The 54323-nt window shown below is 36.7% G+C and carries 44 protein-coding genes and 1 pseudogene; 23 read left to right on the plus strand and 22 right to left on the minus strand.

Annotated features, from left to right (window positions below; genetic code table 11):
• The 3 genes from EHQ24_RS18865 to mdoH form a co-directional block, all read left to right on the plus strand.
• A partial coding sequence (locus tag EHQ24_RS18865) for a glucan biosynthesis protein (RefSeq protein WP_208725869.1) occupies positions 1-785 on the plus strand: 785 nt, incomplete at its 5' end.
• A gap of 1 nt (position 786) precedes the next feature.
• Entirely contained in the window at positions 787-1158 is a 372-nt protein-coding gene (locus tag EHQ24_RS18870; protein WP_244310509.1) for a hypothetical protein, read from the plus strand.
• Complete coding sequence (mdoH, locus tag EHQ24_RS18875; RefSeq protein WP_135603146.1) at positions 1155-3224, plus strand: glucans biosynthesis glucosyltransferase MdoH; 2070 nt, start codon at positions 1155-1157, stop codon at positions 3222-3224. Before EHQ24_RS18870 ends, mdoH begins: the two co-directional genes overlap by 4 nt.
• On the opposite strand, the gene EHQ24_RS18880 is transcribed toward mdoH, so the two are convergent.
• Positions 3175-4140 (minus strand): YheT family hydrolase, encoded by a 966-nt coding sequence (locus tag EHQ24_RS18880; RefSeq protein ID WP_135603147.1) that lies wholly within the window; start codon positions 4138-4140, stop codon positions 3175-3177. The genes mdoH and EHQ24_RS18880 overlap by 50 nt on opposite strands.
• A gap of 113 nt (positions 4141-4253) precedes the next feature.
• On the opposite strand from EHQ24_RS18880, the gene EHQ24_RS18885 reads away from it, so the two are divergent.
• Positions 4254-4700: a hypothetical protein gene (locus EHQ24_RS18885; RefSeq protein ID WP_135603148.1), complete on the plus strand. Its 447-nt coding sequence runs from the start codon at positions 4254-4256 to the stop codon at positions 4698-4700.
• Between the two features lie 55 nt (positions 4701-4755).
• Here the strand turns inward: EHQ24_RS18885 and EHQ24_RS18890 are convergent, their stop codons facing one another.
• The gene (locus EHQ24_RS18890; RefSeq protein ID WP_135603149.1) at positions 4756-5340 is read right to left on the minus strand and encodes a helix-turn-helix domain-containing protein; all 585 of its coding nucleotides are present in this window, start codon (positions 5338-5340) and stop codon (positions 4756-4758) included.
• Between the two features lie 757 nt (positions 5341-6097).
• Between EHQ24_RS18890 and EHQ24_RS18895 the strand changes: the two genes are divergently transcribed.
• The 4 genes from EHQ24_RS18895 (at position 6098) to EHQ24_RS18915 (ending at position 9142) form a co-directional block, all read left to right on the plus strand.
• Positions 6098-6829, plus strand: a complete 732-nt coding sequence (locus EHQ24_RS18895) for a ParA family protein (RefSeq protein WP_135603150.1) — start codon at positions 6098-6100, stop codon at positions 6827-6829.
• A gap of 26 nt (positions 6830-6855) precedes the next feature.
• Positions 6856-7734 (plus strand): ParB/RepB/Spo0J family partition protein, encoded by an 879-nt coding sequence (locus EHQ24_RS18900; protein ID WP_135603151.1) that lies wholly within the window; start codon positions 6856-6858, stop codon positions 7732-7734.
• A 539-nt stretch (positions 7735-8273) separates the two neighbouring features.
• Complete coding sequence (locus EHQ24_RS18910) at positions 8274-8891, plus strand: helix-turn-helix domain-containing protein (RefSeq protein ID WP_135603152.1); 618 nt, start codon at positions 8274-8276, stop codon at positions 8889-8891.
• Between the two features lie 62 nt (positions 8892-8953).
• Positions 8954-9142 carry a hypothetical protein gene (locus EHQ24_RS18915; RefSeq protein ID WP_135603153.1) on the plus strand — a complete coding sequence of 63 codons (189 nt, stop codon included), beginning with the start codon at positions 8954-8956 and terminating at the stop codon, positions 9140-9142.
• Between the two features lie 24 nt (positions 9143-9166).
• Here the strand turns inward: EHQ24_RS18915 and EHQ24_RS18920 are convergent, their stop codons facing one another.
• A complete protein-coding gene (locus EHQ24_RS18920; RefSeq protein WP_135603154.1) occupies positions 9167-9754 on the minus strand; it encodes a TetR/AcrR family transcriptional regulator in 588 nt (195 codons plus the stop codon).
• 93 nt (positions 9755-9847) lie between these two features.
• Here EHQ24_RS18920 and EHQ24_RS18925 point away from each other — a divergent pair, with 93 nt between their 5' ends.
• On the plus strand, positions 9848-10321 hold the full coding sequence (locus EHQ24_RS18925; RefSeq protein ID WP_135603155.1) for a PaaI family thioesterase: 474 nt from the start codon (positions 9848-9850) through the stop codon (positions 10319-10321).
• Positions 10322-10325: 4 nt separating this feature from the next.
• Here EHQ24_RS18925 and EHQ24_RS18930 read toward each other — a convergent pair whose 3' ends face one another.
• Positions 10326-10931 carry a TetR/AcrR family transcriptional regulator gene (locus EHQ24_RS18930; RefSeq protein WP_135603156.1) on the minus strand — a complete coding sequence of 202 codons (606 nt, stop codon included), beginning with the start codon at positions 10929-10931 and terminating at the stop codon, positions 10326-10328.
• 116 nt (positions 10932-11047) lie between these two features.
• Here EHQ24_RS18930 and ppnP point away from each other — a divergent pair, with 116 nt between their 5' ends.
• Complete coding sequence (gene ppnP / locus EHQ24_RS18935) at positions 11048-11359, plus strand: pyrimidine/purine nucleoside phosphorylase (protein WP_135603157.1); 312 nt, start codon at positions 11048-11050, stop codon at positions 11357-11359.
• On the opposite strand, the gene EHQ24_RS18940 is transcribed toward ppnP, so the two are convergent.
• Positions 11350-11529, minus strand: coding sequence for a YegP family protein (locus EHQ24_RS18940; RefSeq protein ID WP_135603158.1), 180 nt, complete (start codon positions 11527-11529; stop codon positions 11350-11352). The genes ppnP and EHQ24_RS18940 overlap by 10 nt on opposite strands.
• A gap of 133 nt (positions 11530-11662) precedes the next feature.
• On the opposite strand from EHQ24_RS18940, the gene EHQ24_RS18945 reads away from it, so the two are divergent.
• Both EHQ24_RS18945 and EHQ24_RS18950 read left to right on the plus strand, forming a co-directional pair.
• Positions 11663-13534 (plus strand): 7TM diverse intracellular signaling domain-containing protein, encoded by a 1872-nt coding sequence (locus EHQ24_RS18945; protein WP_135603159.1) that lies wholly within the window; start codon positions 11663-11665, stop codon positions 13532-13534.
• Positions 13535-13690: 156 nt separating this feature from the next.
• On the plus strand, positions 13691-15148 hold the full coding sequence (locus tag EHQ24_RS18950; protein WP_244310510.1) for an MASE3 domain-containing protein: 1458 nt from the start codon (positions 13691-13693) through the stop codon (positions 15146-15148).
• Here the strand turns inward: EHQ24_RS18950 and EHQ24_RS18955 are convergent.
• From EHQ24_RS18955 to EHQ24_RS18970, 4 genes are read right to left on the minus strand one after another with little or no spacing between them, the layout of a single operon-like run.
• Complete coding sequence (locus EHQ24_RS18955; RefSeq protein ID WP_135603161.1) at positions 15128-16180, minus strand: hemin-degrading factor; 1053 nt, start codon at positions 16178-16180, stop codon at positions 15128-15130. The two genes, EHQ24_RS18950 and EHQ24_RS18955, sit on opposite strands and share 21 nt — an antisense overlap.
• Positions 16177-16956 (minus strand): heme ABC transporter ATP-binding protein, encoded by a 780-nt coding sequence (locus EHQ24_RS18960; RefSeq protein WP_135603162.1) that lies wholly within the window; start codon positions 16954-16956, stop codon positions 16177-16179. The genes EHQ24_RS18955 and EHQ24_RS18960 overlap by 4 nt, the downstream gene beginning before the upstream one ends.
• Positions 16953-17939, minus strand: a complete 987-nt coding sequence (locus tag EHQ24_RS18965; RefSeq protein WP_135603163.1) for a FecCD family ABC transporter permease — start codon at positions 17937-17939, stop codon at positions 16953-16955. Before EHQ24_RS18965 ends, EHQ24_RS18960 begins: the two co-directional genes overlap by 4 nt.
• On the minus strand, positions 17936-18733 hold the full coding sequence (locus EHQ24_RS18970) for a heme/hemin ABC transporter substrate-binding protein (protein ID WP_244310511.1): 798 nt from the start codon (positions 18731-18733) through the stop codon (positions 17936-17938). Before EHQ24_RS18970 ends, EHQ24_RS18965 begins: the two co-directional genes overlap by 4 nt.
• 170 nt (positions 18734-18903) lie before the next feature.
• Here EHQ24_RS18970 and EHQ24_RS18975 point away from each other — a divergent pair, with 170 nt between their 5' ends.
• From EHQ24_RS18975 to EHQ24_RS18990, 4 genes are all read left to right on the plus strand, one after another.
• Entirely contained in the window at positions 18904-19623 is a 720-nt protein-coding gene (locus tag EHQ24_RS18975) for a hypothetical protein (RefSeq protein ID WP_135603165.1), read from the plus strand.
• 71 nt (positions 19624-19694) lie between these two features.
• Positions 19695-20390 carry an HmuY family protein gene (locus EHQ24_RS18980; RefSeq protein ID WP_135603166.1) on the plus strand — a complete coding sequence of 232 codons (696 nt, stop codon included), beginning with the start codon at positions 19695-19697 and terminating at the stop codon, positions 20388-20390.
• 32 nt (positions 20391-20422) lie between these two features.
• Positions 20423-22891, plus strand: a complete 2469-nt coding sequence (locus EHQ24_RS18985; protein WP_244310512.1) for a TonB-dependent receptor plug domain-containing protein — start codon at positions 20423-20425, stop codon at positions 22889-22891.
• Positions 22892-22934: 43 nt separating this feature from the next.
• A complete protein-coding gene (locus tag EHQ24_RS18990; RefSeq protein WP_135603167.1) occupies positions 22935-23456 on the plus strand; it encodes a nucleoside 2-deoxyribosyltransferase in 522 nt (173 codons plus the stop codon).
• Here the strand turns inward: EHQ24_RS18990 and recD are convergent.
• The 4 genes from recD to EHQ24_RS19010 all read right to left on the minus strand — a co-directional run bounded on the left by recD (position 23451) and on the right by EHQ24_RS19010 (position 34153).
• Positions 23451-25238: an exodeoxyribonuclease V subunit alpha gene (gene recD / locus EHQ24_RS18995; RefSeq protein ID WP_135603168.1), complete on the minus strand. Its 1788-nt coding sequence runs from the start codon at positions 25236-25238 to the stop codon at positions 23451-23453. The genes EHQ24_RS18990 and recD overlap by 6 nt on opposite strands.
• Positions 25235-28846, minus strand: a complete 3612-nt coding sequence (locus EHQ24_RS19000) for a UvrD-helicase domain-containing protein (RefSeq protein ID WP_135603169.1) — start codon at positions 28844-28846, stop codon at positions 25235-25237. The genes recD and EHQ24_RS19000 overlap by 4 nt, the downstream gene beginning before the upstream one ends.
• Positions 28847-32158, minus strand: a complete 3312-nt coding sequence (locus tag EHQ24_RS19005) for an exodeoxyribonuclease V subunit gamma (protein ID WP_135603170.1) — start codon at positions 32156-32158, stop codon at positions 28847-28849.
• Between the two features lie 276 nt (positions 32159-32434).
• Positions 32435-34153 carry an alpha/beta fold hydrolase gene (locus tag EHQ24_RS19010; protein ID WP_135603171.1) on the minus strand — a complete coding sequence of 573 codons (1719 nt, stop codon included), beginning with the start codon at positions 34151-34153 and terminating at the stop codon, positions 32435-32437.
• Positions 34154-34322: 169 nt separating this feature from the next.
• On the opposite strand from EHQ24_RS19010, the gene EHQ24_RS19015 reads away from it, so the two are divergent.
• Entirely contained in the window at positions 34323-35408 is a 1086-nt protein-coding gene (locus tag EHQ24_RS19015; RefSeq protein WP_135603172.1) for a helix-turn-helix domain-containing protein, read from the plus strand.
• A gap of 55 nt (positions 35409-35463) precedes the next feature.
• On the opposite strand, the gene EHQ24_RS19020 is transcribed toward EHQ24_RS19015, so the two are convergent.
• Both EHQ24_RS19020 and EHQ24_RS19025 read right to left on the minus strand, forming a co-directional pair.
• On the minus strand, positions 35464-38835 hold the full coding sequence (locus EHQ24_RS19020) for a hypothetical protein (protein ID WP_135603173.1): 3372 nt from the start codon (positions 38833-38835) through the stop codon (positions 35464-35466).
• Positions 38832-39800, minus strand: a complete 969-nt coding sequence (locus EHQ24_RS19025) for a hypothetical protein (RefSeq protein ID WP_135603174.1) — start codon at positions 39798-39800, stop codon at positions 38832-38834. Before EHQ24_RS19025 ends, EHQ24_RS19020 begins: the two co-directional genes overlap by 4 nt.
• Before the next feature lie 464 nt (positions 39801-40264).
• Between EHQ24_RS19025 and EHQ24_RS19030 the strand changes: the two genes are divergently transcribed.
• Both EHQ24_RS19030 and EHQ24_RS19490 read left to right on the plus strand, forming a co-directional pair.
• Positions 40265-40480, plus strand: a complete 216-nt coding sequence (locus EHQ24_RS19030) for a hypothetical protein (protein WP_135603175.1) — start codon at positions 40265-40267, stop codon at positions 40478-40480.
• Positions 40481-40588: 108 nt separating this feature from the next.
• Positions 40589-40738, plus strand: a pseudogene (locus tag EHQ24_RS19490) (IS481 family transposase); the annotation flags it as partial.
• A gap of 528 nt (positions 40739-41266) precedes the next feature.
• On the opposite strand, the gene amt reads toward EHQ24_RS19490, so the two are convergent.
• Positions 41267-43354, minus strand: coding sequence for an ammonium transporter (amt, locus tag EHQ24_RS19040; protein ID WP_135603176.1), 2088 nt, complete (start codon positions 43352-43354; stop codon positions 41267-41269).
• A gap of 353 nt (positions 43355-43707) precedes the next feature.
• Between amt and EHQ24_RS19045 the strand changes: the two genes are divergently transcribed.
• Positions 43708-43935 (plus strand): DUF167 domain-containing protein, encoded by a 228-nt coding sequence (locus tag EHQ24_RS19045; protein ID WP_135603177.1) that lies wholly within the window; start codon positions 43708-43710, stop codon positions 43933-43935.
• Positions 43936-44061: 126 nt separating this feature from the next.
• Here EHQ24_RS19045 and EHQ24_RS19050 read toward each other — a convergent pair whose 3' ends face one another.
• Both EHQ24_RS19050 and EHQ24_RS19055 read right to left on the minus strand, forming a co-directional pair.
• Positions 44062-45804 (minus strand): PAS domain-containing sensor histidine kinase, encoded by a 1743-nt coding sequence (locus EHQ24_RS19050; RefSeq protein WP_135603186.1) that lies wholly within the window; start codon positions 45802-45804, stop codon positions 44062-44064.
• Positions 45805-45993: 189 nt separating this feature from the next.
• Complete coding sequence (locus EHQ24_RS19055; protein WP_135603178.1) at positions 45994-46533, minus strand: TetR/AcrR family transcriptional regulator; 540 nt, start codon at positions 46531-46533, stop codon at positions 45994-45996.
• A 60-nt stretch (positions 46534-46593) separates the two neighbouring features.
• Here EHQ24_RS19055 and EHQ24_RS19060 point away from each other — a divergent pair, with 60 nt between their 5' ends.
• Positions 46594-47127, plus strand: coding sequence for a dihydrofolate reductase family protein (locus EHQ24_RS19060; protein ID WP_135603179.1), 534 nt, complete (start codon positions 46594-46596; stop codon positions 47125-47127).
• Positions 47128-47273: 146 nt separating this feature from the next.
• A complete protein-coding gene (locus tag EHQ24_RS19065; RefSeq protein WP_135603180.1) occupies positions 47274-48062 on the plus strand; it encodes a TrmH family RNA methyltransferase in 789 nt (262 codons plus the stop codon).
• A 20-nt stretch (positions 48063-48082) separates the two neighbouring features.
• Here the strand turns inward: EHQ24_RS19065 and EHQ24_RS19070 are convergent, their stop codons facing one another.
• Genes EHQ24_RS19070 through EHQ24_RS19085 form a run of 4 tightly spaced genes read right to left on the minus strand, consistent with a single transcriptional unit; the run spans position 48083 to position 53316 of the window.
• Positions 48083-49129: a serine/threonine protein kinase gene (locus EHQ24_RS19070; RefSeq protein WP_135603181.1), complete on the minus strand. Its 1047-nt coding sequence runs from the start codon at positions 49127-49129 to the stop codon at positions 48083-48085.
• A 9-nt stretch (positions 49130-49138) separates the two neighbouring features.
• The gene (dgcR, locus tag EHQ24_RS19075) at positions 49139-50035 is read right to left on the minus strand and encodes a diguanylate cyclase DgcR (RefSeq protein WP_135603182.1); all 897 of its coding nucleotides are present in this window, start codon (positions 50033-50035) and stop codon (positions 49139-49141) included.
• Positions 50036-50047: 12 nt separating this feature from the next.
• The gene (locus EHQ24_RS19080) at positions 50048-51841 is read right to left on the minus strand and encodes a hypothetical protein (RefSeq protein WP_135603183.1); all 1794 of its coding nucleotides are present in this window, start codon (positions 51839-51841) and stop codon (positions 50048-50050) included.
• The gene (locus tag EHQ24_RS19085; protein WP_135603184.1) at positions 51838-53316 is read right to left on the minus strand and encodes a hypothetical protein; all 1479 of its coding nucleotides are present in this window, start codon (positions 53314-53316) and stop codon (positions 51838-51840) included. Before EHQ24_RS19085 ends, EHQ24_RS19080 begins: the two co-directional genes overlap by 4 nt.
• A 142-nt stretch (positions 53317-53458) precedes the next feature.
• Here EHQ24_RS19085 and EHQ24_RS19090 point away from each other — a divergent pair.
• Positions 53459-54323, plus strand: an 865-nt coding sequence (locus EHQ24_RS19090) for a glucan biosynthesis protein (RefSeq protein ID WP_167483108.1), incomplete at its 3' end; no start/stop codon positions are given.

Genomic DNA, 54323 nt, shown 5'->3' on the forward strand with positions numbered 1-54323 from the left:
AAAAAATCAAACGCCTTGGTTTTGCACCCATCACTTCCATGTATTTATACGGAGAATCAGACAATCCAATTTTGGGAAATATCCATCCAGAAGTACACGACTCCGATGGTTTACTGATTCAAAACAAATCAGGTGACTGGGAATGGAGACCTCTCATCAATCCAAAAAAAACTCAGCTAACAAGAATTCAACTAGACTCGCCGCAAGGTTATGGACTAATCCAAAGAGATCGTAAATTCAAAAGTTACCAAGACGAAAAACTCAAATATCACTTGAGACCCAGTGTATGGGTCGAACCAAAAGGTGACTGGGGGAAGGGAAATTTATACCTTTTAGAATTCACAACCAATTTAGATTCTGATGACAATGTCACTACGTTTTGGGAACCAGCCATCCCTCCCAATTTGAATGAAGGTTATGAGTTTTCATACACTCTCCATTATACAGAAAGATCACCCAAACACCACACTCTGGGAAAAGCATCCGCATTTTATAGGGGTATTGATCCAGTTTTTCCAAAGGAAAAAATGTTTACCATTTATTTCACTGGTGACTACTTAAAATCATTAGATAGAAAAACTGTTTTAAATGCAGTGATTCAAAATGATCAAATCTCCTCTGACGAAATCCGATATAAAATTGAAAAAATATCAGAACTCGACCAGTGGCGATTACAAATCTGGTATCCTAGTTCTGATGAAGAATCAAATTGGACTGTTTTCTTAGAAAATGAAAACCAACGAATAACTGAAACTTGGATTTATCGCGATGGACTATCCAAATAACATGGAATACCTTAAAGAGTTTAGCGAAAGACTTCGCTCCTACTTAATTCTAAGTGGGATTCATAATGAACTAATCATCGCAGAAGTATTAAATGATTTTTTTAAATCAACAGATCTTAGTTTTTCCTTTGAATCCGATTGGGAACTTTGGTTAAACAACATAGAAAACAAACAATTAATCAAAGTCCATTCCTTACTACTCCCCGATCGTTCTTGGCAGTTTGGATCAATGATCCCTCAATCTGCAGAGTGGAGAAGAGACACACAGCAAACAAAACAATCCATCGTTGGATCTTTAAAACCCTTATTCATCATCGCTTCTATCTTTCTCTGGAGTTTCCTCTATTACATTATTATATTTAGGTTGTTATGATCAAAATCCATCGTAGTCTATTTTTCCTTACATTCATCGCTCCTGTCATTTGGGGTTTTAGTTTATTCATTGATATCATCTCCTTTCGGGGAATCGAGATCACCGAATACTACCAATTCATAACTTTAATTTTTCTTTTGCCAATGTTGGCCTATGGAGCGACTACTTCTCTTTTCGGATTTTTACTAACACTCAAAAAAAACGGAGACCCACTCCTCAAAACAAAGCGAATTCCTATTGGAGAACTGGATTTACAATCTATCGCATCGATTCCAGTTGCTGTGGTAATGCCGGTTTACGAAGAAAATGAAATTTCCATATTCTCGCGAATCAAAGTTATCTCCGAATCAGCAGACCAAATCCACAAGTTACCCAAACTCGATTATTTTATCTTAAGTGATACAAGAACTCCGGAAAAATGGATCAAAGAAGAAGCCGCCTACACAGAATTATGCGGTTCAAAAAACAACTACCATAACTTCCACTACCGAAGGAGAAAAAGTAACCTCAACGGGAAAAGTGGGAACATTGCTGACTTCTGCAGAAGGTGGGGTAAAAAATACAAATATATGCTCATCCTGGATGCGGATAGTTTAGTTTCTGGAGAACTCATCCTCCAACTGATTGCCAACATGGAGAATCAACCCAAGGCAGGAATCATCCAATCCAGCACAAAGATCTTTAAATCCACTACCCTATTCCAAAAACTAACAGAATTTTCCTCCTATCTATTCAGCCCATTTTTTTTAAAAGGTGCGACCTTTTGGCAGATCAATTCATCCGGGTATTGGGGACACAATGCCATCCTCAGAGTGAAACCTTTTATGGAACATTGTGCCCTGCCCCACCTTCCGGAATACGGTGGCCTTGGTGGAAAAATTTTAAGTCACGATACGGTAGAAGCTGCTCTGATGCGAAAAGCTGGTTATGAAGTTTTATGTGCTTACGAGTTAGAAGGAAGTTATGAAGAGAATCCACCGAACATCATTGATGTTCTCAAACGAGACCAAAGATGGTGCCAAGGGAACCTCCAACATTTTTGGTTTTTATTTGGAAAAAAAATCCCTTTCATCAACCGAATTCATATCTTAAACGGAATTTTATCTTATCTCAATTCCCCCATTTGGATGTGTTATATACTTTTAAGTTTATGGAATTATTTAGAGGATAACAAATATCTCAACTACTCCATGTTACCCGAAGAATATGAATTCTTTAAATCACAAATTTATGATCCACTTTATATCAAATTACTCTATTTATCCTTAGTATTGTTATTTTTACCCAGGGTTCTTAGTTTTTTAAGCCTTCCCGTCATACAAATCTTAAAAAAATTTCCAGCTTTTCTTTTGGAAACCCTATTCTCAATCCTCATAGCTCCCATTTATATGATTTACCATAGTATTTTTGTCTTCTCTATTCTTTTCAACAAAAGGATCACCTGGGGTCCACAAAATAGAGATGCAGATTCAGGATATAGTCTCTCTTATATTTTTTCTTCCTTTTTCGGTGTGACCATTTTAGGTTTTGCCTCTGCTTATATTAGTTATGCACATTCCACAATGTTATTTGTTTTGACAATGCCCATTTGGATGGGATGGATTTTATCAATTCCACTGGTAGTGTTCACAGGTAAGGAACAAAAATGGTTAAACAAATTCCTAGATCCATCTTTTTGGAAACCAAATACAGCTCTAATCCATAAATTAGAAAAAGAACTCATTTCACATAAGAATAGTTATCTGGAAGGACGCGAATTGTTCTTTGCGCTAATCCATCCGATCTTTCGAAGCACACACAAACAACTCCAAGGGAATAAAAAATACCAATCCCAACTTCCAAAATCTACAGAAGAAAATTTAAAAATTTTATTAGAAGAAGGCCCCAAAGCCTTGGAAAAAAAATCGATTCTAAAGATTCTATCCAATCGGGAACTGCTAGATTCCTTCTATTGGAAATTCTGGACTTCTAGAAAAGAAAATTGGGCGAACGAATGGAAAACCATTTGGGAAGAAATCAACCCATCTTTTTTTCCATCAATCTCCAATAATAAGAAGAACGACTAAGATCCTCAATAAATCCGCAGTGCCCACCTCTAGACTCAATCACTACTTCTAAATAAGAAGAAGTGGGGATTTCTGCGAATTCTTTCCATGGAATTACAGGATCATCCATAGAAGTTAGGATGGTCGTTGGGATACGAATCGATTTAAAAAACAAATCATTCAAAGTATAAGAATCAAAATATTCATCCACAGAAGAAAAATGAGAAAACTCTCGCACCATTTTTTCTGTTAAGTGCATCACTGATTGGTAATTGTCCAAATCATGAAAGGAATAGAGATGAGGGAACAAATTTGCTTTTTTAACTAGAGAGGTTTTCCATGAATTCAAAAAATATTTCCTTAGAAAAGGATGTTCATCCATTTTGATGGTTGCCCTTTTCGGATCAAGTGCGGGACTAAAAGCAAAACAATGTTTTAAACCAGGAATTTGGTCTGCGGCTTTCACAAGAGAGTGCCTTCCTGCTATCCTGAGAACAAAATTCCCACCTAACGAAAACCCGGCTAAATACACTGGTAACTTAGAACCAGAAAGTTTCACAAGTTCTCTCACTGCTTCATAAGTTTCCAAAAGCAAACTACCGTTAAAGATTCCTTCATTTAGATGGTGAGTGTCCCCATGGTCTCGCAAATTTAACCGATAAACAGAATACCCTTTCTGCAAAAAATACCGCGAAGTCCTTACTATATAACTAGAATGAATACTTCCCTCCCACCCATGCACCAAAATTACAAGGCCTCTAGGATTTGGGATATCATGTAAACGTGCAAGTAATGTGGTTCCATCTTTGGCTTTGACCGATCTCCATTCCCCTGCGATGGAACGACCATAACGTTTATCTGATTTTGATTTAAAAGAAGCCATGAAGGATTGAACCATGGCACCAGATAGAATGGGGATTGGCTTAAAAAGACTCATAACAGTTCCTCCCAATTTCCATCCATTGGGAATAGTTTCAATAAATTATCAGAGAAACAGAAAAGGGATCAGGTTTCCGTTGACAAAGTTTTTGTTCCAGTCAAAATTCTTGTATGAAATATTTATATTTCCCGACACTCCTAACCCTCATCACCTGCCAAAGTTATATGCCTTGGAAATCAGAATGGAAAACAGTGAATGGAAACGAGGTATTTTATGCTGCCGTTTCTGCGAAAGCAAGCAACCAAGCCATAGAGTCAGGCAGTTTGGCCATGAGACGAACCACTTGTGTAAATGCCACAAACCTTCTCTCCACCTCTCCAAAACTAACCACAATTTTATTAGAACAAGAATCCATCCAACTCGATGAAGTGGAAATCAAAGATTTAGGAAGACTCATTGCTACTCATAAAATCAAACCCAAACAGGATTCTTGCCAATCGGAAGAGAGTGGCATGTTTTTCAGTAGTCCCGCTTGGGAAACCTGCCAATGCCTTTACGCCATCGAATACCCAGGCGGGAGAAAACAATTCCGCCAGGATATAACGCAGATTAAATGAAGAGCTAAACCCAATCCAACTGATCTCTCTTTGGACAAAATTCTCCACTCCTCCCTTAACCTGGGTTCGCCTTAAACCTCTCCCAATAAGAGAGTTGAGGCCCAGTTAAGGATTCAGGACCACAAAGCTCAGAAAGAAAAACCCTCGTAGACTTGGAGAAACGTTTTTCACCCCAAAGTAAAAATTCTTTCCAATCATCTCTTTCAATAGAAGAAGTTTTTTTATGTATACTAGGATGTATTTGGTATTTAGAAGAAGGCTCCTGATCCACCTCCAACCCAGACTTGGATCCAAACCCAAGAGAGACCTCCTTTTTGTTCCCCAAAAACAAACTTCGTTTTGGATCTCCATCCGACCCAGACTCTTCATTCAAATTTGGCACCAGAGGTTTTAAAAAACGTTTCCTTCCATCAAACCCGGTTTGTTTCAATAGACCCTTTTTCTTTAATTGAGATACAAGCCTAGAGATAGTATCTGGCTTCAAACGTAAGACCCGTCCAAAATATTCGTTCGAAGCAAAACATCCTCCCTTAGCATCCAAAGAAATAATCTCTGCATACAACCTTGTTTGGTTGGCACTGAGCCCCAAATCATCCATCCATTGGGCAACCCAAACGCCAGTTCTTTTTAGTTCTTTCATAAATCCCCTTGGCCCAACACAAACCTCCGGTTTCCAAGAAGTTCTTTCTTGGATTTGTAACAACAAGAAGAGAAACCTTCGGTGCCGTTACTATAAAATTTTGGAAGTTCTTCACGAACGTCCTTTGTTGGAATTCTTTTGAATTCCAGGTGATGTATATAAGCGGAATAAATTGTGGAAGACCGCTTTTGGGTATAGGAACACCTCCCCTACCCAAACTCTATAAACCCGAGATTCTATTTTTTGTCAAGCCCTAATGAGACATAATCCTAATCACAAAAAACCTGCGAAACAACCAAGCCTTTTGTGTGAGATAGGTTTCCCAACTAAAAAGTTTAAATTGTCTGATAGGGGAGTGGTCTGGGTTTAAATGAAGTGGAGGAAAGTCTCTCTGAACTGCTTCCACACAATCCAGAGAGTTTACATCACCCGGTTAAAGGGGTTACAAACAATCTACAACAATCCAGAAAATAGTACAAGAATTTTTTCTATTTTCATATAAATAAAAGCAAGGGGCGCATCGAATCCCTTCAAAATAAAAATCCTACGAAAAAACGACCAGGCTCTTCGCTGCAATCTTTCGTTATGACGAAAGGATTTCCGCTTCGATCCTTTGCGCTGGATTTTTCAACATAACCTAAAGACAAAAAACTCAAATCCGCCTCTAAGAAAAAGTACGCCAGCGTACTTTCAAAAAACATCTAAATTTTTGAATTTTTATTGCACCTACAAGAATCAGAAACAAACTTATTTTGCAATGAAGATCATTACTGTTGCCAATATCAAAGGCGGAACTTCCAAATCCACAACAGCCATCCATTTGGCTTTAGCTCTTTCCAAAAAAGGCTCTACTCTAGCCATAGACATGGATCCTCAAGCAGATCTTTCTGACTTTTTTTTCCCCGAAGAACCAGTAGAATTTTTTGATTCCGGCAACACCCTATCCGTATTAAACGCAGAAACAACTCTCGCCGAATCAGTAAAACCATCCAACAACATCGACGTACTACCATCCATCATCGAACTTTCCGACTTAAGTTACTTAGCATCCAAAGATTTTTCCATGATTCCTCGCCTAAAAAACATCTTACTCAAAGCTAAATACGATTACGTAATTATTGACACACCAGGTTCAGGTTCTTCAGAAAACATTGCGTCTTACCTACCTGCCTCAGTAATCCTTGTTCCTGTCACTCCATCAAAATGGGCAGTTCGAACAGTGGCCCAAGTTTTGAAAAAAGTCGAAGAAGCCGAAAGGTTTGATGAACAATCAAAGAAAAAATCCGTAATGATCCTCCCCTCTCAATGGGGAACTTCCCAAAAACAAATGGATCTTTTGGAAAAACTAAACACGATAAAATCTCTAAAAATTTTAGAACCAATCCCAAAAAACGAAAGTATTCGGGACCGTACAGAGACTGGCAAACCTCTACAAGAAGGAAGTGCTCCTTGGAAAGCTTTCGAAATCTTAGCGGAGAAATTAAAATAAGGTACGCCGGCGTACCTGAATACTTTATGAAAACAAAAACAAACTATAACCCAGCCGATATCCTCTCCAGAGCAAGCGCCCGAACCTCTTCTCTGAACCCATTCCTAAAAGAAGAGGCCACATCAAATCACAACGCAACAGAAATTCCCATAGACCAAGTCCTGACCGAAAACAACCCCAGAAAAACTTTCAACGAATCCACAATTAGAGAATTGGCAGAATCAATCTCCCAATACGGGCTTCTACAACCTATTGTTGTAAGAAAAAAATCGGGAAAGTATGAACTCATCAATGGGGAAAGAAGATTTCGTGCACACAAACTTCTCAAACGAAAAACAATTCTCGCCATTGTAAAAAATGTAGAACAAATCGACATTTCCAAACTACCCGAAATTAAATTAGTAGAAAATTTACAAAGAGAGGACCTCTCCGAATCGGATCTTGCATTGTCCTTACAAGAATTAAAAAATAGACACAAAGAAACAAACGAACAACTCGCGAAACGAATCAACAAATCTGCGCAGTGGGTAAAAACAAAGATCTCACATGCTGAAATTTTAAAAGAGTCCACTACAAATTTAAATACTGATAAAAACCACCCCATCTTTCAAATACCAACAAGTTTGTTTACGGAAATTGCCCCCTTAGATGTACAAAATAGAAAAAAAGCAATCGACTACCTCATCAAAGGACTCGAAAAAAAAGGAGACTTCCCTTCTCGAAACGATTTACGTGAATATGTTCGTCCCTTAAAACCAAACAAACCGAAACAAACAAAACCAAAACTAGGTAACTTAGAACTAAAGGATCTTAAAAACAAACTTCTAAAAATTAAGGAAAAAATTTCTTTTTTACAGAATGAAAAAGCCATTTTAGAGGAAACCATTCGTAAATATAAAAAATAATTCATCTATTGAGTTCAATATTCTTAGAACCAAAAACTTGGTCATTTTTCAGAGAAAGGTTAGAAAAAAACTTGTACTCTTTTCGAGGTAAAGGTAACCTGTTTCTAAATCCTTAACCGGGTTGAACAATAAAAGCCCTGGGAAGTGTGGTAGCGACCCGGGGCCATTTCCTCTAAAATCTCAATCCTAAAAACACAAACCCAATCCAGACTCTAATGAGACCTCCAGGGAATTATGTCTCATTTTTAGCTTGACGGAATTTTCCTTTTTGTACATATAGGGTACGTTCGGGTTACACAACCGGACACGGCTCTACCACATTGCCGTAATTGTTCAAACCGGAATTTATAAAAGTTCCGAAGGACGTTCATTAAGAACTTCCAAAATTTCTTTTCTCTGATTTGACCGAAGGTTTGTTTTTATAAAACAAAAAAAGAAGGTTATTCGGAGTAGGGAAGTTATGCACCAAAAGTGCATTGGCAAAAAACCACCAAACGCTCGTAGCCGGAGATGTGTTCGTTTGGCAGAAGGAACCTAAAATGAAAACAAATCGAACAGGAATTTGGATTCCCGTTTGGATTGAGAACCTGAACCTTTCTCATAGCCAAACCAAATTATATGCAGAAATTGTCTCCCTACACGACAAAGGCGGATGTTTTGCCTCGAATCGTTATTTCGCAGAAGTATTAGGGCTAAAAAATGATACAGTCTCAAGACTCATCGCCTCACTGAAAAAACTAGGCCTACTCGAACAAACTGGCTTCGATGGGAGAAGACGATTTTTAAAACCGATCTTTTTGAAGGCATCTGAAAAGAACGCATCTCCAAACACTGAATCCTTGGAAAAAAATCCAATGCAGAAATTGACTAAAAGGATGGAAATCACCCAAGTCTCCACTAGCAAAAAATCCAATGCAGGTTGGGATAAAAATGGAGCCTCCTTTAGTAGTACAATAGAGGTACAAAAAAGAGTACAAAAGAAAAGTTCGTGGGATGAATTTAAAAATTGGAGTGAAAAAACTTTATCTAAGTCCACATATTTTGAAATCGCTTGTTTACCTTCGCCGGAATCCTTACAAGGCAGTTTGATCTTGATTTGGAAACAATGGTTAGAAACAAAATCGCAACTTTCTCTAGGAAGAATTTCTGTTTCTTAATTAGTTAACCAAATTACAGTATGTTTTTTAGTTCTTAACTTTGTTTGATTAGGGTGGTTACGTTGAAAGTTTACAAACATATTAAAACAGGGAATTTTTATTTAAAACTGGATGAAGCCAAAAACTGTACCAATGCAAATGATGGCCAAAAAATGGTTTTTTACTGCGAATATGGGAAAGAAAATCCAATGAAGTTTGTGAGAGAAATCTCAGAATTTTTAGAGAAATTTGAGGAAGTGAAACTCTCTTAAATTGGATCGTTTTGATATTAAGGTTCAAGTTGCATAACGAAGCATCGTTTCTGCTAACTCAATTTGGCTTTGGTTCAATCGTTTGCCTTCGGAAAGTGGAAAATTGGTTTCTAAACTTAAATTACTAAATCCGTGTACGAGAGACCAAGACATGAGTGCAAAACTCCGGTGGTTTTCTTTTCTCTTTTTGGCTTTCAGGTAAAAACGACAACCATGTACGAGAACTGCATACGATCGCAATTTTGATTGTTTCAATTCTTTTGATTCTTTTTCTCGTTTTGTTTGGAACATCAGTTTATAATAATTTGGATTTTTAATCGCAAATTGGACATAAACTAATCCCAGTTTGACAAAATAACCATCTGGATCCTTGGTATTTTGTGGAACTTTTCTTTGTAAAGACCTAAGTCTATCAAACCCGATGGAAGCTAAAATTTCTAAAACCTCTTCTTTGTCCTGAAAATGTCTGTAAACTGCCGCATGGGAAACGCCAGAAAGAGTGGCAACCTCTCGTAAGGAAAAATCGGATGCACCTTTTTTCTGTAAAAGTTTGTGACAAGACCTAATGATTGAATTTTTTAAATCCCCGTGATGGTAAGAGGAGCGTTTCACAGTATAAATTTTTAAAATAAGTTACCATTGGCAACATTTTTATTGAAATAAAAACAAATAATGTTACTCTTGGTAACATATGGAGGTTGTTTTATGCAAACGCTCACAACCGAAGAAACTCAAAAAATCTTAGAAGAAATGACTGTAAATTTTAATCATGGCGGAAGAAAAATCACAGTTCCACCTCCCATCTTTGTAGCTATGAATGCGGAGATCATTTCCTACACAAAAGGGAAAAGTATTACTGTTTCATTTCCAGTTACGGAAGACCAAACAAATCCCATGGGAATGATGCAAGGTGGTGTGATTGCGGCAGCATTTGATAATGCTTTTGGGCCCTTAAGTTACCTTGTGGCAAAACGCCCAACAACGACAATCGATATGAATATCCAATACATTCGAGGAGTGGCAGTGGGGCAGAAGGTCATTGTGACTGCAACCGTGGAAGCAAAAGGATTTTCAACCATTCATATGGTAGGGGAGATGCGAACAGAAAAGGACAAACTATTGTCTACGGCGACAACGAATCTTTTGATTCTAAAAATTCCAAGTGGGGCAGGAGAATAAAGGGTTAGTTTTTGTAATCGTATCTTTCTAAAACCATTTCAATGATCGTCGGTGTACATGTCGTTGTATCATTGAAATGTTGGCTCATAATGACACCATGTAGAAATGTTTTAATAAGGATCATTTCCTTATCTGGTTCTTTAACTCCATAAGATCGGAATCTTTCTCGCATTGCCTCTTTGAAAGGGGCAAACCTTCTTTCCACGTTTTCTAACATCTTTTTCGAAAGAGAAACCGAACCCGGTTGGAAAAGGCAGACAGAAATCAAAACCATAGTTTTTCTTTCTTCTTTCGCAAATTGAATGGACCTGTTAAAAAATTCCCGGACATATTCTTTGGCAGAAAGGTTTGGTGGAATATTGTTATAAAACTTTTCTTGTTTGGCGAGGTGACTATCGATGATTTGTTCAAAAATTTGGTTTTTGCTTTTGAAATAATTATAAGCAAGGCCCTTGGAAATTTTGGCATGATTAGCAATCATTTCCATGGTGGTTTGAGAAAACCCATGTTTTGCGAACAAGGCGATTGCTGAGGATAGAATCCGTTCAATGGATTTTTCCCTTGCCTGTTGTTTTTTGTTCTCTGACTTTTGTGATGACTTTATGGGCACTGACCTTACCGTTCTGGTACTTTCGATTTTCGCAAACACTTTTTAGTCAAAAACCGAAGAGATAGGGGATTTGGAATTCACTTGGAAGCCTGGAGACTATCCAGTTTTTGGTCAGTATGAGCTCATTTGTATCAGTAACTGTACTAAAACCTGCCAATATCTATTTCAATGGAAACGTAACCAGTCGGACGATCCTCTTTGCAAACGGAGAGAAAAAAACCTTGGGAATTATGATGCCGGGTGAATATGAATTTGGAACCGACCAGAAAGAAATTATGGAAATCCAATCTGGCAAACTTTCCGTATTATTACCAGGATCCGAAACATGGCTTCAAATCGACGGTCAGTCTGAATTTGAAGTCCCTGCTGGATCCAAGTTCAAACTAAAAGTCCAAACAGTAACAGACTACTGTTGTTCTTACGTTTGATCTACGATTTCCGCAGATGCGGCATTAGTTTTTATTGAATTAATGCCGTTTTCGCAAGCTTGTTTAGAAGAATAACCTTCACTTGATGCAATGATTTCCCCATTTCCTGCTTTTAAGCGGAATCGGAATTCTCCTGATTTGTCTTTATAAATTTCAAATTTTGCTGACATAAATCTATCTCCTTGATTTGCCAAAACTATCAGCTCTTTAGGGATTTTGGCAATACGTTTTCTTTATAATTTCAATTTTGAATTTCGCGAACGCTTAGGTTCAGAACATTGGCATTAGACCCGTTACACGCCCATGATCCCACTCGGCAGAATTAAATTATTTCTTTTGATTTTTGTTTTTCTGTCTTGTGGAACTAAAATTCCAGAACGCCCACTCATCCAATACACCTTTGAATCCAAATCATTAGAGCAGGTCATGTCAGGATCCGCAGTTTGGTCAAAAGCGCATGAATTAAAATATAACTTTGGGTATTGGAAACCTTCTGTTTGGGTGAAATTTGATTTGATCAATCCTGATCCTGAAGTCCGTGATTGTATTCTTGAATTAGAAGCACCTTGGGTCGACAGTGTTTTGTTAGGTTGGGAAGAGGATGGAAAGTTAGTTCAAAAACAATTTGATGGTTTCCGTTCCTTTGAAAATAGAGAAATCCAACACAGAAATCCAGTTTATCGATTCACTTTGAAACCATTGGAAACCAAAACTATTTACGCAAGGATACAAAACTCAGGAATCTTAAGCGCTCCTTTTAGAGTTTGGAGGCTCAATTCATTTTTTGATCGAATGGAAAGAGATTACATTGCGAATGGTGCTTACTTTGGGATTATCTTTGCTTTGTTTTTATATAATCTTTTGATCTATGTGAGTGTTCGGGAAAGAGCCTATGTATATTATTGTTTGTATTTAGCTACCTTAGCGATTAATTATTCTCTCCTTGGCGGGTTTTTTAAGCAGATGATTTTTCCTGATTTAAATATGTCTGTTAAACCTTATCTTTACGTTTCCGTAAATGCTTCGTTAACGTTTGTCGGACTTTTTTCTCTGACTTTTTTAAATCTAAAAAATATAAATCCGTTTTTACATCGTTTGATTCTTTTGAGTGTGGCTGCTTTTGGAGCCATGGCTGTTTTTTCATTCATCATCCCTCATAATTGGATTGAAGTTTCTTTTATTTATACTTTTCCATATATTTTTCTATTACTTATGTCTGCCGGTGCTTATTCCTATATCAAAGGTGTTAAGTCTTCCTTGTTTTTTCTCTTTGCTTGGGTTACACTTTTTGTGGGTGTTATTTTTGATTCTTTAACAAAAGCATCTTTAATTCCTTCTACCACTTTCGGTCGTTACGGTGTTCAAATCGGAACCGCTTTGGAAGTAATTCTATTTTCTTTGGCCCTTGGTAGAAGGTTGCGTTTTTTACTAGAAGAAAATCTCCTTGCACAAGGCCAACTAACCACAATTAAGAAGGATTTGGAAACTGCGCGAAAAATCCAAATGAGGATTCTTCCTGACACAGTACCCAAAAATCAAAAATTGTCTATGGTCGTCTCTTACCAACCTCTGTACGATGTAGGGGGGGATTTTTATGATTATTTTGAGTTTTCTGAAGGGTTTGGTTTGGTCATTGCCGATGTGACAGGTCACGGTGTGAGTGCTGCTCTCGACTCATCCACAGTAAAGATTGCATTTCGAAATGCGAAAGAATTTAAAGAGTCCCCGAAAGATTTGATTGGTGCGATGAATCGTTTTCTCTGTACAAGTTTGAATGCTCGTTTTGTCAGTGCTGCGTATTTTTATATAGATTTTAAACGGATGAAGTTATGTTTTTCTTCGGCAGGAAATCCTCCGTTTATCCTGATTCGTAATAGAGAAATAGAATCATTTGAATGTCCAGGGCTTCTTTTGGGTGTTAGGCCTAATTTTTCTTATGAACAAAAAGAAGTTAGTTTGGAGAAAGGGGATAGGCTTCTTTTTTTTACTGATGGTTTATACGAAAATTTAAGACCAGAAGAAGAACCCGAAACCATTCTGTTTCCTGAGATCCAACCTTTGGTCGATTTGCGCCAAGAATTGTTTCATTTAAATTTAATGAACAAGTTGTCCGAAATGAGACAAAGTTCAAAAGATGACATCACCTTGGTGTCCATTGATTTAACAAAGAATTAGGAGTATGGCGCCCACTAGTTCTCTGTTTTTTAATTGAATTAAATTCTTGCTAAAGAAACTGAAATCGTATTCAATTACCTGCTATCCATGTTGAATTCTCTCTATTCATTTATTAGGAATAACACGATTTATATTGGGGTCATAACTTTTTGTTTTTTGCCTCTTCTGCTAGTTGGTACATTCCCGGATACTCTTTATAGAGAATATGAAATTGGATATTTTTTAATTTTTCATAATGTAACAGAAATTTTTAGCGTGATCGTTTCTTTTTCGATTTTTGGGCTCGGTTACTATTCCTATTCCCAAAGCAAAAACTCTCATACATTGTTTTTGGGAATAGGTTTTCTCGTTGTTGGTTTGGTAGATTTTATGCATGCACTTGGTTATAAGGGGATGCCTGATTTCGTTACTCCCAACTCCGGTAATAAATCATCGCAGTTCTGGATATTCTCTAGGCTAGTCACCGCAATTATCTTGTTTGTTGCCATTTACATCAAACCAAACGAAAAGTATAAACTAATCCGTGAAAGAGTTTTAATTTCTCTGGGGCTTTTGCTCGTATCTATTATATTTCTTTTGGTAATATTTTTCCACGATTGGATACCAACAACTTATGAGCAGGGAAGGGGATTAACTTCGTTTAAAAAAAATACAGAATATGTGATCATGGCGATACTTTGTATTTCTTTGGTGATGTACAAAAGAGCAAATTTTTATACTTCCAAAAAACAACTTCAATATTATTTATCTGCTTTTATTGTCTGTATATTTAGTGAGATGGTTTTTGCTGTATACACTAGTGTTTATGATGTTTATAATGTAATAGGGCATATTTATAAAATCGGTGCATTTTATTTAATTTATAAGGCGGTATTTCTTGCTGCAATCAATGAACCATACGAAAAACTCATTGAAACCAACCAACTACTCTCAAAGGAAATTGAGGAAAATAAGTTATATGCAGAGATGATTCAAAAATCTTTGCGAGAAAAAGAAAATTTAATCGGCGAAATATTTCATAGAACAAAAAATTCCATTCAATTGGTAAGATCCATCTTAATGATGCAGGCATCTGACTTTCCTGATGATAAAAATATACAATCCATCGTAGAAGATACTTCTATAAAAATCCAAACCATGTCATTGGTTCATGACCACTTGTATGCAAATAAAGATTTAAGTGAAATTCGGGTTTCTGATTATTTACAATCACTTGTTGAAATGGTTAAGCAATCATTCCCAACTTCTGGAATCAAAATCAACATTCATTTTGAAGTAGAGGAAGGTGTTTTGCTTTTGGATACCGCGGTTCCGCTCGGACTTGTATTTACGGAATTACTATCGAATAGTTTTAAGTATGCTTTCCCGGAAAAATCTGTTGGTGATATTTCAATTCGATTTTCATTTGAGGGGAATACTTGTCATTTTGGATATAGTGATAATGGAATTGGATTTCCAAATGGGTTTGAATCAATGAAACATAAAAAATTGGGTCTGAATTTGGCAAAGATCATCGCAGAAAAACAAATGGGAGGAACCTTGGACATTGATGGTGCCCAAGGGTTTCAGTTAAATTTACGTTTTCCTAATGATTTATACAAAAGAAGGGTTTAGTTCTTCGTTTTTGTTTAAATACTCTCGTGAAAGTTGGAACCAAAGATTGGATTGTGGGATTCCTGGTTTTCTTTTTCCAAACATTTGTAAAATCAAGTTCCCTTCGTTATCAAATACTTCCACAGAAGAAACAAGTCCATCTCTGGTTGGTTTATCGACAATATAAACAGACTCGATTCTATCGGTTCTTAAGTGAAGATTGAATTCAGGATCTAATACATTGAACCATGGGCCCATAGGTTCTAATTTTTGAATTTTCCCTGTATGGATTTGGATCATACCGGGATTCCCAACAAAAATCATAACATCTAGATCACGTTTACTTGATTCCATCATCAGGCTTAAAAAATTTTCGGTAGAAATTTTGAACGAAAATTTACCATTTGCGACTTTAAGAGAATATTCGCGTGAGTATTTATATTTTCTAAGCAAAGAAAAGAAGTCATGTGTGTCTTCGAGTTTACTCCATGCATCTAAAAAGTCTGGAATTACTTTTGGGTCATCGGTTTCCGTTTTGGTGATTGTTTCAATGATTGGGTTTGTAAACTTTTGGGTTTCGTCAACAAATTGAGCTTTTAGTTTTTCCCAGCCATCAACTGCCGACTTATCCGTTTGGTAGATTTTATGTACGGCTTCTCCTCTTTTATCAAAAAATTGGAAACTGCGCTGGAAGCCATTTTCTTTTGGTTCTTCGACATAAAAACCATATTTCCAATCTTTTAGAAAGATACGAAGGTCAATGTCTTCTCCAACAGCCAGTGCGGTTTGTCCGTTGACAGATACATTGTTGTAAATTCCTTTTCTTTCGTGAACACAAGATTCGTTTCTAGTGAGTGCCATCACATAACCGAGACTTGTCGTATTGACTAAAAAATTTGCAAAATCTGGTTTGAGTAATTTAGCAGTTTTACCAATTTTTGTTGCAAGTAATTCTGCTTCGCTTACCTTTAAATGTTTTGCCGCATCGCGGATCCTGAGTTTGGGCATTTCTTTCGTAAGATTTTCCCATTGTTGTTTTAAGTTTTCATTCATATTGATTCTCCTATGATTTCTGGAATGATAAAATTACCTTCTGGAGCATTTAGGATTCTTGTTTTGATCCCAAATGCGGTTTCTAAATTTTCGATGGTTAATACTTCGTTTGGGTCCCCCGATTTAACAATACTTCCCTTGTGCAGTAGCGTTACTTTATCTGCATACTGAGCTGCAAGGTTTAGATCATGTAAGATCATAAACACGGCATATCCTTGGTTTGCCATATGCCTACAAATGTTGAGGGTTTTATATTGGTTGGGGATATCTAAAGCTGATACTGGTTCATCTAGGAATATATAACGAGGAGGAGTTTCCCAGGCCTGTGCCAAAATCCTTCCGAAGTTAATCTTTTGCCTTTCACCTCCAGACAATGTTGCATAGTTTTGATCTTTTTGTTCGATTGAATCAGTAATCTTTAAACAAGTTTGGACTATTTCCTTGTCTCTCCTTGTATCTGTCACATGTGGATGGCGACCCAGAGCAATCACTGCTTCAGAATGAATGGGGAAGGTGATGGCTGTTTCTTGTGTGAGTACGGCTCTTAATTTGGCTAATTGGTTTTTTGAATAGGAGTTCAGTGGAATTCCATCTAAGTATATGTTCCCTTTTTCTGGACGAATATCACCGCATAACAAATGGAATAAGGTTGATTTCCCGGCACCATTACGTCCGATCAGAACATGAAGTTCACCAGGTTGAATTTCTAATTCAATTTTAGAGAGAATTTGTTTTGAACCTATGGAAAAGTTTAGGTCGATTGCTTGGATTGTCATGTGGAGTGCATCCTTTTTCTAATTAAACTAAGAAAGAATGGTGCGCCGAGGAGGGCAGTGGCGATCCCTACGGGAATTTCAGATGGGGCGATGATCACTCGACAAATTGCATCGGCAAAACAAAGTAAGCCACCTCCGAGTATATAGGTAGTGACTAGAAGGTATCTATAGTCTTGTCCAATCGCTAGTCTTACGATATGTGGAACAGCCAAACCAACAAATCCAATGTTGCCTACAATGGAAATACAGGTTCCTACACTAACGCCTATTAATAGGATGATGGATGTTTTTAATATTTCTATGGATATACCGAGATGAGTGGCTTCTCGTTCTCCTAATATAAAAACGTTCAATTGTTTTGCGATGAAAGGACTGGCAAGAAGTGGTAAGACAAAAAAACAAGAAAACGATTTTAAAAGACTCCAGGAAGCTCCACCAAGACTTCCCATATTCCAAAGGGAAAGATTTCTAAGTTGGGCTTCGTTGGCGAAATAACTCAAAACACCAATTGCAGAAATACAAATGGCATTGACTGCAATTCCTGAAAGTAACATGGAAAAAACATCTGTTCTTCCTTTTGATTTTGCAAAAAAGAAAATGATAAAGGAAAATAAAACTCCGCCGACAAAAGAAAAAACAACAACACTCCAAATGGAATGTAAAAAAGGAATCGAACTTCCAAGAACAATGGCGATGGCAGCAAAGAGCGCACAACCAGCTGTGATTCCAATAAGACCAGGATCAACGATTGGATTACGAAATAAACCTTGTGCTAGTGCTCCCGACCAAGCAAGTGATCCTCCTACCAAAAGTCCGAGAAGGATTCTTGGTAGGCGAAGTTCAAAAAAAACTCGGGACTCTAGTGTTTCACTTAAGAATAAATCTTTCCATTGGATTTCCATTGCGCCAAGGAATGAGGACGTTATGGCAGAAAAAATGGCGAAGCAGATACAGAAGATAATAAAGAGAAACTTTTTCTTCATTCCAGCTGTTTCCATCGATCATTGAGTGTTTTTAGAGCGATAGGAAGCCTTGGTCCGAATCCAAGTAAAAGTAAATCATCCAAAATAATTAGATTTTTTTCTTTGCCGGCTCGAGTGAGTTCCATGCCATTAATTTCCCAAATGGCTTTTTCTCCGCCGAATCCTTGTGCTGATTTCTCTGGCATAAGAATGATATCGGGATTGGCTTTTACAAGTGCCTCACTGGTAAGAGGTTTGTATTCTGTAAATTCGCTTATTGCGTTTTTGGCTCCAGAAAGTTCAATCATGGAATGAGCCGCGGTTCCAGTTCCAGATATATAAACAGAACTTGGGTTTCTTGAATAAATGAACAAAACTTTCACGTTAGTTTTATTCAATTTTAATTTCTGGATTTGTTCTCGAATGGATTTCGCTAAGTTTTCAGCTTCTTTTTGTTTGCCGAATAACTTTCCAATCTCTAACACTCGGGTAACGGGAGTCTCTAGTTTAAACTCATCTGGGAATAATAAAAGAGGAATCTTTGCATCTTTTAAATTTTGAATGGTTGCTGGTGGACCAGCTGACTCTAATCCAATGATTTGTGTTGGTTTAACATTTAAAATTCCTTCTGTTGCTAAAGTTCTTTGGTAACCGACGTTTACAAGGGCTAACGCTTGTTTGGGGTAATATGAGGTAGAATCTACCGCAACCAATTGGCTTTCCAGTTTGAGTGCATAAATGATTTCAGTCGTTGTGCCATTTACAGAAACAATTCGTTGGTTTGTTTCCGCATTTGTAGCGGATGAGAGAAACATTAGGCATACCAAGACGGTGCTTAATGTTTTGTTTGGGTTGGATTGGATCATGATCCAAGGTTCAAAGGGTAGGGAATTCGAGTCAAGACAAAAGAGAATGAGTCTCAAAGTACTTGACGGATTTCGGAGGTACAAAAAATGAGACTCATTCTCTTTTAGGAAAATATCTAATGAAACTAACCCACAAATTGACTCTTCTTTTCTGCCTCCTCATGGTAGCTTTCCTTTCGATCGCTTGTCCTGGTGAATCGAGTGATAATAATACATCCCTTGGATTGTTAGCTCTTGCTGCTAACTATGAAGATCCAAATACGGTTTGTGAAAAAACCATCGATGGAACTTATACATCCGGTTCTTATGCAGAGGTCTGTAAACCAAATGCAGGAAATGGAAATTTTGTTCGCATTGAGAACGTAAAGGCTCTAGGGGACAATGGGTACTTTTATTTTTTCTTAGGTTATAAAACAGCTCCTACGGCAACGGCTCCTACAGTAGCTGGGCAGTACTCTTTTGTAGTAGGTAAATCAGTTTCTAGTGCTAATCCTTACGTTTGGTTTCGTAACAAAGATTATGGAAACTACCAAGGGGGTCAAACTGACTCTGGTGCCAATCCTGTTCTTTCTTTGTCCAATGGTGTGGATGTTTGTTTCAGTTTTGGAAATTCAACAACTTCTGCTCCTACAGTTCATTTCTGGGCAACTGGTGTTAACGGAGCTGATTGTAAAGTTAGAGGATCACTTAATAATGATAATGCGATTGTTAAGTATTCTTCTTGGCCTGATTCAACGAATGTCTTAGCAACCGATGGGCTTGCTGCATATTTCCGTTTTTCAAGTACTGCTTTGTTAACAGCATCTAAAATCCACGTATCCACGAGACCAATCCTATAATTTTCAAAAGATTGGAATTGCCAAAGGGCCAAATAGTCCTTTGGCAACTTAATATAAGAAGAGGTATCCAGATGACAATAAAATCAAACTTCCAAACATTTAAACATTTCACATTCGTAATCTTATTATTCATTTCATTTTTTACTGATTGTTCGTTAAAACAAAATAGCAGTGATGATTCATCAGCTTTATTGTTGTTGGTCGCAGGGGGAGTAGAAAGCGGTGGTATCCCTTGCACTGTAGTCCCTGCTAACGCAGTGAACACAACGGGGACTTATACAACAGTGGTCAATGCAACTTCAAGTTGTAATTGGGTCTATGTCAGTTTAAAATCAAACGGAGTTAAGGTAGAGTCTACTGCACAATGGGATATTGCATTAAAAAGATATAATATTCAGACAAATGGTGGAACCAGCGGAGCTGGGAGTGGTGGCGCATGTAAGTCAGGTTCTACAAATTTTGCTTCCTCGTTTACAGGTGCAGAGTGTACGGCAGTTGTAGATGTTAGACTTTCTTCTTCGGGAGGAGGCCCCGTGACTGCTTCTTCCGAAAGTATCAACCCTGTGATGGCAGCCCCCCTTGATTTGACACCGATGCCCGCAGGATACGGTGCTTGGTACACTTATTCAGATACAATTTTAACTGCTAAATCTGATGTTTTCATCATCACCGGAAGTGATGGTTCGAAATATGCAATTCAGATGTTGGATTATTATAGTGCAGCGGGAACTTCAGGAAATCCAAAGTTTCAATGGAAAAAATTATAATCTCAATTGATTGAATTATAAGTAAATAAAACATGAAAATTAGTTTTCAAAAAACCTCGGGATTAAAATTCCCTAAGGTTCTCTACTTCTCCTTTGTAATTTTTATATGTTTAGTTTTCGTTGGTTCTGATTTATTCTCGCAGACTACTGTTGGAAAAGAAGACTCTTCAGGTACCACCAAACAAACAAAACATGGTGAATCGGGTGTGCAACCAAACGAGACAAATTTGGATCGTACAAATATGATTACTGTGACTGGAACCAGGAGGAAAAACCTATTAAAGGATTCCACAATTACAACTGAAGTTCTAACAAGAAAAGATATTGATGCAATGGGAGCAAGAGACTTATCTCAAACCTTAGGGAATGTTCCCGGAATTGAAGTGAGGCCTGCGCAAGCAGGGGAAAGAGGGCAAACAGTTCGATTGCAGGGCCTATCCGCACAGAATGTTCTCATCCTTGTGGATGGGCAAAGAACTACGGGTCGGTTCAGTGGGTCCATTGACTTAACTCGATTCAAAGCAGAAGACATTGAAAGAATTGAAATTGTTAAGGGAGCTTCTTCCGCTATTTATGGGTCGGATGCCATTGCCGGTGTCATCAATATCATTACCAAAGAAGCACAAGATCCTTTGTATGCTGAGTTTCGAACCTTAGGAGGTTCGGGAAGCGAAAAGTATTATGGGCCTTATATGGAGTTCCGAAACTATGCTACCGTTGGAGCAAAAAGTGATAAATTGTCTACACTCTTCACTGTCGGTTGGCATAAAGGAGACGGATATGATCTAACCCCAGATGCAACTCCCGGTCCAAGAAATGGAAGATATGCTTCCTTGGCACCAGGATACAATCCGTATCCAGCAAATACTTCTGTTGTTAATAGTTATTTATTAGCAACTCGCTTACCAAATTATTCACCACCGTTGGAGTCAACGTCGGGAAGTGCTTTTAATGATATGAATCTTTCGAATAAAACTGTTTATCATGCGACTGACAACTTAACACTCACAGGACAGTTTTATTATAGGTATTTGGATCAGACAGCCGTTGATGCTTCTCCTCCAAGAACGGTTTATGATCGAAGAAATAAAACTCATGATTTTATGGGTGCTTTTAATGTGGATTGGGTTGCGAATCAAAAGATAAATGTAAATCTGAACGCAAACTATTCTAGGTTTCAAGATTTATATACAACAGACCAAAGGAAGGCTGATGATTTAGACTCACAACAAAGAACAGATAATGCCGTTGCTGAGTTTCGATCTAGAGTAGATTATAAATTTTCAGAAAATCATGTAACTTCCGTTGGTGCCGAAAATTTGCAGGATCAGATTTCTTCAGCTCGTATTGCTCCCGATTGTCGTAGAACGTATCCCAATGTTTGTTTTGAGGATTTTAATCCGGAGTTGACAAGAGGACAAACTATCAATGGGAATGCCTATCGTTTTAGAAATGCATTTTATGTGCAAGATGAGTGGAGAGTTTCTGATAAACCTAGGATACAAATTGTCCCGGGAGTTCGTTATGATCATGATTCTATTTATGGTGGTGAATGGCTTCCTAAACTTGCCATTCGTTATGACGTAACAGATCAATTCCGTTTTAGGGCAGCTAATGGGCTTGGGTATCGAGCTCCCAGTTTTCAAGACTTGTATTTTAACTTTCTAAATCCAGGTGTAGGGTATCGCGTTGTGGGAAGTTCTAATCTCAAACCAGAACTTTCAAGAAGTTATAACTTTGGTTGGGAGTGGGATATCACAAAAAGAATTTGGTATAGTTCAAATTTATTTCACAACAACGTAGACAACTTGATCGGATTTAGAACGAATCCTGTGAGAGATTCGTCGGGCCTTATGGTTTACCAAACATCAAATTACCAGAAAGCCACTACGCAAGGAATTGAGTCCTCTATAAATGTTCGACTTACTGAAATTTTATCAACTAGCGTTGGTTATACTTATACGGATACCAGAGACGAGTTAACAAAACTCCCTCTTGAGGGAAGGGGGCCACATCGTTGGAATTTTAGCATTCGTATTGATGAAAAATCCAGCGGTTTGAGTTTGTCTGTGTTTGCAGTAGTGTTTGGAAAACAGCCTTATTATTGTGTTAAAAATCCTTTGTGGTGTAATCCGGATCTGCCTACCAATTTTGATGGTTTGGAAGCTGCTTTAAATAGTCAGGCGCAAACTAACATATCCAATGCGCTCGGTCAGCTCCCTACAGGGGTTTCAGACTATTGTGCAGAAAACAACCTCTCATATTGTACTACAAGCGCTACCTATGGATACCGAATGGTAAATCCTCATACAAATTTGAATTTACGGTTGTCACAAAGATTTTTTGGACATTTTCAATGGTTTGTTGGTGTAGACAATGTTTTGGATGCATGGGATTTACAATATAACCCTCAAAGGCCAAGGTTTTTTTATTTTGGTTTAGATGGTAAGTTTGCATTTAGCGAAGTCAAACTCACACCTGCTGAACCCAGGGTGAATTAAAAAAATTCTTTGAATTTTCTTTCGGCTCCAGATAGAATTCATTATGCAGACTATTTATCTTGCGGGCCCGGATGTTTTTCTGGCGAATGCTTTGGAAGTTCTTAATAAAGCGAAAACTCTCTGCGCATCATTTGGGTATCGTGCCTTAACTCCCTTTGATGGTGAAGTGACAGATAAACAATTACTTGATAGAGCAAATCAGATCTTTTTAGAAAACATTTCTATCATTGATCGTTCTGATATAGTCATTGCCAACTGTAATCCCTTTCGAGGCGCATGTGTTGATGATGGAACATCTTTCGAGATCGGTTACGCTTTCGCAAAAAGAAAAATAGTTTTTGGGTATTTGAATGATAAACGATCACTTCCTGAAATTGTAAACTCCAGAATTCCGACTAAGCCACATGATTCTGGTTATATGATAGATAATGATGGATTTTTGGTAAATGAAGATTTTGGAAATAGTATCAACTTAATGTTGGAATTTTCAATGATACATTCCGGAGGTAGCTTGGTTTTGGGAAATTTAGAGTCTGTTTTGAAACTTCTAAAAACTCTGTCATAACTCAACGCCTGTATTTCTTTTTCGAAATGTTGTTAGGCCTAAATTCCAAGTTTGGTAGTCCCCCATAAGGATTACTTTTTTTTTGGCTCTTGTTACTGCGGTATAGAGTATCCTACGATTGAGTAGGGGGATTTCTTCGGAATCGGAATCAAAAGAAAAGATTGGGGGGAGATACAATAAGATGGTATTGTATTCGGATCCTTGGCTTTTGTGAACGGTCAAAAAGAATGCCGCTTCATGTTCGGGTAAGGTGTCCAAAGCAAAAGAATACAAACGATTTTCGATAGGAAATACTGCTCTAAGTTCAGAGTTAATTTTTAATACAAGGCCAATATCACCATTAAAAAGTTTTCTAATTTGATCATTCCTTTTGATGATGATAGGCATTCCTTGGAAGTAAAAAGATTTAGCCAAATGCCTGTATTCTATGTTTGGCGAGTTATTTTGCGATGTAAGTTGTTTTTTTGCGAGATTTAAAATCCTCGTCTGTATAGAATCGATTCCGTAATACCCGTTTCTTAAAATAGTCAAACACCGGTATTCGGAAATTAATTCATCTAACCTATTTTTATTCTCGGGATTTAAGAGATCTTCTATCTGCCATTGAAAATCCAAAGACTTGATCGCGGTGGGAAGAAAAAAATCTTTCCATAAAAATTGAATGAGGTCGTCACCTTTCCAGTCGTGATAAACAGAAGGATTGGTAGGAATTGGTTTTTCTTTCTGTAACCAGATGAAATCATCCGCCTTGTTCATTTGATTAGGTTCTATTACTTTTGGAGTAGGGAACTCGGGATTTGTATTTGTTTTTTCAAAAGAATCTTTTACAAGTTCTGCAAATATGCTGAACTCTGAAGAAGCCGAAGATCGATGATTGGTTTTTAATTCAGAAACAAACTGTCCTTGTTTTCTTAGTTCTTTCAGTAAGTCTGCTAAAACTTCTCCTTGCCCTACGGATGGCAGTTGGTTTGGATCTCCGAGTAAAATTAAATGCGTATCGTCACTGATTGAATCCAAAAAAAGATTCATCAGTTTTAAATCCACCATTGATGTTTCATCCATGATAATGAGATCAAATGGAAGATACCGTTTTTCTCCGTAATACGGTTTTGGGTCGTTTGGGAATATCTTTAAAAGATTGTGAACAGTTTGTCCTCTTAAAGAAGAAGTCAGTTCATTCGTGTTCGGGAAAAAACTCAAATTTTTTTGAATGGATTCTGTAAGCCTTTGAGCAGCTCTGCCTGTAGGTGCAACAAGGGCAATTCGACTTGGGTGTGGCAATCTTGCGAGTTCATCTAACAACTTTAATATGAATGAAACAACGGTGGTTTTCCCTGTTCCTGGACCTCCTGCAATGACGCGAAAAAGTCCGGTGATTGATTCAATCACTGCTTGTTTTTGTTCCATTGCCAGTGGATTCCTAAAGTATGATTCCAACATTGAAATCATTGGTTCTATATTTGTAGGATCAAGGGTAATAGATATATGGTCATTTTTACGGTTTGTTAATAAACGTTTGATTGCCAATTCAAAGTGCAGTTTTTCTTTGTATGTTTTTTGAAAAAAAAGTCTTTTTTCGTCCCCAGCCGTTTCTAAATGGAATGGAAACTGGCTTTTAAAATTTATAATCGCAGGAGAATCGAATGAAGATAAATAGAGATCTCCGTTTTGATTTGTTTCAACAAGTTTTGCAATTAAATTTTCATGATCTTTGGGTATGTGGGGAAAGTATGAGATGATTTCTTTTGCGATTTCTAAATAAAGCAATTCTCTTTGTTTCATAAATATAATTTCTCCAAACTAACGGAAGCATCACGAATGTATGATAAAATTTCTTTCCGTATATTAGCGAAAGTTTCCGAATTCCATTCCGTTTGTGATGATTTGAGGTCCGAATAAATCCCAGTATTTTTTGCGATCCCCATTCCACGAAGAAATAGATAATAAACTCCACCGAAACGATTCAATGCAAGTTCTTCCCCGTAAAGTGAAGAGAGGTAATCATAGAGAATGAGAGCATACACTGATTTTTGGATTAGATATCCTTTTTCTATTACCGCAGATGTTACTGCATTTGTATCATAGTTTTCATTTGGCAAAAGATTGGACTTGTAATCTGCTATATAGTATTTCCCGTTTTTGCAAAAAACTAAATCGATCGCCCCTTTTAGATAATTTTCGAATCCAGGTGTTAGTTTAACTTCCGAGTCCTCTAACATTTTTTGGACGTACAGATGGAATTTTAATTCAGAAGATCTTTCTTCTGGTTTCAACTGGCTGAGTGAAAAGGTTCCTTCATCGGCGAGCGTTATTTCTGCAGTCATGGCTCGTTTCAAAACTTTCACAACAATTAAGTCCAAAGGTTCTTCTGCATTTAGTTTTGTTTGAATGGGATATTGTTTAAAAGATTCCGTATAGGCCCAGATCCAAGAAGGATGTTCGAGTATGGATTTAAGTGGGAGTTCAAAAATAGAAAAATCACATAACTCTAGTATGCGATGGAGAAAATTCCCTACTTTAGAACTGGATGGTAAATCAGTTTTTGTTTTGGTTGGTTCTGGTTCTAAAGGTTCTTCAATTTCTTTTGAATTCTCTTCGTTTGTTTTATTCAGAGTATTTTGCGAGGTTTGTAAACTTGTATAACTATGTTGTAAGAGTATTCTTCCTGATTTGATTTCTATGGGAAGGAATATAGGATTCAGGTTCTTCGCCTCAACTTGCGATGGTTGGTTTTTGTTATTCGATGGTTCAAATTCATTGGATTTTGGTTGATTGCGAAATAAAAAATAATTTCCTTCTGTTTGACGGTTTAAGTTGGATTCCTGAATTCGTTCTAGTTCTTTGTATAAGATGCTTCCATATCCGGTTTTTTTGGTGAAGTCAGTCCCCCAAGATAGTTTTGGTATATACAATCTTAGATTTGGTCTGGTGAGGGCAACATAAAGAAGGCGTTTTTGTTCGTTTAGAAAATGTTGAAACTCCAATTGTTTTCCGGCTTTAGAATCCCAGAGGTTTAAGATCCACCTTCTTTCTGTTTTGTGGTTCTCTTCGATTTGTGTTGGGTATTCATAATTGTTTAAACTTTGAGGCCTGGTTCCAAAATAATACAAAAAGACAATGGGCCATTCTAACCCTTTGGAAGCATGGATAGTAAGAATCTGAACGGCATCATCTTCTGTTTCGCGATCAAAAAGTGGTTCTTCTTCAGGTGAGGATTTTTTCTTTTTGAGTTCACGTAACTCATCCAACAATTCACTAAGGTTTGCATCGGATTTAATTTGGAACTCAAGTAATCTTTGGAAGATCTGTCTATAATTGGTTCTTTTCCTTTCCCATTCCAAATCTTTCATTTCATGACCCCAGAGAACCTTGGTTTCATCCATTACAGATCGAAAGAATGCGGCATATCGATTATCTCGTATTAGTTTCAGCCAAATATCGATTAAAGATTTTTCATAGGAATCAATAGAATGTTCATTGTATTTTGATAAATTTTCTGACCGCACACCGAATAATTCAGAAAAAAGGATTCTTTTATAAGAACGAGAGCTATTCGAATCTAATAAACATTCTAGCAGGTTTTCAATTTGATCTGCTTCTTCCGATTGGAAAATTCCCCTTTGTTTGTATATGGAGCAGGGGATTCCTGCTTTTGATAGAACCTTTTCTACAAGTTCTGTTTCCTTTTTATTACCGCACAATATAGCGATGTCTTTTAATTTTATCTCTTTAGGGCCAGAGTTGTCTTTTTTAAAAAAAGATAAGGATTGTTTATTTTGTTGGAAAGATAAAATTTCATTTTTGATTGATTCTGCCCACTCGGATCTAACTCGACTTACATTAGAAAACTTCTCTGGATATTGGATGACATGGATTCCAAATTCGGCTGGGTCCGTATAACGATATTTAATTTCCGAAATATCTGGATGATTTACAGGATGGTATTGGTAGTTTTCTTTTTTTGATCCTGGTTCTTCGATTGGGAAAAAACTAGTTTCGCCCAATGGTTTGGTTTTATCATAAAAAAGAAGATTTAACCCTTCGATGATTTCTTTGGTGGAACGGTAATTAGTTGATAAGCTGTCTTTGGTATTTTCAAAGTCACGAGCTGCTTCCAAATAAATTCCAATATCTGCTCCTCTAAATCCATAAATACTTTGTTTGGGATCGCCAATACAAAACAACATGCGATTTTTGTCTTTTGGATCCATAAAAAGAGAACGAAAAATTTGGTATTGGTTTTTGTCTGTATCTTGAAATTCATCTAAAATACATACTTGGTAACGTTCTTTTAATGAAGTGATGAGCGATGGGTTAGGGGAAGTCACCACGGATTCATACACTTTTAGAATCATCTGGTCATATGTCAGTGCATCGTTTGTTTTTAATTGTAGTTTAGAATCTTCAACCAATTGGAAAACGGTTTCTTGTAAGAACCACTTTTCGTCCAAATCTATTTCGCCAATGGGAAAGGTTTCTTCAAGTAAGGCGATTAGGTTTGTAATTTGCGATTGAACAACCTCAGCTTCTTTGCTTAGATTTTTAACAATATTCTTTCCAATTAACAAAAAATAAGCGAATCCTTGGTAAACTAATCCTTCCGAGGTTCGCTGCAAACTGCTAATCCTTTGTAATTCGGATCTTAGTGTTTTTAAATCTTTCGATTCAATGGCTAACGCCAAAGAGTTTAAAGAACCCCAATTCTCTATCCACTTATTTAAAGTTCTTTTGTCCCCTTGGTTTAGGATGGATTCTCCGACCGATCCTTGTAGTGATAGAATCAGTTGTTTTAGATTTGGTAAAAGGACTTCTATATTTGGAGAGTTAAATCTTTCTTCCAAGGTCAAACTTTTCGGGAAATAATAGTTTTTGGTATTTGATAAAAGTTTTGATACGGCAAAGGTAATCGAAGATTCATTTTCTAAGGTTTGTGACTCGATAAGAATATTGGCAAGTTCTGATTTTTCTTTTCCACCCCAATGGTTTCTTTTTAATTGATAAAAACTATTGTTAACAATTTCCTCTGTGTTTGTTAGTCGAAAGTTAGGATTGTTTCCCGTTTCAATTGGGTATTCTTTCAAAACCATATTACAAAAACCATGGATGGTCGAAATGGAAACTTGATCCAAGTCCCTTAAGTATCGATAAAAAGCTGGATTCTCTCCAGAATTGATTAGTTCTAGAATTTTTGTTTTGAGCCTTGCTTTTAATTCACCGGCAGCTTTTTCCGTAAAAGTAAGGATGAGTGTGTTAAGAATTCGATTTTCAGTTACGTTGTTTTTTACATCAAACTCCATAATCTCACCTAACATTTGCATGATAAGGTGGGTTTTTCCTGTTCCTGCAGAGGCTTCAATAAACTTGGATTTTTGTGCTAATGGATGATCCATTTATTGGAATCCTTTCTTAAGAAGAGGTAAAAAAAATGTCCATGCGGAACAGAGTGAGAATTCATCCAATAACGTTTTTGTATACGGAGAAAGTTTCATTAGTTTATTTTCAAAATGTAAAACTGTTTCTGATTCTTCTAGAAGAAACTCTTTCCATAAAGGATCAATCGTATCAGGATTTTTTTCTAATTCCTCAAATGGATGTTTCGAAAAGAATAGATTCAGACCTGCATTAGGAATGTACTTGGGAGTTGTATCCGTAACCAACTGGTAAACTGAATTGAGATAAGATTTGCAACCAGATATAGGAAGATTCGAAAAGTCTAAGAAACTTTCATTTTTAAAATCTCGTGAATTAACAGGAAGGATCACAAGTTTTTTGTCTATAGTACGAAATAAACAAGCACTTAGAAATACATTTGCCATTTTGCCTAAATAATCTTTGAGATGTTCATTTGGTTGTTTCGGTTTGTCGTACAAACTTCCCGAATGAAACCAGTAAAAAACCCCATCTTTTTCGATCAGATTTTCCCATTCTCCAATGATGGAGTGAACGTCCGTTATTTGGTAAGAATCCATTTTCCTGCAATTCCTTAGCCCTGTGTCACCAATAGAAACGGCTTTTAAGTATTTTAATTGATCATCTGAATGGAAAAGTGATTCCTTTAGAAAACGAAATCGTTCCGTGATCATCTCTAACTCATCCAATAAAATTTTGGAAGATACAATATGAAAGGCTCCGTAAGGGAACTCTGCTTCATTTTCTTTTTTGTGAGTGTATTCTTCTAAATGAGCTTGAATTCTTTTCCTATCCCAATTCCATTCTTTTTCAGTCACTAAAGATTCAGTAAAGATGGGTATAAAAACTTTTTTGATCGTAAAAATTTCTAAGTGATTCAATTGGAAAGGTTCTGCTTCGAGTTCTTCCTCTTCCTCCCAAACTTTTCCAAGGCTTTCAGATAAAGAACTTAAAATTGGGTTTTTTAATCCATTTGTTAATTGTTGGATCGAAATTTCATTTTGTGTTCTTTGGCCTGTCTCCGAAGTGACCAGAGAATTTGGATCTGTGAAGTTTGGGTTTTGTAGATTTTGGTTGATCCCTCTAAGATTTTTAATGTTTCGAACATAGTCAAAAGAAGGGATGGGGTTTGAATCATAAAATCGACTGTATGATGTTAGTGGTAATTCGACTGCTTCTTTGATCCCCATTGTGGTCATCACTTCGAAAAGAGTGGAACAGGGTTCAAATTCCTTATCTTCCAATGTGTTTTTACCAACATAGGAAAAGGTAATACTTTCTTCTGCTGAAAGAATTGATTCCCAAAAAAGTGATTCTTGGATTTCTCTGCGGTTGAGATCCCAAGGTTTGGAATCGAATCTACGTAAATTGAATCTAGATCTATCCACGGAACCAGGAAATTTTCCTTCACCTAATCCTGCGATATATACATGTAAAAAAGGAATAGGTCGCATTGGTTGTAAAAGGGAAACGGTAACACCTTCGGTTAAATAGTTTCCTCGTTGCATTGGTATGTTCGAAAAAACCTCTTCCGTGATTAAGGATATCATCTCTAAAAAATCTTTGGTTTGGTTCCAATCTTGATGACACCAAGAAGAAACAGCACGTAACCATTGATTTAAAAAATTACGTTCATTTTCCAAATCATCTTCGAAGTAAAATAATTCCTGGAATAAAGATTCTAAAATGAAGTAACGTTCTTCTTTCGGAGTTTTTAAGATTCTCTCTTTCAAAGTTGATTGGATTTTTTGAATTCGATTCCAAATTTCTACAAATTGGATCACCGTTTGGTCAGAAGAAATTTCTTTAGTCACAATTTCTGTTTCTGCCCAGGCACTATCAGAATCTGAAATCATAGACACTACAGCACGTTTGAGACCGAAGGAAATTGTATACGGGTTGTATTGCTTTCCTTCTTCATAAATTGAACCTAAAGAATCAATTAATTCCAAAACTTTTAGAGTAGAAGTTTCGTCTTCTTCGTTTCCTTTTACAATGAGAGGATTTTTGAATAGAGAATGAATGTCATCTTTTTCAAATCGATTGTTGGTTATACAACGAAACAAGGTAGATAATGCCGAATATAGTTTCGAACTGTCTTTGGCCACTAAATCTGTAATTGAGTAGGGGATTCTGAGTAATTTAGGTGAACCTTCTTTTTTTTGAGAAGTGTATATTCCGCCATCAAACACCCATTCTGCGGAAGAACGATATTCGTTCATATCAGGAACAAGAATTGCAAAATCAAGCAAACTAAGTTTGCCTTTGCTTAGATTAATTTTGCCAAGTATATCATGGGCAATCGATTCTAATTCTCGATATACTGAAGGAGCATTCCAAACCCTGACGGTTTGATCTTCAAGATAGTTCTCGTCTTTTGGAGATTCTTCTAATAAAAACGCTTTTAACTTCGATAACATCCCACCGCTAACAAATTTTGATTTTTGTTTATTGTATTTATCTTTAGCAAATTCTTTTGCTAAGTAGGATTGTGGTTTAGAAAATTTAGATAAGTAGTTTTTGTTTTTTTCTGAAGGTTTTCCTATGATTTTTCCGTTATGGAATTGGTAAATATGGATATTAAATTTCGAGTTTTCGTCGGTGGCGGTTTCTTTTAAAAAATCAATATACGTTCCAGATAAATTCGAAAGGCAAAACAAATGTAAGTCGCCACTCAGTGGCAAGGTTTTCCCTTCTTCCAAATATCGAAATAGATTTTTTGGTTTGGATGAATCTTTAAAAATTTCAGTATATATTTGTTTTTCTAATCCCCAATACGGATCTTTTTTTAATTCATTCGGAATGGATTTTTTTTCTTTGTTTAGATCCAACCAGTCCTTGATCCATTCTTCTCGATTCAATTCATAATCTTTGAAATACTTGGTAAGGACATCGGAGAGGTAATACAATTTTGGAATTTCTTCTAAGTAAGTTTCAATTTCTGGAAAATCTTTTAAGATTTTTTTTTGTTTTTGATAGAGGAGGAAAAAACAATCTTTTCTTAAGGTATCGTATTGATAAAGAGCTGTATCTTCTTCGTAAGATTGTATATTCAAAGACTGGAATATAATTTTTAAAATCGCTTTTTCTAAAAAGGTAAACTCAATATTTAGTGAAATTTGCGCTGGATTGAGTTTTGGTAGGTTTAATCGTAACCATGGGATTAAATTTTGATTGGGAACAACAACTAGCGGTCGTTTTAGTGGATTTTTTTTCTGGTCTTCCTGAATTTGTTTTCCAAGTTCGGTAGTGATATCCAACAAATGGAGGCCAGCATAATAATGTATTGGCAACGGGTTTCCCTTTTTCTTAAATCATACTGATTCTTGACTCGTAACCACCAAAGTCTATTCTTAATCAAGTTTAAATTTAGGAAAATGAAAAGAGTGGGGCGCCATTTCCGGCTATCCGCTGCAATCTTTCGCTTTGGCGAAAGGATTTTCGCTACTATCCGGGGCGTTAGAATTCATATATTTTTTAGAAAAACGGGGAGAGGAAACCCTCTCCCAATAAATGAACTAACGATTTATAGGTGAATATGGTTCAACTTAAGTGATTGTTTACTTCGATCATTCACTTTCAAAACGAAGAGTGGATGCTGTGGAAGTACTGTGTTTAAATGTTGTTGTATACAAAGAAATAGGTTTTGGGACTGCATACATTGGATCAATGTTGTCAATCGCAAGTGCAAGGCGACTTCCTACAGGAAAATCATGAGCTACTGCTTGTAAATCAACATTCAAATCTGTATCTTTTCCTTTCACACCAAATAAGGTTGCTGTTCCATGAGAGATCAGTTTGCCCGTTCCCCAAAAGTCAACTTCATAGAGATAGACCACAACATGAGGTGCTGTGTCTGAACTATTGATTCTTCCTTTGTAAAAAGTACGCCCGCGTATTTTGAGGACACTTGTCAATGGATCGGAAATATAAACCATTGCATTGGTGCGATCAATCAAATTGACATTGGTTGTTACAGGAACAGATACTGCTCCGTCCAAAATTTCTGAAAGAAGAGGGACACCGGTTGTGGCACTGGTTCCACCAGAAAGGATGGTATCGTTGCCGTTCGTTGTATTCGCAGTGGTTGTAATTTTACCAGGAGTCAATAGGCCCATTGGTCTTAAATGGTAAGTTCGTTCCACTTTATTTGGATTGGGCCAAGCAGAGTAGGTAACTCTGGATGAAGAAAAACGTTTCTGAATGGAAACTTTCGGTTTAGTCATGATTCCATTTTGAACTCCCTTCAACCAATAATCAAACCAGTCATAAGCATTGGTCCAAACATAGTTATCAAGACCAAGGATCCCACCAATTTCCGCAGTCGCATGAATCCCGTTGTTCAAATCTAACTTTTTTGGAACGGTTAACTGTTCAAAATAAGGAAGGATTTGATTTGGTTGGAATAAATTGTCTTGTGAGTTGTTTGAAATATAAACCGGTTTTCCTGCCGCATTAAGAGCATTGACTGCACTGTTAGGTGATCTTTGGCTTGCCCAGGCTAATACAGTTGCTACATCTCTTGTATCTAATAGTTTTCCAAAGTTTTCAGCAATAATTGGATCCATTCTTCCTGTGATGTAACCCGCGGTGACAAGAAGTAGTCCCCAAACAAGTCTTGGTGATTGGTTTCCATAAAGTGAATCAGGTAAACTTCCCCATCCACTCATGGCAACAGCGGTTTTGATTCTAGGTTCTTTGCTTAGTCCTAATAATGAAATGCCTGCACCATAAGAAATTCCCGCAATACCAATGTTTGCTGGATTGACTGGAGCATTTGCAAGAAGGAAATCAATTCCTTTCGAAAGGTCTTCCATATCTTTTGGTCCTGCAACGTTAATCAGTCCACCAGATGTTCCGAATCCTCTTGTATTATAACTAAATACTACATATCCTTTTTTTGCAAGTTTGGCTGCCGGAACGATGTATTCATACTCATTGAGAGCCCAACTATTTACAAAAATCACAGCAGGGAAGGGGCCTGTTCCTGATTTAGGAATGAAAAGATTCCCTGTAATTTTAACTCCATCATTACTTAAAAAAGAAATGTTGTCGTTGAAGGTAAAACTTCCATCATTTTCATTTGCAAATGCTGTTTGAATGTCTCTTGCATTAGCAGCGTTACTTAACTGGAGAGCTTCCGGTGATGCTGAAGCATTCGAAGTAGTTTCGTTTAACACGCCTAGTACGGCTGCGTTGTCTTTATTTTGGTTTCCGTTTTGCCCGCAAGCCACAATGAGGAAGATCCCAAGTGGCAATAGCAGACGATAGATTTTTTGCTTTTTCATAGTTCGCCTCTGAATTGCCTCAAATTTACCATGAATACGCCCAATTGGCGTCTAAGATGGCGATTTTGGACGAATTTTTAGGTCTAATATCATGATTTTGTACTAATTCTTTGGACGGAAAGCATCCAAAGGGTTGACGTATCCGTGCATTTTGTCCGAATTTTGCAACATGTTCGAGTTTTTTGGTTCGTGGCTCCAGTTTGGGGCTTGGTATCATTTCATTTTAGGGATCGGGATTTTAGTAAAAGAGAAGGGCTCCAAAGGTTTTCCCTTTGCCATGGTTGCCGCATTTTCTGGTGGGATTTTGATCATTTACGCCTATCGTTTGTATGTTGGTTACGAATTTCAAACATCCATTTTGAATCATGGTTACGTCCCCATTATTTTTTTGATCCCTGGCAGTATGCAGTACACGATCGAACAATTCCTAAGTCCAGAACCCATTGTTTTAGGAAAACTTCGCCGATTGTATCCTACTTTCCTTGTGATTTTCCTGCTTCTCATTTTACAAATGACAGCACCTCACCTCCTTCTTCAATCGATGAATCAAAGTTTTACGGGGGCTTCCTTTTCTATCCCAGAAATCATTTCTGGTGTTGGCTGTATCTATTGGGTTAGTACTTTTGTTTGGATGATTTACCAATACCGAATGATCCTATATAATAATCCAAACAAAGAAGCAAAACTCGGCGTACAAGTTTTAGGAATGATACTAAAGGGCAACATTACATTTGCCAGTTTTATCTTCTTTAGTACATTCTTTCGTTGGCATGCTGGGATTTATTTTACAGCAGGACTTGCAACTCTTATGGCAGTGGTTGCTTTTATTGGTACAGAAATCAACCATCAGTTGTTTAAAGATCTATTACCAGAACTTCGTCAGTCTTATCGGACTTCACGAATTTTAAATTTAAACTTAGAAAAGTTAAAACATGATTTAGATACTTTACTCAATGTAGAATTTGTATACCGCGAAGAAGATTTGAATTTAGCATCTCTTGCCGAAAAGTTAGGAATCAAAGATTACCAACTGAGTGAATACATCAATGCCTATCTTGGTATGAATTTTAACAGGTTGGTGAACGAATATCGCATAACAGAAATATGTAAATTGATAGAAGGAAATCCAAAAGCCAACCTGTTGTCACTTGCGTACCAAGTTGGTTTTAATTCGAAAGCTAATTTTAATTTAGCCTTTAAGTCCTTGAAAAAAATGTCACCAAGCGAATATGCGAAGTTAGTGGGGAAAGGGTAAAGGTTATAAAATCCCCAAAATTTAATATAAAAGATGATGGGGACTTTTTTCGTTTTTATTTCTTTGTTTTGGGTTTTTTATTAGAAACTGTATATCCTAAAGTAAATGCCATTTTCCAGATCATCTCTAAATGTTCTCCTGCTTTTGTAATACTAGATTCTGTTTTGGAATCGGGTAATACAGAATGTAAATGAAACTCATTGGTCCCGAACCTAACTACATCGGGAGTCATATGAATCCATGTATGCCAACCATATTCTCTGTTTTCTGGATAAAAGGTGAGTAGAATGCCTGGTTCTTCTATTTTTGGCATTGTTGGAATTTGATTTTCTAAATTTCGTCTGGCTGCCATATCAAACATCGTACGTGTCTCTGAATTTGGTTTTGTTTCTTTCCAATGTTTTTGGATCAAATCATCTCCTTTTTTCCCAAACCATCGAAGGAGAAGTGGTAGTCGTAGTCCTAAACTTTCTTCATAGATACTGGAATCGTATGAGTAATGATTTGTCATATCTAATCGATTTTTAATCACTTGCGAAATAATTTCAAAAGAAGATACTCCATCTAACAAAAAAAGTCGAGCCGCAAGTAAATCCTGCCATACATACCATTCAGGACTTGGGTTTTCCAATTGTGTTTTGATTGTATTTGAATCCATTTTAAAAATCTGATTCCATTTGATAGACTCAGGTTCCATCACTCTCATGAACTGTAATAGATAAGCCTTCCAAGAAGGAGCTACGTAAGGTAGATTGAAGATTTCTATAAAATATGGATACACAGCTCGACCCTGAATGAATAGGGCTTTGATGGCTTTCCATCGATCGTAAGAACCAGAATATTTATATTCATCCAAGGAATATCTTAGAGATTCAACAAGCCATGGTCCGCCATAACGCACAACATCCTCATGTTTGTATTTGTTTTCTTGAATTTTTTCGAATACATGTTGGATACTATACTTTTCTGGATGGAGGATTGCCTCTGGTAATAAGGTTTTCTTTTTGGAAAGTGTGGAAGCATACTCATCGGAATCATCAAATTTAGGTGCCTCAGTACCAGTGAGTGTTTCCCAAGCACTCCTAGCTTCTACTTCAATATAACTCCACGAATAATCAACCATTGGATTTGGATCAGCATAGATATGATACCAAAGGTAATCTTTGAATTTGTATAGTTTCTGTTTTTTGATACAACGAATGATTCCGTAAACTCGAACCTGATCCCCTTTGTTCCCTAAAATTCGTTCTGCAAATTTCGTATATTCTTTATTATCTGGTTCCAAAAACAATAGGCCTGCCATATAACATGCCTTTAGGTCGATCGCAATTCCAGGATCATTTGATTCATCAACTCCTGTGAAAAATTTGGAGAGTTCTAGTTTTGCTTTTTCTGGCTCCATTTTCGCCCAAGCAATGGCAGCTTCGGAGATATTAATGATTAGACGTAATTCCAAATAGGAGCCCCTATCTCTCCCTTTGATTTGAAAACTCTTTTTTAAATAATCCTCAATGATTCCAATATGTTCATTTAAACCTAAATGAGCACATACAGCAAAAGCACTTCCTACACTCGTTCCAAAGTATTTAAAATGGTCACGATAAGTAAAAAGTTTTTTAATTAATTCAACAGAGACTTCATCTAAAGTTAGGATTCTTTCTTGTAAAGCTTCGTTCAAATGAGTGTAGACGGTGAAAATGTTGTTTAGTGTAGGGCCTTCTTTTTGAACCTTTTGATTGATTTCTTTTACATTGTCAAGGGTCTCGAAAGTACGCCGTGCCGCATCAGCTAATATGGATTTCGATTCTTTATGATCACTATTGATTAAAGCCTCTACAACATATTCCATTCTTGGATCATCTTGTTTGAGTTTGTGAACTGCTTCCCTTAAGGAAACCATTGCTTTGTCATCATCCAACATGCCGATCGTTTTTGTGATTCCACAGAAAGCCTTTTTATTGTCTGCATCATACTTCAGCCCTTGTCGAAAGGCAGCATTGATCACAGTAGAAAGTCGTTTTTCTAATTTTTCTGGATTGTATGGCCAAGTATTATAAGCACTATCCATTCGTTCTCTAAAATAGTCTTCAATGACTCTTTTTAGGTTAGGATCTTTTTTGGATATTTCTTTTAGAATGGTATCATGTGTTGTCACATCATCTGGATATTCTTCTATTAATTGAAAAAGGTCTGAATCTGTTTTCATTCTAGATTCTAACTCTTTTTTGGAAATGGTTTTGAGATTCGATAACCCTAAACTATCGTTGTATAACTGGACATTTTTTGGTTCAATTTGTTTTGGATCGGCATTACCAAATGTTTGGGTTCTAATTTTTTCTACTTTTTCAGATGGAACATTAAACAGAGTTTTTAAGTTTCCATCCAAATAACCAAGTATATGTTTACTAAGTATTGGGATAATTTTCCCTTTCGATTTAGTTGCAAGTTTGATGGTCTCTCTACATGCATCGTCATTTTTGAGATAGAAGTGGTGGATGATCCAATAAGCAGCCAAGTTTGGATATTTTTTGATTTCTGGTTTTTCCTCCTCCCAAGTAGTATAATAGGGTGCATCTGCTAACTTTTCGGTAAATGCATAGGCGGGGTCACCATAACTATGCCCGAGTAACCATGCTGATCGTTCAAACATATCTAATGAATTATGATAGATAGGTTTGTTTTCATAAATTTTAATAGCTTCCTTTTCGAAAGATCGAATCAGACTATCTTTAATATTGGATACTAAAATTGGTTCTTTTTCTTTTTTGTCTGAATTTATTTCTTCAAATTCCTCATCTTCTTCGTCATTATAACTTTCGCTAGTTTCATTAGTCCAATTATCTGCAATAAAATGGCTAATCGAAAAATACGGCAAATTTTCTAAAACTCCGATCTCATGGTTGTAATGGTTTACTTCTATGGATTCCTTTTCATTTGGTAGTAGATTGATCCAACAGGTATCGCCACCACCGTCAGAGGCAAAGGCATAAGAACCATTGAATAAAAACATAAGTCCGCTATAAGTTCCAACTAACCAAGAAAGAACCTCTTCAGGATCCTTTATTTTGATTAATCTTTCTGTAGAAGAGATAGCATATTCAAAACCACCTTCTTCATTTTCCTCCATTTCTTCTTCTTCGGCGGAGTGGTGATCGATCATATTCCAAACATCGCTTACTTCATACATAATGGATTTATAAGCTTTTTTCAAATTTTCCCATTCTAAAATTTCTTTTCCAGGTTGAAAACCATACATGGATTCGAAGTCTTTTAGAAAACTTTGGTCGAATTTGTTTTTTTGATTGACCACATTTGAAAAACGATCTTTTAAGGATTGGAAAACCAACATCCGATCCATGATGATTTCTTTTAGGTTCCCAGAGTAAAAATCTGCTTTTTGTAAGTTTAGTTTTGTGTTTTGTTTCATGACGCTAATTCTTGATTGATAATATAAAATGATTCCGAATAGTGATTTCCGAAAATTTTAAACCATAGGTCTCCTGAATTGTCTTTTTCAAATCTTAGAACATTTAAATCGGGAGTGATTTTATGATACAAGGGGTGTTGTGTTAAGGTTAGTGTATCTAAATTAAAATTTAATAAGTGTTTTTCCGATGGGGTTTTGTTTCGTTCTTTGAGGAGTAAAGTAAGGTTTGAATGATCATGAATGGAAATGTCAAGAAATTCTAAATAAGATCCAAAATAAGATTTCATTGCCTCATCATATAAATCTAATATATGTTTTAATTCACCATCCTTGTTTCTTACTTCTAACTTTGAATCGGAATATAAAAAGATTTTATCCGAGTTGATTTTCACATTCATCGGAGCTCCACTGGTTAAGAATTCCGATATCAAGTTTCCTTCTAAATTTAGAATGTAAGCTGTTTCTAAATTATTTTCAGTTACTAAAATTCTGTTGTTACTGATTTGATTTAGATTCCGCAGGTTTTGAAATTCTAGTTTTGAGTTTAATATTTCCCAATGTGTTCCATTCCATTTATGGATTTGTTTTCTTCCACTTGTGTTGGCAAATATTACATAAGTATATAAACCAATATTTAATATTTGATAAGGGGCGGAATTTGTTAATTTTGGAGCAGGTAGGTTGGAAAACTTGTCATCGTTGAAATAAATCACCGAATTAGAAGTCCCGAATGAAACGGTATCCAGATTGGAGTGAAAAGGATTATCGCTTGCTAGATAAATTCCAATAGGAAATTCATAACGAGTAATTTCTACTCCATCATTTTTATAAAGTATAGGACTTTGGTTCCAGGAACCAATCCAGAGATTACCCAAACAATCTCGTTCGAACAAAATTTTTTCAAATCCCGTGATGATAGAATCTCTATGTATGTTTTTAGTTACGTTGATTTTGATCTCTTGCATATTGTTTCTTAAAAACTTTTAATGCAAATTGAGAACTATACCTCTTTAGGCAATTTATTTTTTATTTAAGTGATTTTGAATTCAAACACCATGAATATCACTACAAGTAAAGATGTTTCGTCTTAAAATCCACATCGCAAATATTAGTATTTTTGAATAAGGCAAGTATCATAGAATTCTTTAAGACAAACTTTGAAATTAATTAGGTTTTATTTGAGAAACAATTCATCCGTAATTGTTATTGTGGTGGCCTTCGAGGTGAAGGCTTTTTCTTACAACAATAGAAGGCTGAACTCTTAAAAAAACAGAGAAAATAAATCCACCGACAGATAAATAAATTAAAGAAAGCGAAGAACTGAAAAACTTCGCAAAAAAAATGTTCGCTAGAAACCGTGAAAGATTCGTAATGCGACCGGGTAGATTTGCTAAAAATGCTCTCTCGAATATGACTGCAGGAGGAATGTATGGTGGTTTTTAGATTTATTCTCATTATTTCAATTATCAGTCTTTTTTCTTGTTTTGGTAATTTTTTTCCGAATGAAGAAGAGACTGGTGAAGCAGCAAAAGAAAGATGTGCAATGTCTTTACTTGCATTGAATTCTGAATTAGAGGAAGGAGCTGTGATTTCTGTATCTTTGGAGCAATTAGTTATTGTAAGAAAAAGAAATCCAGTCAGTTGATTAAGTTTTGATAACCTTTTGAGACTTCCAAAAAGAATTCAATTATCTAAGGCCACATGAAAGAATTCAAAATTTTTTACCTGCTGACCATCAGTGAAAGTCGACAAAGAAGTTGGCTTGGAGGAAATCTCGGACAGGCATGTGAAGATCCATTTTTACGTAGTTAGCCTTGGTGTGATCGACTTGTGTACGGGAAAGTTGTTGCATTTTAAAAACCCAATGCCATCCTATTTAACGTCTGAATCAGGATTTCTATGATCCTTTTTGTAAAGCATGTATAGAAACAAAACTGTAAAGGATGTACGAGTACACTCAAAACACCTATCACCTATTATGCGACATAATCTATATTCTCGGAAGTTGAATCTGATGTTGTCATCTTTGGGCCTAAATAAAAGAAGCTACCGTTTTTATCAGATAAGATGAATCCGTGGAAGTTTATCTTGTCAGATTCTTTTTAATTCTTTTTGTTGAGATGGAGTGACATTTGCCTCAGTAGCATATTTTTCCACTGCGAAACGACTTCTTTTGTTTGTTCATCGATGGCTTTGATTTGAAAGTTTTTTAAATCGGCTTTTTTCCCCAATCCTTTTCAGAATTTCATATAAGATATATTAATTATTCATATATGACTCTTTATTTAATTTAAGGAGTATATATATTTATACCTGAATAATTATCTTATTACAGTTGCATATCATCCTATAATAAAAAAATGGATTGGGTACAACAGCCCGATCCATTCATTATTCATCTTCTATTGTCCTCAATTTCTTTAGGTTCTTTCTATGTAGCAAATTGAAAGTACGGTAAACTATCCTCTGGTTCACGTATCCTTTGTTTGACGAGAAAAGTTTTGATTTTACCTTTCCCTTTGATTTCGATTTCTCCTCTCTCTTCCAATTCAAAATCAGATTGAATCAATTTTGCAGTCGACTCAGTAATTTGAATTTCATTCGGTAGTCCATGTGATTCCATTCTTGATGCTAAATTAACAGCATCACCCCAAATATCGTATATAAACTTTTTAGTTCCAATGACTCCTGCAACCACTGGGCCAGTATTAATTCCAATTCGCATACTAAGTTTATGTCCACTTTTTCCAAGTCGTAACCTTGAGAGCAATGATTTCATATCCCAAGCCATATGTGCCGCGAGTAAAGAATGGAATTGGTCTGGAGTTGGTAATCCTGCCACTGCCATATAAGCGTCACCAATAGTTTTGATTTTTTCTAGTTTATACTTTTCAGCTAAAACATCAAAGTAAGAGAAAATTTCATTTAAAATACGCACCACAGCCTCTGGTTTCAGACCGGATGAAAGTTTAGTAAACCCTACAATGTCAGCAAATATCACAGATACTTCGGGATAACTATTGGCAATTAAACCTTGTTTTTCTTTTAACTCTTCAGCGATTGCTTTTGGCAAAACATTTAACAATAGTTTTTCGGCTCGTTCTTGTTCATTCCTTACCTTTTCGTATGCGTTGGCAATTTCTACTCTAGAATCTTCATTTTCCTTTAACGTAGAACGCACTTTACCCAAAACCAAATTATATCTTTCTGCAATTTGTCCTACTTCCGTAAAAGGTTCCACGGGAACATCTAAAGTTAAATCCCCCGTTTTATGTTGATAGTCCATTGATAAAAATAAATCGATGAGTTCTGTTGTGGCCTTATGTTCGGAGATATTTAAACCCATCCTTTCTTCAGTTTCATCCACCCGCAGGCGGTAAATTCGATTGATCCCTCTAAAGATAATGTAAGAGACTCCAAAGGAAAAAATACCTACCACAAAAGAACCCAAAATTTGGACTAGGATAAAATCCAATCTTCCATTAGCAGCTCCCAACGATTCAATGTCTCCAAAAATACCAACCGCTAATGTTCCCCAAAGTCCACCAACCAAATGCACTGGAACTGCACCTACCGCATCATCAATTTTCCATCTTAAAAGTAACTTCTCTGCTGGAATGGTAAGTCCACCGGCAATCATACCAATCATTGCAGCTTGTTTTGGATCTACACAATCCGCACTAGCAGTGATGGCGACAAGACCCGCCAAAGATCCGTTTAATGGTGAGATTGCTTCCGGATAACCTTTGACGATCCAAGTCAAAAACAAAGCCACCATCATAGAAAACCCTGATGCAATTATGGTATTTAAAATCACTATCGGAACTGAGCCATTAAACGCGAGGGTGCTTCCTCCATTAAAACCCATCCATCCAAACCATAGTATAATTCCACCTAACATAGCCAATGGAAGGTTACTACCAGTCACCGTGGATGGTTCACCATCTTTAAACCTTCCTAAACGCGAACCGACAACAAGAAGAAGCGCTAAAGAAACCCAACCTCCAACACTATGTACCTGTGTCGATCCAGCAAAGTCATGAAAGCCCAATTGTTCCAACCATCCACTGGAGGATTCAAGAAATGTTCCTCCCCAAACCCAATGACCAACAACAGGATAGATAATTCCAGAAATAAGAGCTGTTGCCAAAAGATAAGATGGAAATTTTAAACGTTCAGCAACCGCACCAGAAACAATAGTAGAAGAAGTTCCACAAAACATGAGTTGAAACAAAAAGAAGGTAGGTGGCCAAGCATTGTCTTTCGGAAAAGCGGGTAAAAAGAAATCTGTCCCAAACATACCATGGAAGGAAGATCCAAACATGATTCCAAATCCAAACAAATAAAATAGAAGTGTAGCCACCCCAAAGTCAGCTATGTTTTTAATAGCCACGTTAATCGAATTTTTAGCGCGTGTTAGTCCAGACTCTAATACTAAAAAACCGCCTTGCATCATCAATACAAGTCCCGAACAAACTAGAACCCATAAAATATCTAATAGATTTTTTTGAACCGACATCCCTACCCTCTAAATCGAATTTTATTTAGATGAATCTATCTAAATCATTGGATCCAATGGAATGATTTTTGTTTCTTTCAGTCCAGCAAGTCGAATTCTAGATTATTTCACCTAACATCTATTTTAAATAGAGAACAACCAATCAAAAATCATTTGAAATTGTTTACAATATGGGCAACTTGCTTATACTTTGTTCCAGCGCCACCGATCGTAGCGGAAATCCTTTCGCAGATGCGAAAGATTGGAGCGGAGAGCGGGATCGTTTCGCGAAAAAATTTTGTTCACCAAACAGATCCGAGGCGCCCAAAAAAATCCCTATTGGATTAGGGAAGAATAATTGGACTTAAGATTTTATGAAATTGACAGTAAAGGTAAAACCAAACAATAAAAACCCAGGTATCGACTTTACTACAGAAACAGAATGTACTGTCCGACTAAAGTCTCTTCCGGTTGATGGGAAAGCCAACGAAGAATTGATCGCACAACTTGCAAAACATTTCAAAGTTCCAAAAGGAAATATAGAAATTATATCGGGGTTCACTTCAAAAACAAAAAAAGTATCGATATTGTTTCGAGATTAGAAAAGATCGATCGATTCAAAAAAGGCAGAACTTTAAATTCACAGAATCCGATTCAAATGATAAATTTGTAGTTTTAAGAGTTCTTAATTTTTATCTAAAAATTTTATGACGGTGGGTTAATAAAAGTTAGCTTCGGATAGGAACACTTGATTCTTTTGGCAAGGTGAAATTAAAACGAGATCCCTTACCCAAATGACTTTCTACATGAATACTACCGCCATGTTTTTCGATAAACTCTTTACATAAAATCAAACCAAGCGCGGTACCTCTTTCTCCGATTGTACCAGGCATACTTTTTTGTTTCGCATCGATACGAAACAAATTGTTTTTAATTTCTTCTGTCATACCAGTACCAAAATCTTTGATACCAATTTGTACATCGTCCACTATAGATTCCGAGAAAATATGAATTTCTCCGCCAGGGTGCGAATATTTCACTGCATTAGAAATTAAATTTCGCAGTATTGTTTCAATCATCTTTTCATCTGCATACACAGAAACCTTAGGATCTACTGAATTTTTTACTACGATTGATTTGTTCTGAATTGAAAAAGAAGCAGATGCAATGGAAGATTCAATGGATCGAAATAATGAAATATATTCCGGGAAAAATGAAATTTCACCTGTTTGAGCGCGAGCCCAAGTAAGTAAGTTTTCTAACAATACATACACTTCGCCAGAAGATTGGAAAAGTATGCTGAGGTCATTTTTTGTACGTTTTAACGGTCTTGTATCCAAGTCTTCTAAAATCATTCCTGCAAAAGTATTCATTCCACCTATCGGGCCTTTTAAATCATGAGCGATGATAGAAAAAAACTTATCTTTAGTATGATTTAACAACTGTAATTCAGAATAAAATTTGTCTTTTTCGATTTCCGTTTTTTTACGTTTATCAATATTTCTAGATACTCCAAGGATATTGATTGTTCCGTTAGGATTCCACTGAAATACAGTATTTGCTTCTATCCATTTTGTAGAACCGTCTTTGCAGTATTGCTCTATTTCATCGCTAAATGGTATTCTTTCTCCCGTTTCTTTAAATTCCTGGATTCGTTTGGGTAAAACGTCCCAAACATATTGGAGAGATGTAGGTGTAAGAGAATCTCGCAAAGTATGTGTAATTACTTCTTCTGAGGTGAATCCAGTGATGTTGATAACGGAGGGACTAACATAGAGATATTTTTGTTCGTCATAATTTAAAACCCAAATCACATCTGTGGTGTTTTCAGCAAGTAACCTATACTTTTGTTCACTTTCCTCTTTGTCTTTAATAAAGATATCAATGCACATCATCAAAAATCCAAATGTCATCATGACCGAAGTTACATAAAAAAATAAATATGTGATATCTTGAATTGGTCCTTTTCCAAATGCAATTTGCGAAATAGAAACATCAAAAAATGTATAATACAAGAAACGTAAGATTAAAATAATACCACATGACAAAAAGAAAAATCCTGTAAAACGACTTGAGAGCCGAGACTGTCGATTAGCACTTAAAATTGTTTTCGAAGACAGAAGCAATTGTAAACCGGATGCAAAAGAAATAATAGCAATCCTATACTTAGGAGGAAAATCTGAAAACTGATGTAATACCAAGAGAACTAAAGTAACAACTACCGATAGAATACCGAATTTCCACATCGGTTTTTTATCGAACATAACAAGAATTATATTATTGGAATATACCAAAGACAATAAAATCAGCGTATTACCGATACTGATAGAAATCCAATCTGGGATCATACCTCGTAGTGCTCCCATTACAATCCATCCCAATGCCTGGATCAAAGTTGCCATTGACCAGTCTTTTACAAAACGTAGTCTTTGAAAATACCCTCTTGCTGCAAACCACAGACCTCCCGACATCAGCAAACATCCGATGATATTAATAAAAACGACTGTACGAGGATCAATGTTCATTGGGTGGTCTGGAAATTGTAGATTCCAAAGAAATAGTTTTTTTCATTGTAATTTTATCAACTACAAATGACAAAAAGAGCGGGAAATTTGCTAAACCAAGAATTCGCAAACAATCCTAAAACTAGACTTAGGCGGTTATGGTTTGATGAATTGATCCAAAAGGTAAATTAACGAGGATTCGAATTCCTTCTGGTTCTGCCTGAATTTCGAGTTTTTCAACTTTCCTTTGGGAATTATAGAAACTGCAAGTGCATTGCCGTGGATAAAATCGATCATGATATGTAATACTTTTTCCGTATTATGATGGCTAGAACAAACTGCATTGAATAAGTCCTGTAAATTTTGGTTAAGGGAAACTACAGAAGGGAAACCATCATAAGAATTTTTGATTAAATACAAAGACAAACCAGGATATTCAATAAACAAACTCCAATACCCAAGCAGATATTTTTTTAACGCCAACTTTGGATTTTTGAATTTGATCAATGTTTTTTGCTCAAAGCGGTCAAAAACTTGTCTCACCATTGCCTTTGTTAGTTCCTCTTTATTATCGAAGTAATGATAAATTGCCATTGGATCCAACTCTAATTTTGTAGCTAATTTTCTCATGCTAAGGGATTCATACCCATCTTTTTCACAAATTTTTAGAGCTGTTTGGATAATTTTTTGTTTCATTTACAAACCGGTCTCTACAGTGTAGAATATAATATCTACACTGTAGAGTAATTTTTACCTATGATAAAATATAAAGCATTTATTGCAACTAGTCTAGATGGGTTTATCGCAAGAACCGACGGGTCTATTGACTGGCTAACATCTAAAGAATATATAATCGAAAACAATGATTTTGGTTATTCGTCGTTTATGGCAAATATCGACTGTATCATTATGGGTAGAGCCACTTTTGAGACTGTATTAACCTTTAAAACATACCCTTTTGAATCCATTCCAGTTTTTGTTTTAACACGGAACCAAAATTATAAATATGAATCCCACTTTCCTATTCAGATTTTTCACGGAACTTTGAATGACCTCAACTCAGCATTGGAGGAAAAACAAATCAGATCAGCTTATATTGATGGAGGATTAGTGATTCAAAGTTTTTTAGACAAATCTATGTTAAATGAAATTACAATCACTCAGGTTCCCATATTACTTGGATCAGGGCTGCCGCTATTTACAAATTGTAAGCAAGAAATAAAATTAAAACACATTCGGACTTTGCCATTTCCGAATGGATTTGTCCAATCGATGTATCAGATTAGCTAATATGAACTTATTAGGAAAAATTTTTAGTAACAAAGATCATTGGTTGCGGGAATGCGAGATTTGTGTTAGGCAAATCCGGAGAAGCCCACAAGCCCGCCTCCACCACCCTATTCAGGGCGGGGGCTCTTCCGCGGCAATGTGACATAATGCAGATCATCCACTCCCCTCTCGATCCAAGGCTTGCTTCCTACCAACTCCTCAAAGCAAAGGAAGACCCCTCCGATACATTTATTGCGGATCATGAAAAAACAGCAGTTCGTCTTTTGAATTCAAACCTCCGTGTCGAATCGGTATTTTGTATGCCAAAATATTTGGAGAAACACAAAGACTTGATCCAATCCAAACTTGAAGACCCTAACAAATGTTTTGTTGCAGAAAAAAGAATTTTTGAAGAGACAATTGGTTTTTCAGTACACCAAGGATTTATGGCCGTAGGATTCCAGCGATGGAATTCTATCTCAGAAACCAAAAATCCGATGCTTCTTGTCAACTCGATTGTCGACAGTGAAAATATTGGATCCATCCTTCGTACTGCGGCAGCTTTTGGAATCCAATCCATCCTCTTTGATTCCAAATCGGCTTCTCCCTATTTACGTCGGAGTGTAAGAGTATCGATGGGTTCACTTTTTCAAATCCAGCTAGTGAGAGTTTATAACCTAACAGAAACGATACACAAATTACAAGACACAGGAAACAAAATTTTAGCTCTATCCCTTCCCAGAGACGGAGATACTTTGTTATCCAAAACAAAATCCATCTATGAAATGAAAAAACAAAATAATTTCGTATTAGTAGTGGGAAATGAAGCAGACGGGATCGAAAAAGATATCTTAAACCTATCCAATGAGTTAGTTTATATACCCATGAAAAACAAAATTGATTCTTTAAATGTTTCTCATGCACTCGCCGTTGCCTTATCACATTTAATAGGATAATGAACAGGAGAAGTAGTCTTTTAGTTTTCCCAGTCCCAAAAAAAATCTTTGTTTGTCATTTCCGGTTCTACATTTTTTGGAGATGGAGTTTCATTCACTGAATTCTCTTCTAAATCTTTTTTAGCAGATTCCAAATCCAAGGTCTCTTTTAGCCAATACTCTTCCGTTCCGAAATGAGGGAATAGTGACGGAAACGATGGATCTTTCCATCGTTTCGCAATCCAAGCAGCATAATGAACATATCTGACAATACGAAGTGGTTCTACCAACTGTAGCCAGTTTTCATCAAAGTCAGCAAACATAGTGTAACCTTTTAAAAACTGAAACAAATCATCCTTCCGATTTTCTTCACCTAACGGTAACAACATCCAAAAATCCTGAACAATGGGGCCTGTTAGAAAATCATCAAAATCTAAAATACTATATCCATCTTGCGAAATGAGTAAATTTCCTTTATGACAATCTCCATGAATTCTTTGGAATGGAATTTGGTATTCTTTCACAAGAGATTCAAAAATTTCAAAAGAACGAAGTGCAGTGACTTTATACCGCTCTGCCAAACTTTGATTAGGTATTAGATTATTTTCTAATATGAAATTTAAAGATTTTAATCCATAAGAAGGAATATCCAACACAGGTCTATGTTTGGAATCTGATTGTTTTCCAATGGAATGAATCCTTCCAAGTAAGGCGCCTACTCTTTCTAAATTGGAACCAGTTATTTCTTCCACAATCCTCCCATTACGTAAGGGCCAAATTGCGAAATAAATTCCCAACCATTCGAATAAAGTCTTCCCCTTGATGGATATGGGCGTTAAGACAGGAATTTCACCTAACGTTAGCTCTTGTAAAAATTCATGTTCTTCTAAAATTTCAAACTGGCTCCATTTACCAGGACGATAAAATTTAACAACAATTCTTCCGGAATTTGATGTTTCAATATCGTAAACACGATTTTCTACGCTATTTAATGGATAAAATCGACCTGTGGGCTCGTAACCCAAAGATTCAATCGCGTTGAGTATCGAATCAGGCGTTAGCTGGTAAAAAGAATGATTGATGTCCAATTTAATAATTTAACTTATGATCCGATTGCGGCCAGACGACTTTGCTTCATATAAAAGTTTATCTGCCGTTCTGAGAAGTTCAAGTGGAGTTTCAATTTGGCTGATATCCCCACCGGCAATACCACCACTAAACGAAATTTTGAAAATTTGTCCAGACTCTGAATTTAATTCCAAACCCGAAATCGTTTCCCTAATTTTATCTAGAACTCGTGTTGCATCTACAAGCCCAGTCTCGGGAAACACAATCACAAATTCCTCACCACCAAATCTAGAAATGATATCCGACTTACGGAGAGATGATTTTAATTCAGAAGCAATTCTTTTTAAAACAATATCTCCTGTTTCATGTCCATAGGTATCATTGATTTTCTTAAAAAAATCAATGTCTATCATTGCGAGAGAGAGGTTGTGTTTATGTCTTTTGCATCTTTGAAATTCTTGGTCTATACGATCTTCCATATAGCGACGGTTATACAAACCTGTCATTACATCTCGGATAGCAGTCTCTCGTAATTGATCGTGCAAAGATTTCATTCGCAAGGCACTAAAGATTCTTGCCAAAAGTTCGATTTCCTTCGCAGGTTTTGTAATGTAATCGGTAGCACCTGCTTCAATCGCAAGTTTGAGATTTTCAGGTTCCGTATGGCCTGTCACCATAATGACAGGTAACCAACCGACTGGTGAAGAAGAAAAAATTTCCGATATAAGTTCAATTCCAGATCCATCAGGCAATTCCCAATCCAAAAGAACCACATCAATTTGGTCTTTGATGATGATCTCCCTGGCATCAGAAAGATTCACAGCTTCCAACGGGATATACCCATGATTGGTAATCCAACGATTGAGAAGTTTTCTCTGAAGTTCAGAGTCTTCTATGATAAGGATTTTTTTACCTTCTTTCTCCATAGTCCAATGATTTTATTTTTTCTTTTTTTTACCTAGTATTTTTTCAACTTCGCCTTCTTCCATAGGAACTTTTACTACAGTTCCCCCTTCTTTACGGATTTGATCTAGGTCTACCACTGCACCAGTTAACAAACGAGAGGCTTTTTTGGATCCGTCTTTGACACCATAAACAACCCACTTGCCACCTTCCAGGGATAACACTAAATAAGTACAATCAGCAACGGCGAGCACTGAATGGGCGGAAATATGAGAGACAAATTCATAACTTAAAACAACTCCGGATCCCACTGCCACTCCAGTAGGAACACCAACTGCTTTTGTTAATTGGTAAATCCCATAAGTAGTTCCTGTCCCAAAAGAAGCAACAGTCCCGGCAACTCCTACAGTTCCTGCAGCAACTTTTGAAGAAGTATAGGTTACTGTTTGTGCAGTTGCGGATGTTCCTGCCACGGTAGCCCCTGTGACAGCACCACCAATGGCAAGTCCCCCACCAAGAACCGTCTGTCCAGATGTAACGCCCGCTAAACTCATTGGTGCCAGAATATATTTCCCCGAAGATTCTGTAACTACAGCAGCTGTTTTGACAGAGTATGCAGAGGTTTTTCTGGCGACTCCAGAAGTAATTTTTGCACCTTTTTCCATAGAGAGAACTGATTCACTTAAAACAACCTCTGTGCTATTAAGTAGAGCACCTAATGCAAGTTCAGCACTAGGTGCGGTGATATAAACAACCCCTTTTCCCGCTAAAGCAAATGTTTCCACCAAACAATAAAGACCCGTACCAGCGCCATTGGTGATAATTGCAGAAGGATAAATGATTCCATTCCAGGTCACATATCCGATGGACAATACGGTTATTTTTCCGATAGGTTTTATGATAGTATCATAAAACAAAGCCTTTGTGAATCTTGAAAATGCTTTGAGCAAAGCAACAGGAACCCCTTCATTATCTGCAATGGATTCCAAATCTGCCTTAGCACGACCTAACTCCTCGGAAGTATCTTGACCAAAAGTAAAAATAGTTTCTTTCCAATTTCCGAAAATTTTTTCAGAAACAGAGGAACGAAGATTTTCGATCTCAGAGAACCTTCGTTTCCAATCCCCAGATTTTAAATCGTCAAAAGATTCATTATAAGAAGACTTCAATGCATCATCCAAATCCACATACCCAAGAACCGTTGACTCAAATACATTTTGGAACTCTTGTTTGTATTGATTGAATCTTTTTTTTGTTGAAGGAGAATTATCTACTGCCTCTTTTTGATTGAGTTGCATCTCTGCCCATTCATCCCATTCCTTACGAATGGCTACTGAATTTGCCACAACCGCCTTATGAGCATCCATACCTCGTTCTACCGATGATCCAACCATTCCGTAAGATTCTGCTATCGATGTGTACATGATGAATAATCCTGGTTTGGTGGCGTTTTCACTCAGATACTGAACTGCAGCCTCCCCGCCGGCATTTAATTTTCCTGCAGCAGACCAACTCATTTTAGTCCCATCTTTAACGATCACAACAGACTCACGGGCTTTTAAAACAGAACGAGAGAATTCATCGCCGGCAAATCCGATCCTTTGATCTAAAACAAATATCGTCGACTCATGAAACGGTGGAATGAACTTAATGCTTGTTCCTTTTACCGGGAGGGCTCCTTGGTAATAAAGAGAAGTATGACCTTCAATCGCTAACTTTTTGGTATTCTTAAGTGGGTCTTCATTCTTTTTATCTGTACCAGAGCAGTTAAAGAGCAAAACCAAAAGAGATAAAGAGACTAGTAGATTTTTGTATAATTTTGATTTCATTTTTTTTCAGAAGCCTTTACTTTCGCACGTTTTGATTGTTCTGCGATTTCCGCATCCAATACTTTTTTGATGATCTTGGGGTCATCTGTTAGGATTTTCACTTTCCCTGCTTTTTTAGCTTCTTCTAAATTAATGACTGTCCCTGTAGGAACATCGTCAAACCCAGAATAGTTGCCTCTTACCACTGCAATCGCAACGCGAGGGCCATCATAGATGATTAAGATCGGTCCATCGACAGCTGTTAATAACAATTGCGGAGGAATGACTGTTATGGCTCCATAACCCAAAACCAAACCAGAACTCATCATATAAACACCGGCTTCCGATGTTCCTTTAGCAAAATCATAAACCATCCCTGTCGCATATGCACCTGTATCGTAAGTTGCACCACCGGCAGTACCAATCACACCACCAGCTGTGGTTCCCGCAACAGAAGTCACCTGGTTAAAAGCAGCGAGTGTTGTTCCCGTGGTGTATGTTGGAACAGTAGAAGCTGCAGACAAAATTCCAATCGAACTAAATAATCCCGTTTCCAATGTCGGTGAAAACACTCGATAACCAGACCTAGTGGAATAATAAAATACAACTCCCGTTGAAATCAATGCTCTGGATGAAAAATTCATTGATAGAGATAGAGGAACATAAACTCCGTTAACAACAAGAATCTCCCCTGTACCTGCTCCCGTTTTAGCGACTGGTGATATCATTACTTCTTTCAGTGCGACAGAATATCCCTGGAAAATATCAATTAGTGCCAAAAGAGAATTCCCACGTTCTCCAGACTCTTCATAGTTTCTTGTAAACTCATTAGATGCTTTTGCAAACGAATCACTCCATGCAGAAACAATTTGATTAGAATTTTTTTGCAAAGTAGATCCAAAAACTTCTTTTATCTTATTTTCATCTTTACTGTGTTTCCGATTCACCTCTCCCAAAACAGCTGACATTTGTTTGTAGTCTGATTCAATTTTTGGTACCAAATAAATATACCCTTGGACAAACCGTGATCCTGCTTCTTGAAAACTTTCTCGAGACACCTTCCATTCTGCTTTACTCAGTTGCCAACCAGCATCATAAATATCTTCAGTCCTAGAAGAAGCATCATCAAACCCAGTACGAGTCCAAGAAGCCACGGCTTTCATTGTATCACCTAACTTTCCTGGGTAATCTTCACTTCGTTTTTTCATATGAACAAGAACCATCGCTTTTGCGACACGGGAGCTGATCCCAAAATTTTCATACGCTAGATCCACAGTATTTTTACCGGAAGGAATGACAGCCCATCCATGTTCCAGGAGATTTTTTCTGGATCCAAGGGAGTTTGCCGTCAGAGGGGCAATTTTTTTGAATGATTGCGGTTTGTTCTCAGAGATTACAGATTCGCCAAGAATTTTATCTGCTTTCTGTGAACCAGAACATTGCAGGAATAAGGTGGTAAAAACCAGAGACCAAAAAAGGAAGGAAACAAATTTCATAAGATGAGGGAACGTTATAGAAGCGAATTAAATACGCAATATAAAAATTATGTTTCCTTGCTTAATCCATGTTTAGTGAGGCAAAAAAACCACATCCTTTTATTTAAGTGACCTTAGAGATTACAGAATTATCATTACACCTATGAAGAAACTGAACATATATCTTGCACTCATTGCCTTGGTATTGTGTGTCATAATCGTTATCCGAAAAAATGATCTGACTTTAACTAAAGTTGCCAGTTTGCTCGCCATCTCAAAAACATCTGAAACCTTCAACTTTCATACCGTTGATGCAATCGCAAAACAGAAATTAAAGTCTAAATACTCTCCAACTCCTGAATTTAAAATTCCGGGACTAGACGGGATCAGCTTTGATGACTATAGACAAATCGAATACAAACCGGATGTTGCCATTTGGAAAAATCTAGGCCTTCCCTACCAACTGCATTTTTTTCATCCAGGTCATATCTACAGTAATGGAATTCAAATTTATGAAGTCATTGGTGAAAAACCTGTAGAAATTCCTTATGATGCCTCTCGTTTCAATTTTGGAGATTTACCACTCTCCGATGAATTCGCAGAGCTGTCTAAAAAACTTCGTTATACGGGTTTTCGTGTCCATTATCCCATCAACCAAAAAGAAGCATTAGAAGAATTTTTAGTCTTCCAAGGGGCATCTTACTTTAGAGCCATTTCCAAAGACCAAGTTTATGGATTGTCAGGGAGAGGACTAACCATAAACACAGGACCAAAAGACAGAGAGGAGTTCCCGATCTTCGAAAGTTTTTATATCAAACGACCACAAAAAACAGATACCTCCATTACCATCTACGCAATCATGAATGGAGAATCAGTTGTTGGTTCTTATGAGTTCATTGTAAAACCTGGAGAAATTACAACCATAGATGTTCGTGCAAAAATATACTTACGCAAAAAAATCAAACGCCTTGGTTTTGCACCCATCACTTCCATGTATTTATACGGAGAATCAGACAATCCAATTTTGG

The organism is Leptospira noumeaensis (assembly GCF_004770765.1).
Taxonomy (GTDB): Bacteria; Spirochaetota; Leptospiria; order Leptospirales; family Leptospiraceae; genus Leptospira_A; species Leptospira_A noumeaensis.

Bases quoted from the DNA above. Each gene is read 5' to 3' on its own strand.
- EHQ24_RS18870 (WP_244310509.1), top strand. From the start codon at position 787: ATGGAATACCTTAAAGAGTTTAGCGAAAGACTTCGCTCCTACTTAATT.
- mdoH (WP_135603146.1), top strand. From the start codon at position 1,155: ATGATCAAAATCCATCGTAGTCTATTTTTCCTTACATTCATCGCTCCT.
- EHQ24_RS18880 (WP_135603147.1), bottom strand. From the start codon at position 4,140: ATGAGTCTTTTTAAGCCAATCCCCATTCTATCTGGTGCCATGGTTCAA.
- EHQ24_RS18885 (WP_135603148.1), top strand. From the start codon at position 4,254: ATGAAATATTTATATTTCCCGACACTCCTAACCCTCATCACCTGCCAA.
- EHQ24_RS18890 (WP_135603149.1), bottom strand. From the start codon at position 5,340: ATGAAAGAACTAAAAAGAACTGGCGTTTGGGTTGCCCAATGGATGGAT.
- EHQ24_RS18895 (WP_135603150.1), top strand. From the start codon at position 6,098: ATGAAGATCATTACTGTTGCCAATATCAAAGGCGGAACTTCCAAATCC.
- EHQ24_RS18900 (WP_135603151.1), top strand. From the start codon at position 6,856: ATGAAAACAAAAACAAACTATAACCCAGCCGATATCCTCTCCAGAGCA.
- EHQ24_RS18910 (WP_135603152.1), top strand. From the start codon at position 8,274: ATGAAAACAAATCGAACAGGAATTTGGATTCCCGTTTGGATTGAGAAC.
- EHQ24_RS18925 (WP_135603155.1), top strand. From the start codon at position 9,848: ATGCAAACGCTCACAACCGAAGAAACTCAAAAAATCTTAGAAGAAATG.
- ppnP (WP_135603157.1), top strand. From the start codon at position 11,048: ATGAGCTCATTTGTATCAGTAACTGTACTAAAACCTGCCAATATCTAT.
- EHQ24_RS18940 (WP_135603158.1), bottom strand. From the start codon at position 11,529: ATGTCAGCAAAATTTGAAATTTATAAAGACAAATCAGGAGAATTCCGA.
- EHQ24_RS18945 (WP_135603159.1), top strand. From the start codon at position 11,663: ATGATCCCACTCGGCAGAATTAAATTATTTCTTTTGATTTTTGTTTTT.
- EHQ24_RS18955 (WP_135603161.1), bottom strand. From the start codon at position 16,180: ATGAATGAAAACTTAAAACAACAATGGGAAAATCTTACGAAAGAAATG.
- EHQ24_RS18960 (WP_135603162.1), bottom strand. From the start codon at position 16,956: ATGACAATCCAAGCAATCGACCTAAACTTTTCCATAGGTTCAAAACAA.
- EHQ24_RS18965 (WP_135603163.1), bottom strand. From the start codon at position 17,939: ATGAAGAAAAAGTTTCTCTTTATTATCTTCTGTATCTGCTTCGCCATT.
- EHQ24_RS18970 (WP_244310511.1), bottom strand. From the start codon at position 18,733: ATGTTTCTCTCATCCGCTACAAATGCGGAAACAAACCAACGAATTGTT.
- EHQ24_RS18975 (WP_135603165.1), top strand. From the start codon at position 18,904: ATGAAACTAACCCACAAATTGACTCTTCTTTTCTGCCTCCTCATGGTA.
- EHQ24_RS18980 (WP_135603166.1), top strand. From the start codon at position 19,695: ATGACAATAAAATCAAACTTCCAAACATTTAAACATTTCACATTCGTA.
- EHQ24_RS18985 (WP_244310512.1), top strand. From the start codon at position 20,423: ATGAAAATTAGTTTTCAAAAAACCTCGGGATTAAAATTCCCTAAGGTT.
- EHQ24_RS18990 (WP_135603167.1), top strand. From the start codon at position 22,935: ATGCAGACTATTTATCTTGCGGGCCCGGATGTTTTTCTGGCGAATGCT.
- recD (WP_135603168.1), bottom strand. From the start codon at position 25,238: ATGAAACAAAGAGAATTGCTTTATTTAGAAATCGCAAAAGAAATCATC.
- EHQ24_RS19000 (WP_135603169.1), bottom strand. From the start codon at position 28,846: ATGGATCATCCATTAGCACAAAAATCCAAGTTTATTGAAGCCTCTGCA.
- EHQ24_RS19010 (WP_135603171.1), bottom strand. From the start codon at position 34,153: ATGAAAAAGCAAAAAATCTATCGTCTGCTATTGCCACTTGGGATCTTC.
- EHQ24_RS19015 (WP_135603172.1), top strand. From the start codon at position 34,323: ATGTTCGAGTTTTTTGGTTCGTGGCTCCAGTTTGGGGCTTGGTATCAT.
- EHQ24_RS19020 (WP_135603173.1), bottom strand. From the start codon at position 38,835: ATGAAACAAAACACAAAACTAAACTTACAAAAAGCAGATTTTTACTCT.
- EHQ24_RS19025 (WP_135603174.1), bottom strand. From the start codon at position 39,800: ATGCAAGAGATCAAAATCAACGTAACTAAAAACATACATAGAGATTCT.
- EHQ24_RS19030 (WP_135603175.1), top strand. From the start codon at position 40,265: ATGGTGGTTTTTAGATTTATTCTCATTATTTCAATTATCAGTCTTTTT.
- amt (WP_135603176.1), bottom strand. From the start codon at position 43,354: ATGTCGGTTCAAAAAAATCTATTAGATATTTTATGGGTTCTAGTTTGT.
- EHQ24_RS19045 (WP_135603177.1), top strand. From the start codon at position 43,708: ATGAAATTGACAGTAAAGGTAAAACCAAACAATAAAAACCCAGGTATC.
- EHQ24_RS19050 (WP_135603186.1), bottom strand. From the start codon at position 45,804: ATGTCGGGAGGTCTGTGGTTTGCAGCAAGAGGGTATTTTCAAAGACTA.
- EHQ24_RS19055 (WP_135603178.1), bottom strand. From the start codon at position 46,533: ATGAAACAAAAAATTATCCAAACAGCTCTAAAAATTTGTGAAAAAGAT.
- EHQ24_RS19060 (WP_135603179.1), top strand. From the start codon at position 46,594: ATGATAAAATATAAAGCATTTATTGCAACTAGTCTAGATGGGTTTATC.
- EHQ24_RS19065 (WP_135603180.1), top strand. From the start codon at position 47,274: ATGCAGATCATCCACTCCCCTCTCGATCCAAGGCTTGCTTCCTACCAA.
- dgcR (WP_135603182.1), bottom strand. From the start codon at position 50,035: ATGGAGAAAGAAGGTAAAAAAATCCTTATCATAGAAGACTCTGAACTT.
- EHQ24_RS19080 (WP_135603183.1), bottom strand. From the start codon at position 51,841: ATGAAATCAAAATTATACAAAAATCTACTAGTCTCTTTATCTCTTTTG.
- EHQ24_RS19085 (WP_135603184.1), bottom strand. From the start codon at position 53,316: ATGAAATTTGTTTCCTTCCTTTTTTGGTCTCTGGTTTTTACCACCTTA.